Raw genomic sequence first — 56582 nt, forward strand, 5'->3', positions numbered from 1 at the left:
GTCCGTCGTCAGGTGCGGACCACTGTGCGCCGAGGAAAATGGACCGGCAAGTCCAGAAAATGCGGAAGTCCGGACCGGACCCGCGCCGCTGGTCGACATGGCCACCGCGGGCCGCGGTCATGTGACGTCCCGAGGGTCCGGGAGCGGCATGAAAAACCTTGTGATGCGCGGCGGTACGTTGTGCGGATGCGTGATTCTCCGCCGCCCAAGGGCGCGGTTCTCGACGTCGGCGAACTGGCCGCACGCTGGGCGGACCCGTGGCGGCCGGAGCAGGTCGCGTACCGGTTGGACGGGGTCGGCGTGCCCTGGTGCGTCGCGGCGGGGTGGGCGTTGGACCTGTTCCGCGGGCAGCAGTCGCGGCCCCACGGCGATCTGGAGATCGCCGTTCCTGCGGCCGGGTTCGCGGAGGTACGTGACCGCTTCCCCGAGTGCGTGTTCGACGCGGTGGGCTCGGGACGCGTCTGGGCGGCGGCGGGGGACGAGGTGCTCGCGGCGACCCACCAGACATGGGTACGGGATCCGGCGAGCGGCCGGTTCCTCTTCGACGTCTTCCGCGAGCCGCACGAGGGCGCCACCTGGATCTGCCGGCGGGACGAAAGCCTGCGGCTGCCCTACGACGCGATCATCGAACGGACGGCGGACAGCATCCCGTACCTGGTACCGGAGTTGGTTCTGCTGTTCAAGGCGAAGGAGCCGCGGCCCAAGGATCACGCCGACTTCGACGGGGTCCTGCCGCTGCTGAGCCGGGCACGGCGGGATGCTCTCAGGGCGTGGCTGACGCGCGCACATCCCGGACACCCGTGGTCGGCGAAACTGACGAAGCGGTGACAGTCACCGGGGCGGTGTCCCGACGCCTGCACTGCCACGCGACACGTTTTCCGATCGGTTCCCCTCCCGGCTACGGGTGCGGCTCCGGTCGCAGGACGAGGTCGAGGAGGCCCGGGAAGCGGGCCTCGAACTCCGGGCGGCGGAGGCGGTTGACGCGGCGGGGGCCCTCGTCGCGTTGTTCGACGAGGCCGGCTGCCCGGAGGACGGAGAAATGGTGGCTGAGGGCTGCCTTGCCGACGGGCACCTCGAAGCTGCCGCAGCTGCGGGTCCAGTCGGCGCCGGCGGCCAGCTCCCTGACGAGCGTGAGGCGTACGGGGTCGGCGAGGGCGGCGAGCGCGGTGAGGACGGGCACCTCGTCGGGGTGGGTGTGCTCGGGGGCGGCCCGGTGACGGGGGCTCGTGCCGGTCATGCCGTCCTCCTCGTCGCCGTGTTCCGCTTGCCGAGTGTTCGATGAAGACCATACACTCCCGAGTGTTCGATTCATGTTGAACACTCGTTGAGGGGTGTGTGCCGTGCGCGCTGTCGAGCTGCAGGAATACGGCGGTCCCGAGGTCCTGAAGGCCGTGGAGGTGGCGGTCCCCGAGCCCGGCCCCGGTGAGGTGAGCGTCGACGTGGCGTACGCGGGCGTCAACTTCGCCGACCTCAAGGCGCGTTCGGAGGGGTACCGAGTGCCGGGCCTGCCGTTCCGTCCGGGACTCGAGGTCTCGGGCCGCGTCCGGGCGCTCGGTGCCGGTGTCACGGACCTCGCCGTCGGCCAGGAGGTGGCCGCGCTGACGCAGGGCGGCGGCTACGCGGACGTGGTCGTGACGGAGGCGGCGACTGTCTTCCCGCTGCCGGCGGGGACGGACCTGCGCACCGGGGCCACGCTCCCGTCCGTCCTGCCGACGGCGTACGCCCTCGTCCACACCGTCGGCCGCCTCCAGCCCGGCGAGACCGTCCTCGTCCAGGGCGCGGCGGGCGGCGTCGGCACGGCGGCCGGGCAACTGGCGAAGGCGGCGGGCGCGGCCGCGGTGTACGGCGTGGTGTCCGGCGCGGCGAAGGCGTCGTACGCGCGGGACCACGGCTACGACGAGGTCTTCGTCGGCGACTTCGCGGAGCCGGTACGGGAGGCCACCGGCGGCCGGGGTGTCGACCTGGCCCTCGACCCCGTCGGCGGCGAGACGTTGCGCGCGAGCCTGTCGTCCCTCGCCCGCTTCGGCCGCCTGGTCTCCTTCGGCAACGCGAGCGGAGAACCGGCCTGGACGGCGGGCCAGCCGGAGCTGTATCCGCGGGGCCTGTCGGTCGCCGGTTTCTCCATCCTCACGCTTGCCCAGACGGCGCCGGACGTGCTGCGGGAGCTCGCCGCCCGGGCCTTCGCGACGGCGGCGGACGGCACGGTGACCCTGCCGGTCACGGCCGAGTTCGCCCTGGAGGAGGCGGCGGAGGCGCACCGCCTGATGGGCGGTCGCACGAGTACCGGGAAGCTGCTGTTGCGGGTCGCGGGCTGAGGGGGCCGGACCGGCCCCGAGTGCGCCCGGACGCCCGCCGCGGCGGCCCCGGTGTGCCGCGGGGCGTCGACCGGCGCCCCCATGGGCAACGTTGTCCCACTCCGGGTGGTAGCGCTTTCTCCGTGTCTTGCCTACGCGACTGACCGGTCACGGGGCGCTCGGCCACACCAGGAGCATGTACGCCCCGCAGTACGCCGAGCCCGCGACGGCCGCCGTCAGGGCGAGGACGCGTACCCGTGCCGAGGCGCGGGCGAGGTACCGCGCCACGGGCAGCAGCAGCGGGAAGCCGGGGAGGAGGAAGCGGGCGCGGGGGAAGTAGACGCCGCCGCTGGCCACCACGATCAGCAGCAGGACCGCGCTGAAGACGAGCAGCGGGAGCGGCTGCCGGTCCGCCGCGGCCAGTCCGAACAGGACGACCGAGGCCAGCATCGTCAGGCTCACCACGACCAGGAACAGCTCCGGGCGCGAGACCTGCCCGAACAGGTGCCGCAGCCAGCGCAGGGTCTCCGCGCCGCCGTCCAGCTCGTTGTGCCACAGCCGCTGTACGGCGAAGTAGCCGTCCCAGCGGTGGAGTCTGACGCCCACCCAGCCGACGTACGCGCACCAGCCGAGCGGGGCCGTCAGGGCCGCCGTCAGGGCACGCGGCGAGAAGCGGGTGCGGAGGGAGAGCAGGGCGGTGACGGTGACCGCGGCGGCCACGGCGATGCCGGTCGGCCGGGTCAGGCCGGCGAGGACCGAGCCGGCCGCCGCGTACAGCCAGCGCTCGGCCAGCACCGCGTACAGCGTCCACGCGGCGAACGCCGTGAACAGGGATTCGGTGTAGCCCATCCACTGGACCAGGCCCACCGGGTACGCCGCCCACAGCACGGTGAGGAGAACGCCGACCCGGCGGCCGGCAAGGCGGTCGCCCACCGCGAACACGCCCCAGGCCGCGAAGAGCGAGGCCAGCCACGCGAGGGCCAGGCCGGTGCTGGCCCGGGTGCCCGGGGTCAGCACCGCGACAGCCTTCACCAGGAGCGGGTACAGCGGGAAGAACGCCAGGTTGTTGTGGTCGTACGCGGTGCCGAGGGTGTGCGTGTACCCGTGGTCCGCGATGCCGAGGTACCAGCGGGAGTCCCACTGCGTGGCCAGCATCGGCCACACGCCGTGGTGGCGCCGGTGCGCCCAGACGGTCAGGAACACCAGGCCGGTGAGGCGTACGCCGAGGTACGCGGCGAGCGCCGGAGCCGCCCGGCGCAGGGCGTGGCGGGGCACGGCCGCGGTGGGGAGGTGGGGTCGTCGGGTGCCCGGGATGTGCCCGCGGGAGGCGGTGTCGGGGGCGGTCGAGGACACGGCGGCGGCTCCAGTACGACGGCTGCGGCGGGCGGCGGTACCGGATCACCGTTCCCCGGGAGCCGGGGCGGGGCGCGGTGGGTGGGTCGGTCGCCGTCGCGAAATCACCCGTAGGGGTGCCCCTGGCGGAGAGGCACCCCTACGGGCGTCAGATGGGGTGCCCTTGGCGGAGAGGCACCCCTACGGGCGTCAGATGGGGTGCCCTTGGCGGAGAGGCACCCCTACGGGCGTCAGATGGGGTGCCCCTGGCGGAGAGGCACCCCTACGGGCGTCAGATGCCGGCCGCGGCGGACAGGTCGTGCTTGATCGCCGCGAGCAGGGCGGTGGCTGTGGCGCGGGCCGACGGGAGGTCGGCGTGTGCGGCCACCGGGACCACCACCTCCAGGTAGCACTTCAGCTTCGGTTCGGTGCCGCTGGGGCGGACGACGACGCGGGCGCCGGTGAGGGTGTAGCGGAGGCCGTCGGTGGGGGGCAGGGTGGCGGTGCCCTGGGTGAGGTCCTCGGCCTCGGTGACGGGGAGGCCCGCGAGTTCGGTCGGCGGGTGCTCGCGGAGGCGTCGCATCGCGTCGGCGATGACGGAGAGGTCCTCGACGCGGACCGAGAGCTGGTCGGTGGCGTGCAGGCCGTGTTCCACGGCCAGGTCGTCGAGGAGGTCCAGGAGGGTACGGCCCTCCTCCTTGAGGACCGAGGCCAGCTCGGTGATCAGGAGGGCCGCGGTGATGCCGTCCTTGTCGCGGACGCCGTCGGGGTCGACGCAGTAGCCGAGCGCCTCCTCGTAGCCGTAGCGCAGGCCGTCGACGCGGGCGATCCACTTGAAGCCGGTGAGGGTCTCCTCGTAGGGGAGGCCGGCCTTCTCGGCGATGCGGCCGAGGAGGGAGGAGGAGACGATCGACTCGGCGAAGACGCCGGTGGCGCCGCGGCGGACCAGGTGGGCGGCGAGGAGGGAGCCGACCTCGTCGCCGCGGAGCATGCGCCAGGCGCCGTCGTCCTTGACGGCCGCGGCGCAGCGGTCGGCGTCGGGGTCGTTGGCGATGATCAGGTCGGGGTCGGTCTCGCGGGCCTTCGCGAAGGCGAGGTCCATCGCGCCGGGCTCTTCCGGGTTGGGGAAGGCGACGGTCGGGAAGTCCGGGTCCGGGTCGGCCTGTTCGGTGACGAGGACGGGGGCGGGGAAGCCGGCGCGGGCGAAGGCGGCGAGGAGGGTGTCCCTGCCGACGCCGTGCATGGCCGTGTAGACCGTGCGGGCGGTGCGGGGTGAGCCCGCGGCCAGGACGGCGTCGGTACGGGCCAGGTAGGCGTCCAGGACCGTGTCGTCGAGGGTTTCCCAGCCGGTGTCGGGGCGGGGGACGTCGTGGAGGGTGGTGATCGCGTCGATCTCGGCGGCGATCTCCGCGTCGGCGGGCGGGACGATCTGGGAGCCGTCGCCGAGGTAGACCTTGTAGCCGTTGTCGCGGGGCGGGTTGTGGCTGGCGGTGACCTCCACGCCGGCGACCGCGCCGAGGTGCCGTATGGCGAACGCGAGGACGGGGGTGGGGAGGGGGCGGGGGAGTACGACGGCCTTGAGGCCGGCGCCGGTCATGACCGCGGCGGTGTCGCGGGCGAAGTCGGCGGACTTGTGGCGGGCGTCGTAGCCGATGACGACGGTGCCGGTGCCCTGGCCGTGGGCCTTCAGGTACGCGGCGAGGCCGGCGGCGGCCCGGATGACGACGGCGCGGTTCATGCGCATCGGGCCGGCGCCGAGTTCGCCGCGGAGGCCTGCGGTGCCGAACTGGAGGGTGCCGCTGAAGCGGGCCGACAGTTCGGTGACGTCACCGGAGTCGATGAGCTTGGCGAGCTCGTCGCGGGTCTCCGGGTCGGGGTCCTCGGTCTGCCAGGCTCGGGCCCGGGCGATGAGATCGTCGTGCACGGTCGTCGTCCAACCTCTCGTGGAGTGCCTGCGGCGCATCCGCGGCCTCGGTGGGGGTGCGCGTAGCGCCTACGGGTGGGGGGTGAGTCGGGGCCGGGGCGGGGAGTCTCCGTCCTCGGGCCGGCGGTGGACCATCTTGAGGGGTGCGGGTACCGAACGCCGGCCGCTGCGGGCGGAAACTCCCCGCCCCGTCCCCTTCCCGCCGTGCGCGCCTGCAGCGTCCCGTCCCATTTCTGTCGGCGGGTGACTCCAGCGTCCCGTCCCATTTCTGTCGGCGGGTGACTGCAGCGTCCCGTTGCGTCCCGTTCCGGTCCTGTCGGGGGGTGACCGCCGTGTCCCGTTCCGGTCCTGTCGGGGGTGGCCGCCGTGTCCCGTTCCGGTCCTGTCCGCGGTGCCTGCAGCGTCCCGTTCCGGTCCTGTCCGGGGGGACTGCAGCGCCCCGTCAGGGGCGCGGGGAACTGCGCGACCGGCCACGGTGGTCCTGTGGACGCGGTCGGACCGTACGTGGCAACCCGGATGGCGTCCTCAGAGCCTGCCCAGAACCTGCGCCAGCAGCTCGCCCATGCGTGCCGCCGAGTCGCGGCCCGCCTGGAGGACCTCCTCGTGGTTGAGGGGCTCGCCCGTCATGCCCGCGGCGAGGTTCGTCACCAGGGAGATGCCCAGCACCTCGGCGCCCGCCTCGCGCGCAGCGATCGCTTCGAGGACCGTCGACATGCCCACCAGATCGGCCCCGATCACCCGGGCCATGCGGATCTCCGCCGGGGTCTCGTAGTGCGGGCCCGGGAACTGCGCGTAGACGCCCTCCTCGAGGGTGGGGTCGATCTCCTTGCACAGGGCGCGCAGGCGGGGGGAGTAGAGGTCGGTGAGGTCGACGAAGTTGGCGCCGACGATGGGGGAGGTCGCCGTCAGGTTGATGTGGTCGCTGATGAGGACCGGCTGGCCGGGACGCATGCCCTCGCGCAGGCCGCCGCAGCCGTTGGTCAGGATGATCGTCTTGCAGCCGGCGGCCACGGCGGTGCGGACGCCGTGGGCGACGGCGGCGACGCCCCGGCCCTCGTAGTAGTGCGTGCGGCCCAGGAAGACCAGCGCGCTCTTGTCACCGGAGGAGTACGAGCGGATCTTGCCGCCGTGTCCCGCTACGGCCGGCGGCGGGAAGCCGGGCAGCTCGGTGACCTGGAACTCGGCGTCGGGAGCGCCCAGGGCGTCGACGGCCGGGCCCCAGCCGGAGCCCATCACGAGGGCGACGTCGTGGGTGTCGGCGCCCGTGAGCTCGCGCAGGCGGGCGGCGGCCGCGTCGGCGGCGGCGTGGGGGTCGCCCTGGATGTCGTCCGGAAGAAGAGATGCGTTCACGCGGATGAGAGTAGCCGGTCTGGGCCTACGCGCGTAGATGACGGAGCTCGTGGGATTGCGATCGTTGTCTTGTCGTTTCCGACGAGAGGATGCGACGCACTGGACATGTGCGCTGGCTGTGGGGGGTCTGTGCCGGTTCCGGGGCGCGGTCACTCCTCGGCGACGAGGACGTCCTTGTCGTTGAAGACCTCGACGATGAAGATCAGCAGGCGGCCGCGGCTGACCGTGTACTCCACGAGGACGTTCTGCGTGAGGCGGATGGTGCGGTCGTCCCCCGTGGAACTTATGGGACGGGACACCGGGAGGAAGGGGTCGCGGGCGAGGAGGGCGATGCCCTTGTCGAACGCGATGCGCTGACGATCCTCCAGCCGGTCGCGGGCGGCCGCGGCCTGCACCGTGAAGTAGACGTCGTACGTGGTGGGGGACATCCGCTCTCCCGTTGGTGCGTCGGTCCTCCAAGTGTAGGGACGCGGTCTCTCAGCAGGGGCGCTTGCGGAGTTCCATCACGTAATCGTGTGGTGCGCCCGCGGACTCGGCCGCGTCGGCGATCTCGCCCAGGTAGCGGGCGGAGGGCAGGCCGCCCTCGTAGCCGTCGAGGACGTAGAGCCAGGCGGTCTCCTCGCCCTCCAGGGTGTGCACGCGGACCTTGGCGCGGCGGTAGATGCCCAGGCCGACGCCCTCCCAGCGGTCCATGGACTCCTCGTCCATCGGGGCGATGTCGTACAGGCCGACGAAGACCTGGGAGAGGGGGTCCTCCACGATGGTCGCCAGAGCGCCCTCCCAGCCCATCTGCTCGCCGCCGAAGGTCAGCCGCCAGCCGTTCAGCCACCCGGTGGCGCGCAGGGGCGAGTGCGGGGCGCGGCGGGACATCAGCCGCGCGTCGAGATTGCCGGCGTACGCGGCGTAGAGCGACGACATGGGGAGAGGGTACGGCAGGTGTCACGGGTGTCACTCCCGTCCCGGTGAGCGCCCGGCGTTGCCCCGGGGCGATAGCACCTTGAAGCGTGCGGGACAATGGAGTACGTGACTCGGATCGTGATCATCGGTGGCGGACCCGGCGGCTATGAAGCGGCGCTGGTGGCCGCGCAGCTCGGCGCGGAGGTGACCGTCGTCGACTGCGACGGTCTGGGCGGAGCGTCGGTGCTGACCGACTGCGTGCCGTCGAAGACCCTTATCGCTACGGCCGAGGTCATGACGACCTTCGATTCGTCGTACGAGGAACTGGGGATCATCGTCGCCGACGACACCCCGCCGCTGGAGCAGGCCGCCCGAGTGGTCGGGGTCGACCTCGGGAAGGTCAACCGGCGTGTGAAGCGGCTGGCGCTGGCGCAGTCGCACGACATCACGGCCTCGGTGACGCGTGCGGGGGCGCGGGTCATGCGCGGGCGTGGGCGACTGGAGGGCATGCAGGCCCTCGACGGGTCGCGGAAGGTCGTCGTCGCCGCCGCGGACGGGAGCGAGGAGACGCTGGTCGCGGACGCGGTGCTGATCGCGACCGGCGGCCATCCGCGTGAGGTGCCCGACGCCCTGCCCGACGGCGAGCGGATCCTGAACTGGACGCAGGTGTACGACCTGACCGAGCTGCCCGAGGAGCTCATCGTGGTCGGGTCGGGTGTGACCGGTGCCGAGTTCGCGGGCGCCTACCAGGCGCTGGGATCGAGGGTCACGCTGGTGTCCTCGCGTGACCGCGTGCTGCCGGGTGAGGACCCGGACGCGGCCGCCGTCCTGGAGGACGTCTTCCGGCGCCGGGGCATGAACGTCATGGCGCGGTCGCGGGCGGCCGCGGCGAAGCGGGTCGGGGACCGGGTCGAGGTCACGCTCGCGGACGGCCGGGTCATCAGCGGTTCGCACTGCCTGATGGCCGTCGGTGCCATTCCGAACAGTGCGGGGCTGGGGCTGGAGGAGGCCGGCGTGAAGCTGCGCGACTCCGGGCACATCTGGACCGACAAGGTGTCGCGCACCACGGCTCCGGGGGTGTACGCCGCCGGTGACGTGACGGGAGTCTTCGCGCTGGCGTCGGTGGCCGCCATGCAGGGGCGGATCGCGATGTACCACTTCCTCGGTGACGCGGTGGCTCCGCTGAGCCTGAAGACCGTGTCGTCGAACGTCTTCACCGATCCCGAGATCGCGACGGTGGGCTACACGCAGGCCGACGTGGACGCGGGCAAGATCGACGCCCGGGTGGTGAAGCTGCCGCTGCTGCGCAACCCGCGCGCGAAGATGCAGGGCATCCGGGACGGCTTCGTGAAGATGTTCTGCCGGCCGGGCACCGGGATCGTGGTCGGCGGTGTGGTCGTCTCGCCGCGGGCCTCGGAGCTCATCCATCCGATCTCGATCGCCGTCGACAACAATCTGACGGTCGAACAGATCGCGAACGCCTTCACCGTGTACCCGTCTCTTTCGGGGTCGATCGCGGAGGTGGCGCGGCAGTTGCACACGCGGAAGGCGACCGGGGAAGCCTGACGGCCGGAACCGACTCCCCGCTGGTCACGGGGAGTTGTCGGACATGCGTACGGCATAGTCGGGCGGGGTAGGCCCTATACCACTCCTGACCCTGCTGTGCGAACAACTTCTGCTATTCGGCGCAAACTGCTGAAAGCAGACGGTCGTTGGGGTTACTGTCAGTTTCGTGTTCGCTGCAGAACGTCGCCAATTGATCCTCGAAATGGTGCGAGCGAACGGGGCCGTGTCGCTCCGTGAGCTCGCCCGCGTCGTCCAGACCTCCGAAGTGACCGTACGGCGGGACGTGCGCGCACTGGAGGCAGAAGGACTCCTCGACCGCCGGCACGGCGGTGCGGTACTGCCGGGCGGGTTCACGCGGGAGTCCGGCTTTCCGCAGAAATCTCATCTCGCGACCGCCGAGAAGACGGCCATCGCCGATCTCGCCGCGAGCCTCGTCGAAGAGGGCGAGGCCATCGTGGTCGGGGCGGGTACCACCACGCAGGAGCTCGCCCGCCGGCTGGCGAGAGTGCCCGGCCTGACCGTCGTCACCAACTCGCTGCTGGTGGCACAGGCGCTGGCCCATGCCAACCGGGTCGAGGTCGTGATGACCGGCGGCACCCTGCGGGGCTCCAACTACGCGCTCGTCGGCTCCGGTGCGGAGCAGTCCCTGCAGGGGCTGCGCGTGTCGAAGGCCTTCCTGTCCGGGAGCGGCCTGACGGCCGAGCGGGGGCTGTCCACGTCCAACATGCTGTCGGCGTCCGTCGACCGGGCGCTGGTGCAGGCCGCCGCGGAGGTCGTCATCCTCGCCGACCACACCAAGCTCGGCACGGACACGATGTTCCAGACCGTGCCCACCGATCTCATCACCCGGCTGGTCACCGACGAGCCGCCGCCCCACGACGACCGTGCCGTCACCGAGCTGCAGGCCCTTGCCGACCAGGGGGTGCAGATCGCCGTGGCCGGGGCGTCCGGGAGCCCGGGGGGTGATCAGGTCCCGGCGCGCCAGCAGCACCAGCAGCGCCGGGACGTCGCCCTGCCGGGGCCGCGGCGCAGCCAGGGGCCGGGGGCGGGGCTGCGGTCGGCCTCGATGCTGGGGGCAGAGCAGCCGACGGGGGGCGAGCGGGGGCGGGTTGCCGACATGCGGCGGCGGTGAGGGGGCCCAGGCGCCGCGGGGGCCGGTCGTCACGCGGGTGCGGGTCCGCTGTGGCTGGTCGCGCAGTTCCTCCCCCAGCGCCCCTAAGTGAGCCCGCGCAAGGTCAGTTCCAGCAGTCTGTCCGCAAGATCCGGGTCTCCGGGTGACTCCTCCGCTGCCAGGGCGATGGCGTGGGTGAGTTGGAGCAGGTCGGTGATCTGTACGTCCGCCCTTACCGTGCCCGCGTTCTGGGCGCGGGTCAGGAGGGCGCTGCCCGCCTCCCGCATCGGGGTGCCGCAGCGGGACAGGGCCGAGGTCGGGGTGGCTGACATCAGGGCCCTCGACAGGCCCCGGTACGCCGCCGCATGGGCGACCACCTCGCGGAGCCAGGTCAGCAGGGCCTGGCAGGGGTCGGCTGCGGTCCGCAAGTCGGTGGCCCTGGCCAGGAGTTCGCGCACCGCGTCCTCGAAGACCGCACTCATCAGGGCGTGCCGGTTCGGGAAGTGGCGGTAGAGGGTGCCGATGCCCACGCCCGCCCGGCGGGCCACGTCCTCCAGCGAGGCGTCCGTGCCGTGCTCGGCGAACACGGTGCGGGCCTCGGCCAGCAGCCGGTCGTGGTTGCGGCGGGCGTCCGCACGCATGGGGCGTTCCATGTTCCGGGAAGCCGTCCAGAAAGTCGGGTGCCCGGCGAACGGGTGACGTTCGCCGGGCGGTGTGGTGCGGGGTGGCGTCAGTCCTTGATCTCGCAGATCACGGCGCCGGAGGTGAGGGACGCGCCGACCTCGGCCGCGAGGCCCTTGACGGTGCCGGCCTTGTGGGCGTTGAGGGGCTGTTCCATCTTCATCGCCTCGAGGACGACGATCAGCTCGCCCTCCTTGACCTCCTGGCCCTCCTCGACCGCGACCTTGACGATCGTGCCCTGCATCGGCGAGGCGAGGGTGTCGCCGGAGGCGGCCGGGCCGGACTTCTTGGCGGCGCGGCGCTTCGGCTTGGCGCCCGCGGCGAGGCCGGTGCGGGCCAGGGTCATGCCCAGGGACGCCGGGAGGGAGACCTCCAGGCGCTTGCCGCCGACCTCGACGACGACCGTCTCGCGGCCGGCCTCCTCCTCGGCCTCGGCGTCGGCCGGGGCGGTGAAGGGCTTGATCTCGTTGACGAACTCGGTCTCGATCCAGCGGGTGTGGACCGTGAAGGGGTCCTCGGAGCCGGTCAGCTCGGGGGCGAACGCCGGGTCACGGACGACGACGCGGTGGAACGGGATCGCCGTGGCCATGCCCTCGACCTGGAACTCGTCCAGGGCACGGGCGGCCCGCTGCAGGGCCTCCGCGCGGGTGCGGCCGGTCACGACCAGCTTGGCCAGCAGGGAGTCCCAGGCGGGGCCGATGACCGAGCCGGCCTCCACGCCGGCGTCCAGGCGGACACCGGGGCCGGAGGGTGCGTCGAAGCGGGTGACCGTGCCGGGGGCGGGCAGGAAGTTGCGGCCCGGGTCCTCGCCGTTGATGCGGAACTCGAAGGAATGGCCGCGCAGCTCCGGGTCGCCGTAGCCGAGCTCCTCGCCGTCGGCGATGCGGAACATCTCGCGGACCAGGTCGATGCCGGCGACCTCCTCGGTCACCGGGTGCTCGACCTGGAGGCGGGTGTTGACCTCAAGGAAGGAGATCGTGCCGTCCTGGCCGACCAGGAACTCGCAGGTGCCCGCGCCGACGTAGCCGGCCTCCTTGAGGATGGCCTTGGAGGCGCGGTACAGCTCGGCGACCTGGGCGTCGTTGAGGAACGGCGCGGGGGCCTCCTCGACCAGCTTCTGGTGGCGGCGCTGCAGCGAGCAGTCACGGGTGGAGACGACCACGACGTTGCCGTGGGTGTCGGCCAGGCACTGGGTCTCCACGTGCCGGGGACGGTCCAGGTAGCGCTCGACGAAGCACTCGCCGCGTCCGAAGGCGGCCACCGCCTCACGGACGGCGGAGTCGTACAGCTCCGGGACCTCCTCCAGGGTGCGGGCGACCTTCAGCCCGCGCCCGCCGCCGCCGAAGGCCGCCTTGATGGCGATCGGCAGGCCGTGCTCCTCGGCGAACGCCACGACCTCGTCGGCGCCGCTCACCGGGTCCGGGGTCCCGGCCACCAGCGGGGCGCCGGCGCGCTGGGCGATGTGCCGGGCGGCCACCTTGTCGCCCAGGTCGCGGATGGCCTGCGGCGGCGGGCCGACCCAGGTCAGGCCCGCGTCCAGGACCGCCTGCGCGAACTCGGCGTTCTCCGAGAGGAAGCCGTAGCCGGGGTGGACGGCGTCCGCGCCGGCTTCGCGGGCGGCGTTGAGGACCTTGGAGATGTCCAGGTAGCTGGTGGCGGGGGTGTCACCGCCCAGGGCGAACGCCTCATCCGCGGCGCGGACGTGCAGAGCGTCCCGGTCCGGTTCCGCGTAGACGGCCACGCTCGCGATCCCGGCGTCCCGGCAGGCCCGGGCCACGCGGACAGCGATTTCGCCACGGTTGGCGATGAGCACCTTGCGCACGATTGAGGCTCCCTCCTTGAAACAAGCCGAGTTTAGGGACTGCCGACACGACACTTCGACCCGTCCCCAATGGTGACCTTGCCCACACGGAGCGTGATGCGAAGCTCACCCGACCCGGGAAATCCCTTGTCGCACCTCGGTACGCAGGACTCCTTCGGAAAACCCTAGCCCGGTCATGTGGTCAAGGTCTCTGTGAGAGCGTGCCGCGCCCCACTCGGTTTCTTTGTTGAGTCCCTACGAATGGCCCAACGTTTCTTTGCTGCCGACCGGACCCTTGTCCCGCGGTTTACCCGTTAGTAGCGTTCGCGATGCCGAAGAAGGCGCTTCGGCCCGAAGGGCCTCCTTGAGGTGTGGTGGCCGGGCGGCGGGTGGGCGTACTTCAAGTAACACCGGCTCAGGTCCGGGCCGTGAACGAAAGTGGGTGGGGACCGGTGGTGCGCAGACCGGTGGCGTGGGCCGTGGCGGTCATACTCTTCGCCGAGGCATTGGGCATCGCGGCACTCAACTGGTTCATGGGGGTGGTCGTCGACCGCCAGGACATGTCCCTGGCCGGCCTCGACCCGGACAAGATGTCGGTGTCCGCGAAGGCCGGCGCGGTGGTCTTCGGCCTCTACTTCGCGCTGTGCGGCCTGGTGGCCCTGCTGGTCGCCGTCCGCAACCGGCCGCCCGCCGGCCTCGGCCGGGTGCTGCTGATCAGCGTGGCGGTCGTGCACGCCCTCCTGGGCGCCGTGTCCTGGGGGCTGATCGGCTGGCGGGCGTTCCTGTTCATGGTGATCGTCCTCGCGCTCGTCGTCCTGCTGCTGATGACGTACGACCAGGTGGACGGGGCCGGTGCGGCAGGAGCAGGGGCCGACGGCGGGGGCGAGGGCGGTTCCGGCCCCGCGAGCGAGCCGGAACCGGAGCCGGGGGCGGAGGCGAAGAACGACACGCCGCCCGCGGGGCCGTTCACTCCACCGGCGCCCACAACTCCGTGATGCCGACGCCGAGCTCCGCGAGGAGCCGGCGGACCAGGGGCAGGCTGATGCCGATCACGTTGCCGTGGTCGCCGTCGATGCCCTCGATGAACGGCGCGCTGCGGCCGTCCAGGGTGAACGCCCCCGCCACGTAGAGGGGTTCGCCGGTGGCGACGTACGCGGCGATCTCCTCGTCGGTGGGCTCGCCGAACCGTACGACCGTGGACGCGACCGCCGACACCCAGCGCTTGCTCGCCGTGTCCCAGACGCAGTGGCCGGTCTGCAGGGTGCCGGCCCGCCCGCGCATCGACTTCCATCGGGCGGCCGCCTCCTCGGCGTCGTCCGGCTTGCCGAGGGCCCGGCCGTCGAGGTCAAGGACGGAGTCGCAGCCGATGACGAGCGCGCCCTGCACCTCGGGGCGGGCGGCGACCACCGACGCCTTCGCCTCCGCGAGGGCGAGGGCCAGCTCGGCCGGGGTGGGGGCGCTGACGGCCTCCTCGTCGACGCCGCTGACGATCACCTCGGGGGCGAGGCCCGCCTGGCGCAGGAGGTTCAGCCGGGCGGGGGACTGGGAGGCGAGGACGAGTCTGCGCATGGGGGCAGACTATCGGCGTGGACCGACAGTGGGTCGCTCACCTCACGCCCAGCACGATCATCAGGACGACCATCACCAGGGCCAGGAAGACGCCGAGCCGCCGGAGGGTGTTCTGCATGTCCTGCAGGTCCTTCGGCGGCTCGTTCTCGGGGTCCGACCACAGCATGTCACCAGCGTGAGGCTTGGCCGGCCTCGAGCGCCTGAGTAGGGGTACTCAGATCGGGGCCCTGGGTTCCGCTTGGGTGCGCGGTTCCCCGCGCCCCCGGGTCTCTGATCGCTAGCTCGGCCAGTAAGTACGGCCCCATGCGCTCGGGCTTGGCCGGGGGAGGCGTTGCTGGGCGATGCGGCCCGGGTCGGACCAGGCGCTCGTCGGTCGCGGGATGCCGGGCGGCGCGGCCGCCAGGGCGGCCGCGCGTGCCCTGACGACCGCCAGGGCGGCGGCCAGCTCCTCCGGGGTCGGGTTGCCCCGTATGACCTTGATCGTCACAGCGGCTCCTTAGAGGGGGATGTTGCCGTGCTTCTTCGGGGGCAGGGACTCGCGCTTGGTGCGCAGCTGGCGCAGACCCCGTACGACGTGGCGGCGGGTGTCCGAGGGCATGATGACGGCGTCGATGTAGCCGCGTTCGGCCGCCGTGTAGGGGTTGAGGAGGGTGTCCTCGTACTCCTGGATGAGCCGCGCCCGGGTGGCCTCGCCCTCTCCTGAGTCCTCCGCCTCCGCGATCGTGCGGCGGTGCAGGATGTTGACCGCGCCCTGGGCGCCCATGACGGCGATCTGGGCGGTCGGCCAGGCGAGGTTGAGGTCGGCGCCCAGGTGCTTGGAGCCCATGACGTCGTAGGCGCCGCCGAAGGCCTTGCGGGTGATGACGGTGATGAGGGGGACGGTGGCCTCGGCGTAGGCGTAGATCAGCTTGGCGCCGCGGCGGATGATGCCGTCGTGCTCCTGGTCGACGCCGGGCAGGAAGCCGGGGACGTCGACGAAGGTGATGACCGGGACGTTGAAGGCGTCGCAGGTGCGGACGAAGCGGGAGGCCTTCTCGCTCGCCTTGATGTCCAGGCAGCCGGCGAACTGCATCGGCTGGTTGGCGACGATGCCGACCGGGTGCCCCTCCACGCGGCCGAAGCCGGTGACGATGTTCGGGGCGAACAGGGCCTGCGTCTCGAAGAACTCGCCGTCGTCGAGAACGTGTTCGATCACCGTGTGGATGTCGTACGGCTGGTTCGCGCTGTCCGGGACCAGGGTGTCCAGCTCGCGGTCCTCGTCGGTGACCGTGAGGTCGGCTTCCTCGGGGAAGACCGGCGCCTCGGAGAGGTTGTTGGACGGCAGGTACGACAGCAGCTGCTTGACGTACTCGACGGCGTCCTTCTCGTCGCCGGCCATGTGGTGGGCCACGCCGGAGACGGAGTTGTGGGTCCGGGCGCCGCCCAGCTCCTCGAAGCCGACGTCCTCGCCGGTGACCGTCTTGATGACGTCAGGGCCGGTGATGAACATGTGGGACGTCTGGTCGACCATGACCGTGAAGTCGGTGATGGCCGGCGAGTACACGGCGCCGCCCGCGCAGGGGCCGACGACGAGCGAGATCTGCGGGATCACGCCGCTCGCGTGGGTGTTGCGGCGGAAGATCTCGCCGTACGCGCCGAGGGAGGCGACCCCCTCCTGGATGCGGGCGCCGCCGGAGTCGTTGATGCCGATGACCGGGCAGCCGGTCTTCAGGGCGAAGTCCATGACCTTCACGATCTTCTGGCCGTAGACCTCGCCGAGGGCGCCGCCGAAGACGGTGAAGTCCTGCGAGAAGACGGCGACGGGACGGCCGTCGACCGTGCCGTACCCGGTGACGACGCCGTCGCCGTAGGGGCGGTTCTTCTCCAGGCCGAAGTTGGTGGAGCGGTGCCGGGCGAACTCGTCCAGCTCGATGAAGGAGCCCTCGTCGAGGAGCAGCTCGATCCGCTCACGGGCCGTCAGCTTGCCCTTGGCGTGCTGCTTCTCGACGGCGCGCTCCGAACCGGCGTGTGTCGCTTCGTGGACACGGCGCTGGAGATCCGCGAGCTTCCCCGCGGTCGTGTGAATGTCGATCTCTTCCGGCTCGGACATCGGGATGCGGCTCCCTGCCTGCTCAAAAGGGGGGACGGTTACTCATCCGTAGCGTAGTGGGGTGCCTACCAAACGGCAGTGCGGCGTACAACACACCTAGGGTGGCTTGCATGACGCCGCGAGACGCAGCAGATGCGAACAACAATCGTTGGTCCGACCTGGACCGTCCACCGCTGAACGGGGCCGGACTGCGCAGGGACCTGGTGCGGGACGGCGGGCACGGGGGCCTGTACTGCGACATCGAGGTCGTGGGCCGTACCGGATCCACCAATTCCGACCTCGTGGCCCGGGCCGTCGCGGGGGACGCCGACGAGGGCGCCGTGCTGGTCGCCGAGGAACAGACGGCGGGGCGGGGCCGGCTGGACCGGCAGTGGACGGCGCCGCCGCGCTCGGGCCTGTTCTTCTCGGTGCTGCTGAAGCCGGCCGAGGTGCCGGTGGTCCGCTGGGGCTGGCTGCCGCTGCTCACGGGGGTGGCGGTGGCAACCGGGCTGGCGCGAAGCGCGGGCGTCGACACGGCCCTCAAGTGGCCGAACGACCTCCTCGTCACCGTCGGTGACGAGGAGCGCAAGGCCGGGGGCATCCTCGCGGAGCGGGCCGGCGAGGACGGGGTGGTGGTCGGCGTCGGCATCAACGTCACGCTCCGGGCGGCGGAGCTGCCGGTGCCGCAGGCCGGTTCGCTGGCGCTGGCCGGGGCGGTGAGCACGGACCGGGAGACGCTGCTGAGAGCCGTCCTGCGGTCCCTGGAGGACTGGTACGGCCGCTGGCGCGCGGCCGGCGGCGATCCGGGCGTGAGCGGGCTGCAGGAGGCGTACGCGGCGGGCTGCGCGACGCTGGGGCGGACCGTGCGGGCGGAGCTGCCCGGGGACCGGGCGCTGGTCGGCGAGGCGGTGGCGGTCGACGGCGACGGCAGGCTGGTGATCGCCACGAAGGAGGGCGTCCAGGAGCCGGTGGGGGCGGGGGACATCGTGCACCTGCGCGCTGCGTGAGGGCGGGTGCGGCGGGCGAAGCGCCCTGTAAGGGGCGCGGGGAACTGCGCGAGCAGCCCCCACCCACCCGCACCCGGAATTCGACCCCTCACCACCCCGATGTCGGCTTACCTCACGAAGTGAGCTACCGCACAGCTGCCGTAGAGTTGGGCCTGGTCGGTATGCGACCGCGGTAGATCGGAAGGGCAGCAGGCGTGACCGTCGACGACACGGGCTCCGGCGAGGGCGCGGACGCCGCCGACTCCGGCGAGGACCCCCTCGCGCTGCGTCTCGAAGGCCTGATCCTCGGGGCCGAGCGCCGCTACACCCCCTTCCAGGCGGCCCGCAGCGCCGGCGTCTCCATGGAGCTGGCGTCGAGGTTCTGGCGGGCGATGGGCTTCGCCGACATCGGCCAGGCCAAGGCGCTGACAGAGGCCGACGTGCTGGCCCTGCGCCGGCTCGCCGGCCTCGTCGAGGCGGGGCTGCTCAGCGAGGCCATGGCCGTGCAGGTGGCGCGGTCCACGGGGCAGACCACCGCCCGTCTGGCCGAGTGGCAGATGGATTCCTTCCTGGAGGGCCTGACCGAGCCGCCCGAGCCGGGCATGACCCGCACCGAGGTCACGTACCCGATCGTCGAACTGCTCCTGCCCGAGCTGGAGGAGTTCCTCGTCTACGTCTGGCGCCGCCAGCTCGCCGCCTCGGCGGGGCGGGTCGTGCAGGCCACCGACGACGAGGAGATGGTCGACCGCCGCCTCGCCGTCGGCTTCGCCGACCTCGTGGGGTTCACCCGGCTGACCCGGCGCATGGAGGAGGAGGAACTCGGCGAGCTGGTCGAGGCCTTCGAGACCACCGCCGCCGACCTGGTGGCGGCCCGCGGCGGCCGGCTCATCAAGACCCTCGGCGACGAGGTCCTGTACGCGGCCGACGACGCCGGTGTCGCCGCCGACATCGCGCTGCGCCTGGTGGAGACCATGGCGAACGACGAGACGATGCCGGAGCTGCGGGTCGGCATGGCCTTCGGCACGGTCACCACCCGAATGGGCGATGTCTTCGGTACGACCGTGAACCTCGCCTCCCGCCTCACCTCGATAGCCCCGCGCGACGCCGTGCTCGTCGACAGCGCGTTCGCGGAGGAGCTGATCCGGGTCGGCGAGGCGCCGGCCTCGGAGGCGGCCGCCGCGGAGGAGGCGGCGGCCGCCGAGAAGGAGGGCGAGGAGCCCCCGGTGTACCGCTTCGCGCTGCAGCCGATGTGGCAGCGTCCGGTCCGTGGCCTGGGCGTGGTCGAGCCCTGGCTGCTCACCCGCAGGGACGAGGCGGACCCGTCCGCATAGGTCCGGTCGCACGGCCCGGCCTCATAGGTTCGGTCTCATAGGTTCGGCCTCATAGGTTCGGTCTCACGGATCCGGCCTCACGGATCCGGCGTCACGGATCCGGCGTCACGGATCCGGCGTCAGCCGCTGGGTGCCGCCGCCGCGTCGACGCACAGGCCGATGATCGGGACGCAGAGGCCGGACCCGGCCGGCGTGGAGGGCCGCGGTGTCGGGGTGGGGGCGGCCGAGTTCCCAGGCGGTGCCGGGGTCGGTCGCGGGCTGCCGGCCGAGGGGGCCGGGGTGTTGGGGGCCTCGGGGATGGTGGTCGGGCCCGGGGTGGCCGGTGCGGCGGGCCGGCTCGTGGGCGCGGGCTTCAGGGGTACGCCGGAGGAGGCCGTCGTCGGTGCCGGACTCGCCCCGACCGTCACCGAGGTCGGCGAGCGGTCCGGCCGGGGGATGGCGGTGGCGCTGGCGACCGTGGCGGCGGCCGGGGCCGACCGGTCCGTCCCGGTGCCCGGATCCAGCCGCGGTTCCGCCTCGGCGGCGCCGGGGCCGCCGGCGCCCGGATCGACGCTCACCCGGACCAGGCTCAGGGCCCCGGCGGCCAGCGCGATACCGCCGGCGACGAGCAGGACCCGGCGGGGGCGGGGGCGGCGGTGCCGGCCCCTGGGGTGCGCAACGAAGCGGCGCGGGTGGGCCGGGGTGGGGTCCGCAGGCGGCGCCGGCTCCGCTGCCGTGAGGTCGGTGTCTCGCGTCGGCTGCCTCGACGTCTCGGTCATCACGATCCCTCCCCGTGCGCTCGCGCCCCCGATGCGCCATGGCGAGCGCACGTTATGCGCTCCCCTGGGCGGTGCGGCGCGACTTGGGCGGGATGTCACTCGAACGGGTTGCCGGGGTTCGGAGCGGGAACCGGGTGGCCGCTCTTTCCCGTTCGCACCTCGGCTGCGATGATCGGAGCCAGGATGTTAACCCGCGTTAACCGGAGGGCGTGTCGTGAGCGAGGAGCGGTTCGGGGAGTTCGTGCTGGTGCGACGGCACGGCAAGGTCGCCGAGTTCGTGCTGGACCGGCCCCAGGCCATGAACGCGGTGTCGGTGGGGATGGCGCGTTCGATCGTGGCCGCGTGCGCCGCCCTGAGCGCCGACCGGGACGCCCGGGTGGTCGTGCTGACCTCCTCGCACGAGCGGGCGTTCTGTGTCGGCGCCGACCTGAAGGAGCGCAACGCGATGAGCGACGCGGAGCTGCTCCGGTCGCGGCCGCTGTCGCGCGGGGCGTACACCGGCGTGCTGGAGCTGCCGATGCCGACGATCGCCGCCGTGCACGGCTACGCGCTCGGCGGGGGCTTCGAACTGGCCCTGTCCTGCGACGTGATCGTGGCCGACGGCACGGCCGTGGTGGGCCTGCCCGAGGTGTCGGTGGGTGTGATCCCGGGCGGTGGCGGCACCCAGCTGCTGCCGCGCCGGGTGGGTGCGGCCCGCGCGGCCGAGCTGATCTTCTCGGCGCGGCGGGTGGAGGCGCCGGAGGCGCGTGCGCTGGGTCTCGTCGACGAGCTGGTGGAGGCGGGACGGGACCGGGAGGCGGCGCTGGAACTGGCGGCCCGGATGGCGGCCAACTCGCCGGTGGGGCTGCGCGCGGCGAAGCGGGCGTTGCGACTGGGGCACGGGCTGGATCTGCCGACGGGTCTCGAGGTCGAGGACGCGGCCTGGCGGACGGTGGCGTTCTCGGGCGACCGGGCGGAAGGGGTCGCGGCGTTCAACGAGAAGCGGAAGCCGGAGTGGCCGGGGGAGTGAGGCGCGGGCGGGCCGGGGCCGCGGACGCTTACGGCGCCGGCAGGGTGCAGCGCCCCTTGAGGGGCGCTGGGGGTACCCCCGGCCGAAGGCTGGGGGAGGAACTGCGCGACCAGCCCCCACCGGCCGACAGCCCGCGACGAGACCGGCCGTCGCAACACCTGTTCGCCGCACCAACGTCCCGAATCATACAAATCCTCCCTAACCTGGAGTAATGGGTGAGGACAACCGGCTCGCCGCCGTCGTGGCGCTGGCCCAGGGCATGGCTGCGGCTCACACCCCACGTGAGTGCTGGCACGCCGCGGCGGCCGGTGCCTGCCGTGCGCTGGACGGCAGCTTCGCCGCGCTCTCCGTCTGGGAGCGCGAGCTCGGCCGGCTCCGGGTCCTCGTGAACGTCGGGGAGCGCGCCCCGGACGAGGAGGAGTTCCCGGAGGCCGAGGCCTACCCGGTGCATCAGTTCCCGGAGATCACCGAGTTCCTCCACGAACGCTGGGCGGGCGGCGGCGGCCCCAACGCCTGGGTCGAGACGGCCGAGGGCCCCGCCGCCGGCCGCCCCGGCTACTCCCACCAGCGTGTCGCCGCCCTGCGCCGCCGGGGCCGCGGCTGCTGCCTGGTCGCTCCGATCGTGCTGCACGGCAGGGCCTGGGGCGAGCTGTACGTGGCCCGCGCCGTCCGCGCCCCCGTCTTCGGCCGCGCCGATGCCGACTTCGCCACCGTCCTCGCCTCCGTCGTCGCCGCCGGCATCGCGCAGACCGAGCGTCTCGAGGAGGCCCGCCGGCTCGCGTACACCGACGCCCTCACCGGGCTCGCCAACCGCCGTGCCGTCGACGTACGCCTCGACGAGGCGGTCGAGCGGCACCGTGCGGAGGGGGCCGTGGTCAGTCTCGTCGTCTGCGACCTCAACGGGCTGAAGAAGGTCAACGACACCTGCGGGCACGCCGTCGGGGACCGTCTCCTCGAACGCTTCGGCTCGGTGCTGTCGCTGTGCGGGGCGATGCTGCCGGATGCGCTGGCCGCGCGGCTCGGCGGGGACGAGTTCTGTCTGCTCGCGGTCGGTCCGCCGGCCGACGACGTGGTCAAGGCGGCCGACGAACTCTGCCGCAGGGCGGGGGAGTTGGAGCTGGGAGAGGGGGTCGCGTGCGGGGTCGCCTCGACCGCGGACCCGATCGGGCCGGTGCGCTCGGGGCGCCGGCTGTTCCGGCTGGCCGACGCGGCCCAGTACCGGGCCAAGGCGCTGCGCGCCGGACGGCCGGTGGTGGCCGGGCGGGAGGGGCCCGACGATCCCGTGGTGCGGCTGGCCGACGCGCCGCCGCCGGAGCGGGCGGAGCGGCGGAGCTTCCGCGGACGCCGGGGGCTGTGACGTACGACTGTGACGGACCGCTGTGAGGTACTCCTGTGAGGTACTGCTGTGACGTACAAGTAAGGGGCGAACCCGTGCCCCAGTAGTGACAGCTCCCGCATTCACTGCGTACGCTCCTGAATATGGATATGCACACTGTGGTGGTGGGGACGTCCGGTGTCACCGCGTCCGACGTTCTCGCCGTGGCGCGCGGCGGCGCCCGGATCGAACTGTCCGCGGAGGCGGTCGCGGCCCTCGCGGCGGCCCGCGAGATCGTGGACGCGCTGGCGGCCAAGCCGGACCCGGTCTACGGCGTCAGCACCGGCTTCGGTGCCCTGGCGACCCGGCACATCAGCCCGGAGCTGCGGGCCCAGCTGCAGCGCAACATCGTCCGTTCGCACGCGGCCGGGATGGGGCCGCGGGTGGAGCGCGAGGTCGTACGCGCCCTGATGTTCCTCCGGCTGAAGACCGTCTGCTCCGGACACACCGGTGTGCGGCCCGAGGTCGCCCAGACCATGGCCGACGTGCTGAACGCCGGCATCACCCCGGTCGTGCACGAGTACGGCTCCCTGGGCTGCTCCGGGGACCTGGCCCCGCTCTCGCACTGCGCCCTCACGCTGATGGGCGAGGGCGACGCCGAGGGCCCCGACGGGGTCGTGCGGCCCGCCGGCGAGCTGCTCGCCGAGCACGGGATCGCCCCCGTCGAACTGCGTGAGAAGGAGGGGCTGGCCCTCCTCAACGGCACCGACGGCATGCTCGGCATGCTGGTGATGGCCCTCGCCGACCTGGACATGCTCTACAAGTCGGCCGACGTCACGGCCGCGTTGAGCCTGGAGGCGCTGCTCGGTACGGACAGGGTGCTCGCGCCCGAGCTGCACGCCATCCGGCCGCACCCGGGACAGGGGGACAGCGCCGCCAACATGCTCGCCGTGCTGGAGGGTTCCGAGCTGACCGGGCACCACCAGGACGACGCCCCGCGGGTCCAGGACGCCTACTCGGTGCGGTGTGCTCCGCAGGTCGCCGGGGCCGGGCGGGACACGCTCGCGCACGCGCGGCTGGTCGCCGAGCGGGAGCTGGCGTCGGCCGTCGACAACCCGGTGGTGCTTCCCGACGGGCGGGTGGAGTCGAACGGCAACTTCCACGGGGCGCCCGTCGCCTACGTCCTCGACTTCCTCGCCATCGCGGTGGCCGACCTCGGGTCGATCGCCGAGCGGCGGACGGACCGCCTGCTGGACAAGAACCGCAGCCATGGGCTGCCGCCGTTCCTGGCGGACGACGCGGGCGTCGACTCGGGGCTGATGATCGCCCAGTACACGCAGGCGGCGCTGGTGAGCGAGCTGAAGCGGCTGGCCGTTCCGGCGTCGGCCGACTCGATCCCGTCCTCGGCGATGCAGGAGGACCACGTGTCGATGGGGTGGTCGGCGGCGCGCAAGCTGCGGACGGCCGTGGACAATCTGACGCGGATCATCGCGGTCGAGCTGTATGCGGCCACCCGGGCCGTCGAGTTGCGGGAGGGGCTGGCACCGGCGCCGGCGTCCCGGGCCGTGATCGACGCGGTGCGCTCCGCGGGGGTGCAGGGGCCTGGGCCGGACCGTTTCCTCGCGCCGGATCTGGCCGCGGCGGAGGAGTTCGTGCGGGGCGGGGGCGTCGTCGCGGCGGCGGAGAAGGTGACCGGGGCCCTGCGGTAGTTCGTCGCCCGCGGGTGCGCGGGGGCTCGGCGCGCAGTTCCCCGCGCCCCCAAGACGCACAGTTCCCCGCGCCCCCAAGACGCGCAGTTTCCCGCGCCCCCAAAAGGGGCGCGGGAAACCGCGTATCCGAGCCGGCCTGGTGAAGTCGGTTGCGGAACCGTGCCCCGTAAGGGGCGCGGGGAACTGCGCGACCAGCCCCCACCGGCCCGCGGTGAACGAACCGCACAATCAGCGAAGCGCTCAGCCCAGCTTCGCCGACTGGGCCTTGATCACGGCCGGTGGGACCGTGTACGGCTTGCTGGTCATCATCGCGCCGATGTTCATCGTGAAGTACGTGGCGACCGTGTTGCCGTAGCGGACGACCTCGGCGTGCAGGGCGCCCTTGTCGCCGTCCATGTCGGTGGTGGCGGTGAAGGCGATCGACTCGTCGCCCGATCCGGACGCCTTGGCCGGCGTGACCCTCGTGACCTTCTGTTCGTCGCCGGCGGCGCCGCCCGTGAAGCCCGTGGTGCAGGACTTGAGGGCGGTCGAGACGGCGCGCAGGGCCTGCTGGGCGCCGTCGCCGTCGTACGACGACAGGTCGAGGGAGGTGACGTCCAGGTTCAGGGAGTCCTTGAGGGCGCTCTCGAACTTGCCGTCTGCCATGTCGTCGAGGGAGGTCGCGTCGTCGGTGGGGTCCTTCTTGTCCTCGCGTACCGTGCGGCCGATCTCGGACGCCGGGTCGGCGGGGGCGAGCCCGGTGAGGACGTAGGCCAGCGGGCGGCACTTGTCGTCGCTGGACTTGACGGTGCTCCGGGTCGGCGCGGCCTTGCCGATCGCATTGACCTTGTAGCCGTCCACCTCGCCCTGCGCGAGGATCCGCTGCTTCAACTCCGCGGTGTTCAGCGCCTTGACGGTGGACGCTTTTCGCGCGGTGCCCGAGGTGTCCGTGGAACTCCCGCCGGAGCAGCCCGTGATGAGGGCGAGGGACAGCGCGCCGCCGACGGCGAGGGCGCAGGTCCGCACGCCCGGTGATCTCTTCATGAGAGGACTGTGAGTCCCCGGTCAAAGAGTGGTCAAGTCGTTTAGAACTCCAGGCGCTCCCGGCGGACCGAGTAGACCACGAAGCCCGCGCCGACGGCGAGGAAGAGGGTGCCGCCGACGACGTACGGCGTGGTGTCGGGGCTGCCGGTGTCGGCGAGGTGGGTGGCGTCGCCGGTCGCCTCGGACGTGGCCTCGGACAGTGCCCTCGCCTGCTGGGTGACCTGGGTCGCCGTACTCTCCGACGTGCCGGTTCTCGCCGTGGCGTCCTGCGATGCGTGGGCGGACGGGACGAACCACAGCGCGCACAGGAGGGTGCCTGCGGCGGTGGCGGTCAGCAACGGGCGGCGAGCGGATGACACGGAATATCGATCCCCTTGTGACGCTGGCGAATTGGCCGTGTGGGCTGATGTTAGTGAAAATCGCGGGTCACGGGAAAGTCACGGGAGGTTTCAGTCGTACGCTCCCGCCATGAGCACTCCAGAGACATCACGTTTTGTGCGGCTTCGGGTGGAGCTGGTCCTCGAGGTGGAGGACGGCGGCGAGGTCACCAAGGCCGCGCTGCGGCGGATCGCCGCGGATCCCGACCTGCCCGGCGAGGAGCGGACCCAGGCCGAGGCCGCTGTGACGGAAGACACCGCCGAGGCGCTCGCCTACCTCGTAGATCCGTTCGACCTGGTCAGCGAGGTGCCCGGGGTCGAACTCCAGCAGGCCTCCTGGTCCAGCGAGCGGATTTCCTACGATCCCGATTCGCCGGACTGGGATCTCGACGAGGATGATGACGAGGGCGACGACGAAGAGGGCGGCATCGGCTGAGTGATCCGGGGAACCGGTGACCCCGGGCGGCAGTCGCCGTCCGGGGTTTCGTCGTCTCGGGGGGGGGCGCGCGGACCGGTCACTTCCGCACCGGCCGCCCCCGTGGGCGTGTTGTGCCCCACAGATCCGGAGAATGTGGAACGGGACGACGTGGCCCCAGCGTTGGGATCTCCCGACGGGGACTCCCGGTGTGTTCGCGGACTCGGCAACGATGGAGAAGCGTGTGATGACGGACAGTAAGCGGCGCAAGGGCCTGGTGGCCGCGTCCGCACTGCTCGGTGGCGTACTGGTGCTCACGGCGTGTTCCGGCAGCGACGACAAGGCGTCCGGTGGCGGCCAGAGCTCGCAGGCCCAGGCGGACGAGGCCGCGGCCAAGAAGTCGTCGAAGGCCGACATCACCATCACACCCAAGGACGGCTCGACCAACGCGTCGATCAACAACTCCGCGGCCGTCACCGTCAGCAAGGGCACGCTCACCAGCGTCACCATGACCACCGCCGACGGCACCGCGGTCGCCGGCGCGCTGTCCGCCGACAAGACCAGCTGGAAGCCCGCCGCCCAGCTGGAGCGGTCCACCACCTACAAGGTCGCCGCCGAGGCCAAGGACTCCGCCGGCCTGGTCGCGCACGAGAACGCCTCCTTCACCACGGTCTCCCCGGCCAACAGCTTCATAGGCACCTTCACCCCCGAGGACGGCTCGACCGTCGGCGTCGGCATGCCCGTGTCGATCAACTTCGACAAGCAGATCACGAACAAGGCGGCCGTCCAGAAGGGCGTCACGGTCACCTCCAGCAGCGGCCAGGAGGTCGCCTGCCACTGGTTCTCCACCCAGCGCATGGACTGCCGCCCCGAGAACTACTGGAAGGAGAACTCCACCGTCACGCTGAAGCTGGCGCTCGACGGTGTCGAGGGCGCCTCCGGTGTCTACGGCGTCCAGCAGAAGACGGTCACCTTCCACATCGGCCGCAACCAGGTCTCCTACGTGGACGCCCAGACCAAGGAGATGAAGGTCACCCAGGACGGCAAGACCGTCAAGACCATCCCGATCTCCGCCGGTTCGCCCGAGCACAAGACGTACAACGGCATCATGGTGATGTCCGAGAAGTTCAAGGAGACGCGCATGAACGGCGCGACCGTGGGCTTCACCGACAGCGACGGCAAGGGCGAGTACGACATCAAGGACGTGCCGCACGCCATCCGCCTCACCAGCTCCGGCACCTTCCTGCACGGCAACTACTGGGGCGCCAAGTCCGTCTTCGGCTCGGTGAACACCAGCCACGGCTGCGTGGGCCTGTCCGACACCAAGGGCGCCAACGACACCAGCACGCCCGCCTACTGGATGTACAGCCACTCGATCATCGGCGACGTGGTGGTCATCTCCCACACCGGCGACAAGACCGTGGCCCCCGACAACGGCCTCAACGGCTGGAACATGAACTGGGCGGACTGGAAGGCCGGTTCGGCCGTCTGAGCCGTCCTGGCAGCGCAGCGAAGGCGGCCGTTCCCCTGGGGGGACGGCCGCCTTCGGCGTTGGCGGGAGCCGCCCGGCCGGTGCGTCAGCCGCCTGCCGGGCTCGCGTGCCTGGTGCGCCAGGTCTGCTTCTTGGCCTGGTTGCCGCAGGTCTCCATCGAGCACCAGCGGCGGTTGCCCGGGCGGGACGGTGGGCGCGGTCGCGGCCGGCGCCCTGCTGCCGGCCGGTCACCTCGGCGGTGCCGCCGGCCTGGTCGGTCTGGGTGCCGGGATGCTTCTGCTCGACGTGGCGACGCAGTCCGGCCAGGTCGCCAACCAGGCGCGCATCTTCGCGCTCCGCCCCGAGGCCCGGGCCCGGCTCAACACCGCCTACATGACCTGCGCGTTCCTCGGCGGCAGCGCGGGTTCCTGGCTGGGTGTGCGGGCGTACGCCGCCTTCGGCTGGAACGGGGTCTGCGGCCGGTCATGCTCCTGGCCGGCCTGGCCCTCCTCCGGCACGCCCTGCGCTGACAGCCCGGTGCGGGCGCATTCCTGGCCTCCGTACAGCCTTCTCATGCATCTCTTATTTGGGCCTTATCGAGCCATCACGGTGCGTCCCTACCTTGCGGTCATGTTCTTCACCTACCTGAGGCGCGAACTGCGCCGCCGCAGAAAGGCGGCTCTCGTCGTCGCCTCCGGCCTCGCGCTGGGCATCGCACTGGTCATCGTGGTCAACTCCGTGTCCAACGGCATGGGGAAGGCGCAGGACAAGGTCCTCCAGTCGCTGTACGGCCTGGGTACGGACATGACGGTCACCAAGGCGGCCTCGGCGTCCACGAGCGCCTCCCAGCGGCCCCGCTTCAACTTCGACGCGCAGAACAACGGCTCGTCGAGCACGCAGAGCAGTGACCGCGTCATGGTGCAGGGCTTCACCACCCTCGCCTCCACCACCGTCACCAAGGTCGGCGACCAGAAGGGCGTCGCGACCGCGGTCGGCGGGCTGAACCTCAACGTGGTCAAGATCAGCGGGCAGTTCACGCGGGGTCAGTTCCAGCAGAACCAGGGCTCCGGCGGCAACGGCGGCGGCTTCGGCGGCAACGGCGGCGGCAACGGCCAGCCGCAGGGTGAGGTCAAGGGCGGCGGCGCCAACTTCGACGTCAACTCGTACACGGTCTACGGCACCGACGTCACCCAGACCGAGGTCGGCCCGCTGACCTCGTCGAAGATCACCAGCGGCCGTACCTTCAAGGCCACCGAGACGGACGCCAAGGTGCTGGTCGCCGACTCGGCGTACGCCAAGGAGAAGAAGTACAAGGTCGGTTCGACCGTCACCATCAACAAGGTCAAGTTCACGATCATCGGCATCGCGACGGCCGACAGCGGTGACGCGGCGGCCAACCTCTACATGCCGCTGAAGCAGGCGCAGACACTCGCCGACGAGAAGAACAAGGTCACCACGATCTACGTCAAGGCGACCGACTCCAAGCAGATCTCCTCGGTCAAGAAGACCATCCAGAGCAACGTCTCGGGTACGACGGTCACCACCTCCGCCGACCTCGCGGACACCGTCTCCGGATCGCTGTCCACGGCGTCCTCGCTCGCCACCAACGTCGGCAAGTGGCTGTCCCTCGCGGTGCTCGTGGCCGCGTTCCTGGTCGCCGGCCTGCTCACCTCCTCGGCGGTGTCCCGCCGCGTCCGTGAGTTCGGCACGCTGAAGGCGCTGGGCTGGAAGTCCGGCCGGGTCACCCGGCAGGTCATCGGCGAGGCCATGGTGAACGGCCTGGTCGGCGGTGCGCTCGGGATCGGGCTCGGCCTGGCCGGAGCGTACGTGGTCACCGCGATCAGCCCGACGCTGCAGGCCTCCCTGGGCGGCGGTGGCGGTGGTGGCGGCACCGGTGGCGGCGGCTTCGGCGGCGGTGGGGGCGGCGGCTTCGGCGGCGGTCCCGGCCGGCAGACCGCGAAGACCCTGGAGGTCGCCCTCACGGCACCGGTCAGCGTGACGACGATCGGGCTGGCGGTGGGCCTTGCGGTGGCCGGCGGCCTGATCGCGGGCGCGTTCGGCGGCTGGCGCGCGTCCAGGTTGCGTCCTGCGGACGCGCTGCGGCGGGTCGAGTAGCCGACGCCGGCTGGGGCGGGGGGTGGGGACGCTCACCGGCGCTTGCAGGTGCCGGCCGCGCCCACCCTCCCCCACGCTCGGCTTCGCTCGCGCGGGGGGACCCCCATCGCCTCAGCGGCACGACTGCCCGCGGCTGGAAAGGAGCGCCGGCTGCAGCGCCCCGTCAGGGGCGCTGGGGGTCCCCCCGGCCGAAGGCTGGGGGAGGAACTGCGCGACCAGCACCCACCGGCCCGCAGCCGACAACCGACCGCCCCACCCCCAAACCTCCCAGGAGCCACCATGTACGAACTCAGAAACGTCACCAAGGTCTACAGCCGGGGCAAGGACACCGTCCGTGCTCTCGACGGTGTCGACCTCACGATCGCCGACGGCGACCGCCTGGTCATCCAGGGCCCCACCGGCGGCGGCAAGTCCACGCTGCTGCAGATGCTGGGCGGACTTGACCGTCCGTCCTCCGGTGAAGTCGTCCTGGACGGCACCGACCTGGCCAAGCTCTCCGAGGCGAAGCTCACGTCGGTCCGCAGCGAGAACATCGGCTTCGTCTTCCAGTCGTTCAACCTGATCCCGACGCTCACCGCCCAGGAGAACGTCGAGACCGCCCTCGTCCCGCTGGGCGTCAAGGCCAGGGAACGGCGTGAGCGCGCCGCCGAGGCGCTGACGTCGGTCGGCCTCGGGGAGCGCCTCGGCCACCTCCCCGGCGAGATGTCCGGCGGCCAGCAGCAGCGCGTCGCCATCGCCCGGGCCCTCGTCAAGCAGCCCAAGGTGCTGCTCGCCGACGAGCCCACCGGCAACCTCGACGAGGGCATGCGCGACGAGATCATGGACGTACTGGAGCGCATGTGGAAGGAGCACGGGCTGACCTTCATCATGGTCACCCACGACTCCGCGATCGCGAAGAAGGCCCCGCGCCTCGCGACCATCCGCAAGGGCAAGATCACCGTCAAGGAGAACGCCGGAGCATAATGCCGGCGCGCCGCGCGCGACCGCGCGGTTGTGTAACGGTGTTCACCCCGGCGCGTAACAGTTGTCCCGCACCCTTCTTACCGGCCTCTCATCTATTGAGCCCGCTGATCACCCCCCGGCATACTCCGTGTTCCGGGGGGTTGACGTATGTGCGTACGGGACTGCCCCCGGCCGGGTGAACGGGGAATTCGCCCGGTACACCGTCTCCTGGGGGAGTCTTGCGCAGACAAGTGAAAAGAGCCGCCGTGGCCACCGTGGCCACGGCAGCGGCCGTCGCGCTCGCCGCGGGCATGACCAGCCCGGCGTCGGCGAAGCCGGAATCGCGTGCCGCCTCGGCCGCGGCCGCCTCTTCGCTCACCGCCAAGCACCACGTCACCCTGATCACCGGCGACCGGGTCGCCCTCGACGCCAAGGGCCGGGTCGTCGGCCTGGAGCGGGCGAAGGGGCGGCAGCACATACCCTTCCGGATCAGCAAGGCCGGCGGGCACACCCTCGTCGTCCCCGGTGACGCCGCCCAGCTGGTGGCCTCCGGCAAGCTGGACCAACGGCTCTTCGACGTCACCGAGTTGAACAGCGCCGCGACCCGCAGGGCGCAGCGGAACGGTCTCAAGGTCATCGTCGGCTACAGCGGTGCCGCCACCGCCACCCGGGTCGACGTCCGGGACGCGGGCACCCTGCGGCACAGCCTGAAGGCGCTGAACGCGGACGCCGTGCAGACCCCGGCCAAGGAAACGCCCGAGCTGTGGGACGCGGTCACCAACGGCGACAAGGCCGCCGCCGGCATCGCGCACGTCTGGCTCGACGGCGTCCGCAAGGCCAGCCTGGACAAGTCCGTGCCGCAGATCGGCGCGCCCACGGCATGGAAGGCCGGTTACAACGGCAAGGGCGTCAAGATCGCCGTCCTGGACACCGGCGTCGACACGAGCCACCCGGACCTCAAGGACCAGGTGATCGAGTCCAAGAACTTCAGCGCGGCCGCCGACGCCCTGGACCACTTCGGGCACGGCACGCACGTCGCGTCCATCGCGGCCGGCACCGGTGCCAAGTCGCACGGCAAGTACACGGGTGTCGCGCCCGGCGCGAAGATCCTCAACGGCAAGGTCCTGGACGACACCGGCTCCGGTGACGACTCCGGCATCCTCGCCGGCATGGAGTGGGCGGCGGCCGAGGGCGCCGACATCGTCAACCTCAGCCTCGGCGGTTTCGACACCCCGGAGATCGACCCGCTGGAAGCCGAGGTGAACAAGCTCTCCGAGCAGAAGGGCATCCTGTTCGCGATCGCCGCGGGCAACGAGGGCCCCGAGTCGATCGGTTCGCCGGGCAGCGCCGCCGACGCGCTCACCGTCGGCGCCGTCGACGGCAAGGACAAGCTGGCCGACTTCTCCTCCACCGGCCCCGCCGCCGACGGGTCCATCAAGCCGGACGTCACCGCGCCCGGCGTCGACATCACCGCGGCCGCGGCCAAGGGCAGCGTCATCGACCAGGAGGTCGGCGAGAACCCGCCCGGCTACCTGACCATCTCCGGTACCTCGATGGCGACCCCGCACGTCGCGGGCGCCGCCGCCATCCTCAAGCAGGAGCACCCCGACTGGGGCTTCCAGGAGCTGAAGGCGGCCCTGACCGGCTCCGCGAAGGGCGGCAACTACATGCCGTTCCAGCAGGGTTCGGGCCGGATCGCCGTCGACAAGGCCATCAAGCAGACCGTGCTCGCCGACCCGGTGTCGGTGAACTTCGGTGTGCAGCAGTGGCCGCACACCGACGACACCCCGGTCACCAAGCAGCTGACGTACCGCAACACCGGCACGTCCGACGTCACCCTCACGCTGACGTCGTCCGCCACCGACCCCAAGGGCGCGGCGGCCCCGGCCGGCTTCTTCAAGCTCGACGCGACCCGGGTCACCGTCCCGGCGGGCGGCACGGCCTCCGTCGGCCTCACCGTCGACACCAAGCTGGGCGGCACCCTCGACGGCGCCTACTCGGCGTACGTCACGGCGACCGGCGGCGGCCAGGCCATCCGCACGGCGGCCGCGGTCCAGCGCGAGGTGCAGTCGTACAACGTCACCGTCAAGCACATCGGGCGCGACGGCAACCCGACCGGTGTCTACAGCACCGACCTCGTCAGCTACTCCGGCCTCGGCAACGGCCGTGACTACGCCGTGCCGGTCTCCGGCACCGGGACCGCCACGTTCCGGGTGCCGAAGGGCACGTACCTGCTGGACGCCCTGATCGCCAAGGACTTCACCACCTTCGACGGCGGTGTCGACTGGCTGGTCGACCCGAAGCTGAGCGTCACCAAGGACCTCACGCTCACCGTCGACGCCCGCACCGCGAAGGGCGCCGACATCACCGTGCCGGACACCGGGGCCAAGCCGCACACGGCGACGATCGACTACATGTACGACCCGGCGGGCGTCGGATTCGGGATCGGCTTCGACAGCTTCGCCGACATCCGCGTCGCGCCGCTGGGCGGCGAGGTCGCGAACGGTCTGACCCAGACCTGGAGCGGCCAGTTCACCAAGGGCGGCAACGAGGAGTACGACGTCGCCACCAGCGCGCAGGTCAGGAAGCTGCAGGGCGGCAAGGTCCGGCACTTCCGGACGAGCGAACTGGCCACGGTGCGCAACGCCGTCGGCGCCTCCACCCCGGGCAAGACCGGCGCGGTCAGCCCGTGGGGCGTCGTCGGCGAGGACTTCGTCTCCGGCGACGCGGTGGAGCAGCGGCTCCCCGGCACCCGCACCTTCCACGTCTCCACCGTGGACGGCGCCCAGTGGGCCTTCGAGGCGATGCAGTACTCCGGTCACGACGCCCAGGGCCTGCCGATCGCCGACGCCTACTACGCGATGGACGACCCGAAGACGTACAAGGCCGGCAAGACCTACCGGAACACCTTCAACACGGCGGTCTTCGGGCCGGAGCTGAGCAGCGGGGACGGCCTGTTCCGGGACGGCAACCAGATCTTCGGCAGCATCCCGCTCTTCGCCGACGGCGGCCGGCACGCCGGAGCCTCCGTCTTCCTGTCCGTGAAAACCACCCTCTACCGCAACGGCACCAAGGTCGGCTCCAACAAGGACCCGCTCTTCGGCGACGGCGTCTTCACGGTGCCGTCGGGTGACGCCGCGTACAAGCTGACCACCTCGGTCGTCCGCTCGGCCGGGGTCGCCGCCGCCTCCACCCGGATCGACGCGAGCTGGACCTTCCGCTCGAAGAAGCCGGGCAGCGGCACCGCACTGGCCCAGCTGCCGGCCTCCACCGTCCGCTTCGGTGCCGTGACCGGTCTGGACAGCCGCGTCGCGGCGGGCAGGAAGAACACCTTCCCGGTCACCGTCGAGGGCGCGGCCGCCGGCCGCAACCTCAAGTCCCTCACGGTGTACGTCTCCTACGACCACGGCCGGAACTGGCGGAAGGTGACGGTCAGCCACGGCAGGATCACCGTGAAGAACCCGGCCAGGGGCAAGGCCGTCTCGCTCCGCGCCACGATCGCCGACAAGAAGGGCAACACGTCGTCGGTCTCGATCTACGACGCGTACTACGGCAAGTGAGCCGTGGCCGCTGAGTAGCACCAGCGAGCGGCCCGTCGGAAGCGCGGCTTCCGGCGGGCCGTTCTCCATGCCGTGGCGGCCGCCGTCAGGGTGCCGGGGCGACCCGGGTGGCGTCCGTGCCCCAACTGGCCAGCAGCCGCAGCGCCTCGGCCGACGGCGAGCCCGGTTCCGCGTGGTACGTGACCAGGGCCTGGTCCTGGTCGCCGGACATGCGGAACGACTCGTAGTTCAGGGACAGCTCACCCACCAGCGGATGGTGCATCCGCTTCACGCCGTACGACTTCTCCTTGACGTCGTGGGTCGCCCACAGCCGGCGGAACTCCTCGCTCTTGACGGAGAGCTCGCCCACCAGCGCGGAGAGCCGGGGGTCGTCCGGGTAGCAGCCCGCGTCCATCCGCAGCTGGCAGACGATGTCGATCGCCTTCTGCTCCCACTCGGCGAACAGCTCTCGGTAGTCGGGCCGCAGGAACGTCAGCCGGGCCCAGTTGCGCTCCGCCACCGGCAGCTCCGCCCAGTCACCGAAGAGCGCCGCCGCCATCCGGTTCCACGCCAGGATCTCCGAGCGCCGCCCCACGATGTACGCCGGCACGTTCTCCATCGACTCCAGCAGCTGTCCGAGCGAGGCCCGCACCTGCTGCGGCCGCGCCGGCGCCTTCTTCTTGTGCTGCTTGCCCTTGGCGAGGTGGGTGAGATGCGCGTGTTCGGCGTCGGTCAGCCGCAGCGCACGGGCGATCGAGTCCAGCACCTCCGCCGACACGTTCCGCCCGTTGCCCTGTTCCAGGCGTGTGTAGTACGCGACGGACACCCCGGCCAGCTGCGCCAGCTCCTCGCGCCGCAGCCCCGGCACCCTGCGGTGCCGCCCGAAGTCCGGCAGCCCCACGTCGGAGGGGCGCAGCCGGGCCCGCCGCGTGCGCAGGAACTCGCTGAGCTCGGCACGCCGGTCCAGGGACGGGGAGGCGGAGGCGGAGGCGGGGGCTGGGGTGGCGGGCAGGGACTGGTCTTCCATACATCCAGTATTCACGGTCGTACGCCCCCGAACCTGACCCCGCCAGTGGTACACACGGCAGACGTACGCAGAGGCGGGGGCTGGGTGACGGACGTAGCGTGGAGGAACCTGGAAACGTGCCCGGGACGGAAGAAGGCGACCGGGTGCGAAGCCACCTCTAGGAGAACCCCCCTCATGACCACTGTTGCTGCTTACGCCGCGCCCGCCGCCAAGGCACCGCTGGAGCGGACCACGATCGAGCGGCGCGCGGTCGGCGAACACGACGTCCTCATCGACATCCGGTTCGCCGGTATCTGCCACTCCGACATCCACCAGGCCCGCGAGGGCTGGGGTACGGCGATCTTCCCGATGGTGCCCGGTCACGAGATCGCGGGCGTCGTCTCCGAGGTCGGCCCGGGTGTCACCAAGTACGCGGTGGGGGACCGGGTGGGCGTCGGCTGCATGGTCGACTCCTGCCGTGAGTGCGACAACTGCAAGGCCGGTCTCCAGCAGTACTGCACCGGCGGCGGCCCGACCTGGACGTACAACGCCGTCGGCAAGGACGGGCAGCCCACCTACGGCGGCTACTCGCAGAAGGTCGTCGTCGACGAGAACTACGTCGTCCGCATCCCCGACGGCCTCTCCCTCGACGTGGCGGCCCCCCTCCTGTGCGCCGGCATCACCACGTACTCCCCGCTCAAGCACTGGAACGCCGGTCCCGGCAAGAAGGTCGCGGTCGTCGGCCTCGGCGGCCTGGGCCACATGGGCGTGAAGATCGCCGCCGCCCTGGGCGCGGAGGTCACCGTCCTGTCCCAGTCCCTCCGCAAGAAGGACGACGGCCTGCAGCTGGGCGCGACGCACTACTACGCGACCAGCGACCCGAAGACCTTCGAGAACCTCAAGGGCACCTTCGACATCATCCTCAACACGGTGTCGGCCCCGCTGGACTTCGGTGCCTATCTGTCGCTGCTGAAGACCGACGGTGCCATGGTGAACGTCGGCATCCCCGAGGAGCCGGTGCACATCCTGCTCTCCTCCGTCTTCGGCAACCGCCGCAGCCTCAGCAGCTCCGGCATCGGCGGTATCCCGGAGACCCAGGAGATGCTCGACTTCTGCGCCGAGCACCACCTGGGTGCCGAGATCGAGCTCATCGGCGCCGACCAGATCAACGAGGCGTACGACCGGGTCGTCAACAGCGACGTCCGCTACCGCTTCGTGATCGACACGGCGACGATCTGAGTCACCGCCGCTGCCTGCGGCCGAGGAGCCAGAGCAGATAGGGGCCGCCGACCAGGGAGGTCAGCGCACCCACCGGGATCTCCAGCGGAGGGACCAGGGTGCGGGCCACCAGGTCGGCGGCCACCAGCACGACCGCACCCGTCAGCGCCGAGCAGACCAGCGGCAGCTGGGGGGTGCGGGTGAGCCGCCTCGCCGGCTGCGGCGCGGTCAGCGCGACGAACCCGACGGGCCCCGCGGCACCGGTCGCGGCGGCGGCGAGCACGACGCCGAGGGCGGTGAGACCGAGCCGGGCCCGGTCGACGCGGAGGCCGAGCGCGGCGGCGGTGTCGGGGCCGAGCCCGAGTGGCCGCGCCGCCCGGCTCGCCCACAACCAGCCCCGGCAGGGCGAGTACGACGACCACGGCGAGCGGCCCGGCCTGCTCCCAGCCCCGCCCGTTCAGACTGCCGGTCAGCCACAGTTCGACCTGCTCGGCCGCGCCCAGCTCGCTGTCGGTGAGATACAGCTGGACGACGCCGGACAGGGCGACGCCGATACCGACGCCGGTGAGCACGAAACGGCTGGGCTGCATGCCGTGGCGCCAGGCGAGCACGTGGACGAGGGCGGCGGCGGTCAGCCCGCCGCCGACGGCGACGACGGGCATCGCACCGGGCGCGGCGACGGCGCCCGTCGCCGGCGCGAGCACGGTCGCGGCGGCGGCGCCGTGCCCGACGCCGATGACGTCCGGACCGGCGAGCGGATTCCGGGTCACGGTCTGCACGAGGGCCCCGGCGAGGCCGAGGGAGGCGCCGACGAGACCGCCGAGCACGATCCGGGGGACGCGCAGCTCGTTGACGACGAGGTCGTAGGGGGTGTGTTCGCCGCGGAGCGTACGCACGCACGACTGACTCTTCCGATCGGCGACTAAGGTGAGGCTTACCTTAGCTGGCGCCGGGGGTACGTTGGACGGGAGGAGGTCCCACGATGACCGTGAACCTGAACCACACCATCGTCGCCGCACACGACAAGCACGCCTCGGCGAGGTTCCTCGCCGACATCCTGGGTCTCGAAGCCGGCCCGGACTACGGCCCGTTCGCCCCGGTCGCCCTGCCCAACGGCGTCACCCTCGACTACATGGACACCCCCGGGAACATCCCGCCGCAGCACTACGCCTTCCTGGTCTCCGAGGACGACTTCGACGAGATCTTCACCCGGGTCCAGGAGGCCGGTCTCGACTACTGGGCCGACCCGTCCCACAGCCGTCCCGGCGAGGTCAACACCAACGACGGCGGCCGCGGCACCTACTTCGACGACCCCAACGGCCATCGCCTGGAGATCCTCACCCGCCCCTACGGCAGCGGCGGCTGACCCCGGTGCCGGTCAGGCCCGCAGCCCCTTGATGCCGTCCTGGGCGGCCATGACCAGCTCGATGCCCCGGGTGTCGGCGGCGGGCTCGCGCATCTGGTTCGTCACGTACGCGATCGCCGTCCGCTCGTCGGGATCGACCCAGACCAGCGCGCCGCCCCAGCCGCCCCAGCCGAGGGCGCTGCCGAAGAGGCCGTAGCCGAGGCCGTACCGGGCCGGCATGCCGAGGACGCGGTCCTCGCCCTCGAACTGCAGCTCACGGGCCCGCTCGCACCCCTCGGGGGACAGCACCCGCACCCCGCCGACGGTTCCGCCGCAGGCGAGCACCGACTGGACGAGGGCCACCGAGCGGGCGTTGCCGTAGCCGCTCGCCGCGGGGATCTGCGCGCGGCGCCAGGCGAGGCTGTTGCCGTCGCGGACGCGGACGGCGGTGGCGGTGGTGGGTGCGGCAGGGGGCGCGTCGCGGCCCGGCGCACTGGCCGTGTAGTCCTCGTCCTTGCCCGGCGGCGGCACGGTGAGCGCCACCCGGTGGTCGTGCTCGGGTCCGAGGCCGAGGTGGAAGTCCGCGCCGAGCGGCCCGGCCACCTCCGCGGCGAAGAACTCGCCCACGCTCCGCCCGGTGATCCGGCGCAGCACCTCGCCCACGAGGAACCCCTGGGTGAGCGAGTGGTACCCGGCCGCGGTTCCCGGCTCCCACTGCGGGGCCTGCCCGGCGAGCCGGGTCGTGGCGGTCGTCCAGTCGTACAGCTCCTCGACCGGCCCCTCCCAGTCGGGCAGCCCCGCGGTGTGCGCCAGCAGATGCCTCACCAGCACGTGCCTTTTGCCGGCCGCCGCGAACTCCGGCCAGTAGCGGGCGACCGGTGCGTCCGGGTCCAGCTTCCCCCGGTCGACCAGGACGAGCGCACACAGCGAGGTCATCGTCTTGGTCACGGAGAACACGTTGACGATCGTGTCCCGCTCCCACGCCCGGGTCCGCCCGGCGTCGGCGAACCCGGCCCACACGTCCACCACCGGCTGCCCGTCCACGAAGACGGCCACGGCACCGCCCACGTCACCGTCGTCGACGAACCCGGCGAGTGCGGAGGGCACGGCGGAGAACAGCTCGTCGTACGAGCCCTGGATGTCGGCCATGCCTGCCATTGAGCCCGCGGGGGCGCGGTTCGGCAACCGAATATCGGTACCCCCGGCCGGCACGTCCACCGAAGTGCTCAGCCCATCAGACCCACGAACATCGTCCGGTGCAGGGTCTCCACATGGCGGCGGGCGATGTCGGCCGCGTCGGCGGCGTCACCCGCGCGGAGCGCCGCCACCAGGGCCCGGTGCTCGTCGTTGGAGTCGCGCAGCGCGGCGAGGGGGTAGGGGAGGTAGTACGCGTAGAGCCGGCGCAGCACGGTCCCGTAGGTGCCGACGCTCGCGTCGAGGCCGGTGGCGCGGGCCACGGCGAGGTGGAACCGCTCGTCGCAGGAGTGGAACTCCGCCCAGCTCTCCGCCCGGTCCATGGCCGCGACCAGCGTGTCGAGCTCGCCGAGGGCCGCGCCGGTCACGCCGCGGGCGGCGAGATGGGCGATCCCGCACTCCAGGACGGTCCGCTCGTCGATCAGGCGGTGCACCTCGGCGCTCTGCCCGTGGTACGCCTCGGCCGCGCCGACGACCCCCCTGGCCGGCCGCTCGGCGACCAGCGTGCCGCCGTTGCGGCCGCGCCTGCGCTCCAGGACGCCGTCCGCGCACAGGGAGCCGAGCGCGCGGCGCACGGTGATCTCCCCGACGCCGAGCGCCTCGGCTATGGCGTCGGTCGGAGGCAGCCGCTCGCCGGGGGAGAGCAGTCCGAGGTCGACCGCCATGGCGATCCGGGCGCGCACCGTCTCCAGCGCGGTGAGCCGGCGGATCCCGTTCAGCTTGGGCGAGTTGAGGGCGAGGACGGGCCCCTCGGGGTGCGCGGGCGCGGTGCCGTCGGGGGTGCCGGTCATGCCTTCAATGTAGCGGCCAGTAAAACTGCTCATAATGAGACCATTGTATAAGGGCTCATATTGAGTTAATTTCCTGGCCATGTCCCGACCCCTCCCCGTCGCCCTGGTCCAGGCCCCTCCCCGCCCGGCCACCGACCCGCTGTCCGGCTTCGCCGAAGACGTCGGGGACGTACTGGCGCGCTTCCCGCAGACCCGCCTCGTCGTCCACCCCGAGCTGCACCTGTGCGGCACCGAAGGCCCGGCCGCCGAGTCGGAGGCCCGCCTGGCGGCCGCCGCGGAGCCGCTCGACGGCCCCCGGGTGCGCCGGCTCGCCGAGCTCGCGGGCGACCTGGGCGTCTGGCTGTTCCCGGGCACCGTGGCCGAGCGCGGCCCGGCCGGTGAGCTCTTCAACACCGCCCTCGCCTTCTCCCCCGAGGGACGGCTCGCCGCCCACTACCGCAAGCTCTTCCCGTGGCGGCCCTTCGAGCCGTACACCCCCGGCGACCGCTTCGTCGTCCTGGACCTCCCGGACACCGGCCGCGTCGGCTTCGCCATCTGCTACGACGCCTGGTTCCCCGAGGTGGCCAGGCACCTGGCCTGGATGGGCGCCGAGGTCATCGTCAACCCGGTCATGACCACCTCGGCCGACCGCGCCCAGGAACTCGTCCTCGCCCGGGCCAACGCCATCGTCAACCAGGTGTACGTGGTCAGCGTCAACACCGCGGGCCCCGTCGGCACCGGGCGCAGCCTGGTCGTCGACCCGGAGGGACGCGTCCGCGTCGAGGCCGCCGACGCCGCGCCCACCGTGCTGACCGACGTCCTCGACCTGGACGACGTCACCCGCGTACGGACCTACGGCACCGCGGGCCTCAACCGCATGTGGAACCAGTTCACCGAGGCCGACGCCCCCATCGACCTCCCGCTCTACGACGGCCGGCTGGACCCCCGCCGCTGGCGGCCGGCCGGCGACTGACCCGCTCCGTCCCCTCCTCGCGCAAGGAACGCCATGTCCGCACCCTCCGCCCCGCCCACCCTCTCCCGCAGCCTGACCCTCAGATCCGTCGTGCTCTTCGGGCTCGCCTACATGACCCCGATCATCGTGCTCGGCACCTTCGGCGTCGTCGCCGACAGCACCCACGGCGCCGTGCCGACCGCCTACCTGCTCGCCCTGGTCGCCATGCTCTTCACCGCGCACAGCTACGGGAAGATGGCCGCGACCCACCCCGTCGCCGGGTCCGCCTACACCTACGTACGGCGCTCCATAGACTCCCGGGTCGGCTTCCTCGTCGGCTGGGCCACCCTGCTGGACTACTTCTTCCTGCCCATGGTCATCTGGCTCATCGGCGGGGCCTATCTCCAGGCGGAGTACCCCTCGGTGCCGTTCTGGGTGTGGATCATCGCGTTCATCGTCGTCACCACCGCGCTCAACATCCGGGGCATCAAGGCCGCGGAGCGCGTCAACGACCTGCTGATGGTCTTCCAGGTCCTGGTCGTCGCGATCTTCGCCCTGCTCTGCCTGCACCACGTCTTCCAGCACCAGGGAGCGGCCGGACTCGTCAGCGCCACCCCGTTCGCGAACCACGCGACCGACCTCGCGGGCATCTCAGCGGGCGCCGCCGTCGCCGCGTACTCCTTCCTCGGCTTCGACGCGGTCACCACGCTGACCGAGGAGACCGTCGAGCCGCAGCGCACCATCCCCCGCGCCATCCTGCTGACCGCGCTGATCGGCGGCGGCATCTTCGTCGTCGTCGCCTACACCACACAGCTGGCCCACCCCGGGTACGCGTTCACCGACTCCAGCTCGGCCGCGTTCGAGATCGCCAGGGCGGTCGGCGGCGACCTGTTCTCCTCCGTGTTCCTGGCCGGCCTGATCGTCGCCCAGTTCGCCTCCGGGATCGCGGCCCAGGCCAGCACGTCACGGCTGCTCTACGCGATGGGCCGCGACTCCGTGCTGCCCAGGAAGGTCTTCGGCAGCATCCACCCCAAGTACCACACCCCCGCCTTCAACATCCTCCTCGCCGGTGCCGTCGGCCTGATCGCGCTGCACCTGAACGTCGCCACCTCCACCTCCTTCATCAACTTCGGCGCCTTCACCGCCTTCACCTTCGTCAACCTCTCCGTCATCGCCACCTACGTCCGGGAGCGCCGCGCGGGCCGCCGCCCCGCCGTGTGGTCGTACGTCGCGCTCCCGGCGGTCGGCGCCGTCGTCGACGTGTGGCTGCTGTGCCACCTCGACAGCAAGGCCCGGACCCTCGGTCTGATCTGGCTGGCCCTCGGCGTCTGCTACCTCGCCTGGCTCACCCGGGGCTTCCGCAAGGCCCCGCCCGAGATGACCTTCGACGAGGACCCGGGCCCGGCCCCCGCCCCCGCGTCGGCGTCGGCGTCGGCGACGGACCGGGTGGCGGGCACGGAATCGCCGGCAACCCGCACGCGTTGAGGGGGGTGGACATCGGAGGCCGCCGGTGTGCAAGCCGAGGAGCCCGGATGACCGGGCCGACGAGAACTGGAGGGGTCACGATGACTGTGCAGACGCAGCGGGCCGTGCTGGCGGGCGGATGCTTCTGGGGGATGCAGGACCTGATCCGCAAGCAGCCGGGAGTGACCGCCACCCGGGTCGGCTACACCGGGGGTGACGTGCCGAACGCGACGTACCGCAACCACGGCACGCACGCGGAGGCCATCGAGATCCTCTTCGACCCCGAGAAGACCGACTACCGCGCCCTCCTGGAGTTCTTCTTCCAGATCCACGACCCGAGCACCAGGAACCGCCAGGGCAACGACATCGGCCTCAGCTACCGCTCGGCGATCTACTACGTCGACGACGAGCAGAAGCGGATCGCCGAGGACACGATCGCGGACGTGGACGCCTCCGGGCTGTGGCCGGGCAAGGTCGTCACCGAGGTGGAACCGGTCGGCCCCTTCTGGGAGGCCGAGCCCGAGCACCAGGACTACCTGGAGCGCTACCCGAACGGCTACACCTGCCACTTCCCGCGCCCCGGCTGGAAACTGCCCGTCCGCGCGGAGGGCTGACGACGGACGGCCCGGCACCCGGCGGAAGCCCTCGCACGAGGCTTCGCCGGTGCCGGGCCGTGTCATGACGCGGATGGACTCCCCGGATGGCGACGACGGGCACCGTTCATCAGTCTGAATCCGACTGGTCGCAGGACCTCCTGGTCGTGGGACCTCGGCGATCCCCGTCGAGTCCTCGCCGATCGTCATCGGATCCACAGACAGCGCGGATCCTCCCGTCGAAGGAGCAAAGGCATGCCCCCCAGCAGCTCGAACGGCGCTTCCCGCCGCCGCAAGGAAGACGCGCCGCAGTTCACGGCCTCGGCGCAGCTCGCCGGAAGCCTGCAGGAGATCGTGGTCGATCTGGTCGAGCTGCATCTGCAGGGCAAGCAGGCCCACTGGAACGTGGTCGGGCACAACTTCCGCGACCTGCACCTGCAGCTGGACGAGGTCGTCGACGACGCGCGGGAGGCGGCGGACACGATCGCCGAGCGGATGCGGGCCCTGGGCTCCTGCCCGGACGGGCGCTCCGACACCGTCGCGGCGACCACCACCCTCCCGCAGTTTCCGCCGGACGAGCAGAACGTGAGTGCCGTGGTCGACCTGATCACCGCGCGGCTGCGTGCCGTCGTCGACACGGTGCGGCGGGTCCACGACCAGGTGGACGGCGAGGACCCGGCCACCGCCGACCTGCTGCACGGGATCATCGAATCCCTGGAGAAGCACGCGTGGATGGTCGGCGCGGAGAACCGCTCCGTCTGACCGACGACCTGCGACCCACTCGCCCGGCTGGTCCCCAGGCTCGTCGGACTCCCGCAGAGGGGCCGGACCGGTCGTCAGGACCCGTGGACGGCGGCGGCACCGACCCAGCGGTGGTAGGCGTCCACGTCGACGTTGCTGCCGCACACGACGGTGACCACGTGCCGGCCGGCGAAGCGGTCGCGGTCTTCGAGGACCGCCGCGATGCCGAGCGCGGCCGACGGTTCCACGACGAGCCCGGCGTGATGGAGGAGCATCCGCATACCGGCCGTGATCGACTCCTCCCGGACCAGGACGGCGTCGTCGGCGACCAGGAGAAGGTCGTCCAGGACGGCCGGGACGGGACACCGGCCGGCGACGCCGTCGGCGATGGTGTCGGCCGAGTCGGTGACGACGACCCGCCGCTCGTGCCACGAGCGTGTCATCGCCGGTGCGCCCAGCGGCTGGACACAGATCACCTCGACACCGGGCGCCAGGGCCTTCACCACATGCCCCACACCGGTGGCCAGCGCCCCACCGCCGAGAGCGATCAGGACGGCGTCGAACGACGGCGCGGTACCGACCAGTTCGAGGCCGATGGTCGCCGCGCCCTCGCAGGTCTCGATGTCCAGACTGTCCTCGACCAGCCGGATGCCGTCGCGGCGCGCGATGGCCGCCGCCCGCTCACGGGCCGCTTCGTGATCGCCGTCCACCAGCTCCAGCCGAGCACCCAGCGCGCGGATGCGATCCAGCTTGGCCACGGTCGCGAAGCGCGACGCCACGACGGTCACGTCGAGTCCCCGGACCCGGCCGGACCAGGCGAGCGCCTGGCCGAGGTTGCCCGCGCTCGCACACACCACGGCCGCTGCCCCGCCCTCGGCGAGCCGGCTCGCGACCACCTCGGTGCCGCGGGCCTTGAAGCTGCGGACCGGGTTCGCCGTTTCGAGCTTGATGCTCACCCTGCATCCCAGGACGGGTTCCAGCGCCTCGCAGCGGTACAGCGGAGTGTCCAGGAAGACCGGGTCGATCACCCGGCGAGCCGCCCGGATCCGAGCCGTGTCGAGACGCGTCCCCCGCATGACACGGCAGCGTAGCGCCGCTGGCGGGGTGCTGGGGAGGTGGAGCCCCGGCCGAGGCGGAGGGCCGTGGTCTCACATGCCACGGCAGGCCGTGGCCTTGAACCGCGCCAGGGGGACGACGGCTGTGAACTCGTCGCCGTCGTCCGAGACGTCGTCGTACAGGACTTCTCCCGGCGCGAGCCGGTCCCGGTCGGCCCGGGTGAAGGAGACGTCCGTCGTTGACCAGGAGTTGTCCTTGGTACCGCCGTAAAGGGTGTAGGTGGTCCCGGCGGTGAGCGGGGTGAGCGCCCGGGTCGTGGTCCACCCGGCGGCGGAAGACTCGAGGGGCCAGATGACGAGACCGGCCTTGTGCGGGCGGGCGGACGTCCACGAACCGACCGTCACCGTCTTGTCGGCGTCGTCGCTCTCCACGTAGAGGGTCGCGCCGTCGATGTGATGCCCGCAGATCATCATGACGCCGAGCAGATGCCCGTCGACGGTCACGGAGACACCGGCGACGGCGTCGACGGGAACCGTGCACCCGGACGTCGCGGCCAGGGCGACGCCGGCCACGACGGCACCGACGAAGCGCCGGAACACCGGCCTCGAAGCGGCCAACCGCACAACTCCCCCCGCCCGGAGGGCTCCCAGGCCCCCCTGCCCCGGATGCTAGGGGCGAGCGCCGTCGGGTGGGCGGTGTCGCCGCCCACCCGATGCACGCCTGTTGCCGCCCCGTAGCCGCGACGGCGGGCCCGGTCGGCAGGCGCACAGGTTGCTCAGGCGCTCAGCCGCTTCCGGTCACCCATCACCACGACCGGGTGGCGACGGGGATCGAGGGTGCGCAGCAGGGTCTTCATGCCGGACTCGGGAACGGTGACACAGGCGGACGTGCCGTCGCCGTGGTCCAGGTGCAGCCATATCCCGCCACCCTTCTCCACTCCGTCGGGTCGGCTCCAGTCGAACGGCGGGACGCCCTTGAGCCGGTTGTAGTCGATGGCGATGACGTAGTCGAAGTCGTGGACGTGCTCGTCGCCGTCCTCGATCATGGAGGCGAAGGCGTTGTCGTCGTACCAGTAGCGCAGGCGGCTGCCCGGATCACCGAGCGACCCTCCCGCATCCGTCAGGGAGAACACGCCGACGGGACTGCGCTCGTCGTCCATGCGATGGTCGGTCGTCCAGCCCAGCCTGCCGTTGTGCGCGGGCCAACTGCCCTCGCGTTTCCAGGCGGCGCCCTGTTTCTCGTAGAGCACGACGGTGCCCTCGGCGGAGTCCGCGTCGTCGCCGTAGACGACCACGGCCTGGCGGGCGTCCGCCGGTACGCGCCTGCCCATGCGGCTTCCGACGCCCGGAAGGCGCGGGCCCACCTCCGTGCCGGGGGAGCCGGACGCGGCCGGGTTGTTGACACCCGGGGCACCGACGTGGCTCCTGTACCCGTCGGCTCCGGCGCACGCCGAGCCGCCGGCCAGCAGCACACCGCAGGCGAGGGCCGCGGGTATGGCATGACGCGCCCCGCCGCGCCGCGCCGGAGGAGAACAGGGCCGTATCCCAGAAGTTGTCCGCATGACCAGGATCCTGTGGCGGTCCGCCCGGGCACGCACCCCGAAGACGCCATCCGGCCTAGGGCCTGTCTGACAATTCCCGCCTGCCTCGCGACGCCATGCACGCACTCTCGCCGCACCGGGCCCTGACCCAAGTACGTCCAGTACGTGGGCCAGGGCCCGGCACACCGAGAGCACGCACCTGACGCCGCGAGGCCGCCCTCCGGGCGACGACGGGAATTGTCAGACAGGCCCTAGCGGGGCCGGGCGCACCCGCGCGCCGGAACTCCCGCGGCGGCAGCCGGCCCACGCCGAGCTCGACCGCCCGAGTCTCGCACCCACGTACGGTGCTGCCACTGCCCGGGCAGCGGGGGTGGCGGTGTCCGGCTGAAGGCGTGCGGCCTGGCCGTGCGTCACGTGGGTGGCAGGGGCTGTTCCGTCCAGACGGTCTTGCCGTCGTGGGTGTAGCGCGTGCCCCACCGCTCGGTGAGCTGCGCGACCAGGAAGAGCCCGCGGCCGCCCTCGTCCGTGCTGAGGGCCCGCCTGAGGTGCGGCGAGGTGTGACTGGTGTCGGACACCTCGCAGATCAGGCAGTGCGTGCGGATGAGGCGCAGGGTGGCGGGGCCGGTCGCGTACCGGTAGGCGTTGGTGACGAGCTCGCTGGCGACCAGTTCGGTGGTGAACGCCAGCTCGGGCAGCCCCCATTCGGTCAGTTTCGCCGCGATCAGCTCCCTGGCCCGGGCGGCTGCGGTCGCCTCCAGCGGCAGCTGCCACGAGGCGACGTTCTGCGGCCGCAGCACCCGGGTGCGCGCGATGAGCAGCGCGATGTCGTCGATGGGCCGGTGGTCCTTGGGCAACAGCGCCTCGACCACGGCGTGGCAGGTCTGCTCCAGGGGTTCGGTGACGTAGCCGAGACACGTGTGCAGGTCCTTCAGCGCGGCGTCGACGTTGCCGTTGCGCGCCTCCAGCAGACCGTTGGTGTACAGCGTGAGCAGGCTGCCCGCCGGGAGGTCGAGTTCGTGCGTCTCGAACGGCAGGCCGCCCAGGCCCAGCGGCGGCCCCGCGGGCAGTTCGAGCACGGTCACCTCGCCGTCCGGGGAGGACACCAGCGGCGCCGGGTGGCCGGCGCGCGCCAGGGAGCAGCGCTGGGAGACCGGGTCGTAGACGGCGTACAGGCAGGTGGCCCCGACGACCTGCTCGACCGCCGAGTGGTTGCCCTCGGCGTTCGCCTCCAGCTCGGCGGCGAGCAGGCTGACCAGATCGTCAAGGCGCGCGATCACCTCGTCCGGTTCCAGGTCGAGGCTGGCCAGGGTGCGCGCGGAGGCCCGCAGCCGGCCCATCGATGCCGCGGCGTGGATCCCGTGGCCGACCACGTCCCCCACGACGAGGGCCACCCGGGCCCCCGACAACGGGATCACGTCGAACCAGTCGCCCCCGATCCCCGGCTCCCCACTCGCGGGCAGGTACCGGCAGGCCACCTCCACGGCCGGCAGGTCGGATGCCACGCTGGGCAGCAGACTGCGCTGCAGAGTCAGCGCGGCGCTCTGCTGCTGGGTGAAGCGGCGCGCGTTGTCGATGCACACGGCGGCACGCGAGGACAGCTCCTGGGCCACCGCGGCGTCGTCGTCCTCGAAGGGCTCCGCATGGCGCGACCGCCACAGGCTCACCACGCCCAGGACGAGACCGCGCGCGACCAGGGGCACCGCGATCAGCGAATGGACGCCGAGACCGGAGGCGATCTCGATCCGCCGCCGGTCCATGGCGTACCACTCGGGACGCAGCGACAGCAGCCCTTCCAGGATCGGGCGGCGCTCGGCCAGGCACCGCGCCTGCGGGGAGTCCGGAAGCAGCGGGACCACCTCGCCCTCCTGGTACGGCACCCGCGGTTCCGGCGGCGCGAGGGCGGCGCGGAGCAGCGGACCTGCCGTATCCGCAACGGGTTCGTCGCCGAGTGTCACCGATGTGAGGAGGTCCACCGAACAGTGGTCGGCCAGGCCGCGGACGGCCACCTGGGCCAGTTCCCGAGCGGTCTGTGTCACGTCCAGCGAGGTACCGATCAGGCTGCTCGCCTCGTTCAGCAGCGCGAGCCTGCGTTGCGCCCGGTGGCGGTCGGTGACGTCCTGGATCGTCTCCGCCACGCCGAGGACCCGGCCCGCGGAATCCTCCATCCGGAAGGCCGAGACGGACACGAACCGTTCCCGGCCGGGGTCGTGGCGTGCCCGGGCGGACTGCTCCAAGAAGATCAACGGCTCGCCGGTCTCCAGGACGTGCCGTACCCGGTCGTCGGTCGGACCCGCGTCCTCGGCGACCATGAACTCCCGGGGGTGACGGCCCACCGGTGCCTCGGCCGGGACGCCGCTCGCCTTCTCGACGGCGCGGTTGACCCGGATCACCGTCCTGTCCGGGCCGTAGGTGACCAGACCGATCGGGGAGCGGCGGTACAGGCCGTCCAGCAGCGCACGGTCCCGTTGCCAGGCGATGACCTCCGCGGCCGGAGCGCCGACCAGGAGCCACTCCTGACCGCCCCCTTCCCGGGTGATCACCCGGGCCCGGAAGCCCATCTGCACACGGTGTCCGTCGCGGTGCCGGACGGGCAGCACACCGAACCAGCCCCCCGCCTTTACGGCGTCCACGACGACGGACCGCACGACGTGCAGGTCCTCGTCGTCCACCAGGACGTCCTGCCACGCCCGGCCGAGCACCTTGCCGGCCGGGTAGCCCAGCAACTCCTGCGCACGTGCGCTCCAGCCGACCACGGTGCCTCGAGCGTCGAGCACGGCCGAGGCACCGCGCCCGAGCGCGAACGGGTCCTCGGGACTCTCGCTGAAGTGCGTCGAGGGCATCCCCATGGCCATCACCTTGCCTCCGTGCCTTCGATGGTCCTCCCCGTGCCCTCCGTCCGCGACTCTCCGCTCGACGCGCCGGAAACCGTAGGCGGCGGTCGGTGCCCGCGCGGCCTCACATCCGGGAGCTCGGCACGTCGACCTCACAGCCGGCGCGAAGGGGTCGAAGCCGGGCCCGGTCGGCCGGCGGACCATCGGCAGGCTGCGTAACGACCACCACGCGTGGATCACGTCGGCGCCGGCGCCGGCGCCGTAGCCGGCGAGGACGTCGCGAGGTGCTCCTCGTGGCCGGGCGTGAAGGTGGCGAGGTCGTGCAGCGCGTCGCCCCGGCCCGCCTCGGACCGGTCGATGATGCCCGTGACCTCGTCGCCGTGGACGAAGACGCGCGCGATCCGCAGGTCGCTGCGTGTGAAGCCGCAGGCCACGGCCGCAGCGCGGCCGTGGCGCGGCCGTGGCGACCTGGCGGTTGCGGGTGACCAGGTCGGCGCGGGCAGGTTGCCGTTGCGCACGAGCGCCTCGCACGCGTCGTCGAGTTCCGCCGCCGGCGCGACGACTCCGGCCGTCCCGGCCCGGCCCGCCCGGGCCGGCAGCGGCGGCTCGTGCGGTTTCCGGATGGCGGCACCCGCCGCGGGCCCACGCCGCCGGCGAGCCGGTCGACGGCCGCCCAGGCCCCCGAGCGTCGTCCCGGGCCGTGCGGCGAGCGCGAGCACGGGCCGCTCGCGCCACAGGACCTCCGGGGTCGGGGCCGGCGCCATCGGGAAAGTCCACGGACGTCGCCGGGTTGTCCGCGTGCGGTCACGCGGCTGACCGTGCTCAGAGCCGGCTGTACTTGTCGATGTCCTCGGTGAACTCCTCGATCGTGTGCGGGGTGAGAGTCGGCCGGGTGTCACCGATGGCGGCCATGTAGTCCTCGGTGGTGGCCGCTCGCCCCTGGCGGTGCGTGACCTCGTACTCGAACGCCGCCTGTGCACCCTTGCGGGCGGCGAACTCGATGTCGGCGGGAGTGAACAGCTCGCTGGCCTCGACCAGTTGGCCGAGATCCACCGAGTCGCCCGTGGACCTGAGATAGCGGCCCCAGATCGCCGCGCGGGCGGTGGGGTCCGGCGGGCCGATGGGGATGACGTAGTCGAAGCGGCCCGGCCGCAGGAACGCCGCGTCGAGGGAGCGCACCGAGTTGGTGGCGCAGGCCAGGAGCCGCGCGTCGTGCTCACGGAAGACGGGGATGAGCTTGAGCAGTTCGTTGGTCACTCCGTGCCCGGGGTCGACCGCCTTCCCCGAGCGTACGCCGGCGATCTCCTCGACCTCGTCGATGAAGAGCAGCACGGAGTCCAGTTCCGCCAGGTCCGCGAAGGCCTCCCGCAGCGCCACGGCCAGCCCCTCGCTCGTGTCGGCCGCGAGCCGGGAGGGGAAGAGCTCGACGAACGGCCAGCCGAGCCGCGAGGCCACCGCCTTGGCGAAACTGGTCTTTCCGGTGCCCGGCGGACCGAACAGGATGATCGACTTGGGTGGTACGACGCCGTAGCGGTCCGCCAGCGCCGGTTCGGTCAGCGGCAGCACGACACGACGTTCGACGATCTGCTTCTCCCGGTCCATGCCGGCCATGGCGTCCCAGAGACCCTCGGGCAGCATGCGACCGCCCAGCGCGGCCAGGACGTCGGCGTTGGCGGTGCCGGGCGGCTCGAGCTTCTCGTAGTAGGTCAGGTCGGCGCGGGACCGGTAGCCGGAGTTCTCCAGAGCCTTCGTCCCGGCGGCGCCGGCCGGCAGCAGGGCACTGACGTGGCGCACCCCCAGTGCCCGCAGACGCCGTTCCAGCTCGGTGAGGAGCGCGCTGCCGATCCCGCGTTCCCGCCATCGTGCGGCGAGTGCCACCAGCAGGATCCATCCCCGCTTGTCGTGGGCCTGCGCCACGGCCATGCCCACCAACTGGTCACCGACCACGGCGACCACCGCCGTCTGGCCGGCCTTGGCCGCGGCCATCACCTCGGAGACCGGAAACACCCGGTGCTCGTCGGCCTGCCGGCTCTGGTCCCAGATCTGGATGGCCTGGTCGAGATCGTCGTCGTGATAGTCACGCAGATGCCAAGCGGGCATCGCCATCACCTCACCCGGCGCGGAACTCCCATTTTCCCCCACGGTGTGACGTGCGGCGAGCCCGATCGTCGGGACCCCGATCGTCCGGACGACGAACCGGCGGCCGTGGTCGCCGGGCGGCATCCGCCTGCCGGGCGGCCACGGGCCGACGGGACTCGCGCGGGGTAGGGGAGCACGTGTCGGGGGGCGCGGGGCCGGGGGGGGCGCGGGGCCGGGGAGCGCGCGGTCAGAACCAGTGCAGGCAGTGCGGCGGGCGGTCGGCGCGGAAGAGGGCGTCGGCGAGGGCGGCCGCGTCCGGGTGGTGGGCCCGGACGTGTCCGGCGCGTACGAGCGTGCTCGGGGCGGTGCCGCCGAGGTAGAGGGAGCCCAGGTCGCGCACGTCCAGGGAGAGGTCGGGCTGCCGGTCCGTGGGGACGCAGCCGGCCTTGCCGTCCCGGACGGTCAGCAGGTGGCGGCCGTGTTCGCCGAGGAAAGGGTCGTCGACGTCGAGGACGAGCTCGCCGTCCGTGAACCAGCCGCGCGCGGTCAGGGCACGTGGGACGTCCAGCAGCCGTACCCAGAGCCAGTCGGTGTCGCCGCTCACCTCGCCTGCCCGGAAGTCGGCGAACTGCCAGCGCAGCGGGTGGCCGGGCGGAACGTGCTTGAACACGACCTGTGAGACGAGGTCGTGCCCGAGGACGAACCGGGCCAGGGCCGTGAAGACGGCGTCGTCGTCGGCGATGATCTCATCGACCGTCAGGGTGCCGGACTCGATCGAGTAGCTGGCGTACCCGTCCGGGACGCCGTCGGTGCCCCGGTGGACGGCGAGGTAACGCGGCGCCGGTGAGATCGGGGGCTGCCCCGCGCGCAACGCCCACCAGCGGTGCGGCCGGGACAGTGCGCCGGGCTGGGCGCGGCGGTACCGGTCGTACACCTCTTCCAGGATCGCGCCGCACTCGGCACGACGCAGTACCTCGACCGAGCCGCTGTCAGCCCCGCCGCCCGACCCGTGCGCCCGGGGAACGGCGAGGGCGCCCCGGTGGCGCGGCACCGTCAGCCGGCCCGTGTACGTCGCCGGTCCGTAGCCGAACCTGCCGTAGATCGGCGCCTCGGAGGCCAGCAGCACGGAAAGGAACTCCCCGCCGGCCCGCAGGTCGGCGAGCTGTCGCCGCATCATCGCGCTGAGCACGCCCCGGCGCCGGTGTGAGGGCAGGACGCCTACGGCGGTCACCCCGGCGGCCGGGACGAGGGTCCCACCGGGCAGGGTGAGTTCGAAGGCGTGCGTGGCGGCGGTGCCGACAGGCCGCCCGTCCGCCGTCACGGCGAGCAGGCAGCGGTCCGTTTCCAGCGCCGACCACCAGAGCCCGCCGCCGTCGACCGGAGGTTCCGGGAAGAGCCCGAACGCGGCGTGCACCGTGTCGACGAAGACGTCGAGATCCTCGTCGGTCGTGGAACGGATCTCCATCGTTGCCGCTGCCTCCTCGGGATACCGGCACCACGACTCATGGTGTCCGGCCACAGTGCAGCGCCGACGCGCGGCCCGGGCAAGCGAATTACGGCCAAGCCCGCGGCCGAAGACGGCACGGCCGGGTCCGAGTCCGGCGCAGGCGCCCGGTCCCGGCTCGACGGCACGCGCAAGGGCCGGGCGCCGGACGGCGTCGCGGCGACGGCGGCAACGGGCCGACATTCAGGGCGACTTCGCCCTGCCAGGCAACCAGCGTCGGCTTCTTACCCTTTTCACAGATGGCACACAAGCACCTCCTTCCGTGACTCAAGACGTGCACGACTCGTCCCGACCAGACGCAGAAAGAGCACCCATGACCAGACACCACCCCACCGCTTTACGGCGTTCGGCGGTCATCGCCGCTGCCGCACTCACCGTCGGCGCCGCCGCGACCCTCGCCGCGCCCGGTGCGGGAGCGGCGACACCGGCGGGCACGCCGAAGCTCGAACTGATAGCCGCCACCCCCTCGGTGACCGTCGACCGATGGGAGGGCGAGCCGGGGGTCTACCTGGACCTCGGCACCTACATCACGGTCGACGGGGGACCGTTCGAGGTTCGGGTGACCCGCAAGTCCTACAACGACCCCGTCGTCGCGTCGCAGGTGATCCACTCCGGCGGCCGGACGATCACCAAGACCCTGCCGAAGGGCCTGGTGAACGACTTCTCGGGCCTGCCGGGCTTCCTCAAGGTCAGCATCAGCGACGCGTCGGGCGCGAAGAAGGTCGACACCACGCAGTCGTTCTGCCCGAACAACCGGGCGGGCCGGATCCGGCCGGACGCCCCGGCCACCTCGAAGTACCCCGACGGCTGCTCCGACAACCCGTTCGCGCTCGGTGGTGTGTGGGGTGTCGAGAAGGGCTGGGCGGCCGCCACGTCCCAGGGCTTCCGTGGGGACAACCCGATCGACCTGCCGGCCGGCGACTACACCGCGAAGGTGTCGGTGGCGAAGAAGTACCGCGACCTGTTCGGGATACCGGACAAGACGCAGACCATCAAGGTGACGGTCCGTCAGCAATCCTCCGGAAGCGCCCAGGGTCTGGCCGGCGCAAAGCGCGGGCAGAAGGGCGCGTCGAAGAGCCTGAAGGCACCCGCCGGGCGCCCGGTCGGCAAGGCGGCCGTCGCCGCCGACATGCCCAAGCCCGACCTGCGTGCCCTCCCCGCGTACGGCATCGCGATCACCGACGGGGGCGAGGGCGGAGAGGGTGCCGTCGCCGGCAAGGACTACCTCGCCTTCAGCGCCACCGTCTGGAACGGTGGCCCCTCGCCGCTGGTCGTGGACGGGTTCCGCAAGCCCGGCGCGGAGAAGATGGACGCGTACCAGTACTTCTACGACGCCAAGGGCAAGCAGGTCGGGTACACGCCCACCGGCACCATGGAGTGGGACCCGCGGGAGGGCCACCAGCACTGGCACTTCAGCGACTTCGCCAGCTACCGGCTGCTCGGTGCGGACAAGAAGGAGATCGTCCGCAGTGGCAAGGAGGCGTTCTGCCTGGCCAACACCGACGCCATCGACTACACGGTGAAGAACGCCAACTGGCACCCGTTCAACACCGACCTGGCCACCGCCTGCGGTGAGGAAACCGCCGTCTCGGTGCGCGAGGTCCTCGACGTCGGCAACGGCGACACCTACAGCCAGTTCCGCCCCGGTCAGTCCTTCGACGTCACGGACCTGCCGAACGGCACCTACTACATCCAGGTCGTCGCCAACCCCGACAACCGGCTCAAGGAGCAGAGCACGGCCAACAACGTCACCTACCGCAAGGTCGTCCTCGGCGGCACGCCGGGCGCCCGCACGGTGACCGTGCCGAAGTACGGCCTCATCGACGCTCCCTGATCACCCGGCGGCGGGCGGGGGCAGACACCTCCGCCCGCTCACCGCCAGCCCGCCGGACGCCGGCCCGCTGCTCCTGCGACTGTGGCCCGCCACCGCGAGTCCACAGAGACAGATCGCTGCTCGTCGCTACGGCCAGGGTCTGCCCGGAGGGTGAGAATCCAGCGGTTCCGCTCCCCAACGAGCAGTAACTCCTGCTCTGGGACGCATGGTTCGCCGTCACCCCGTACGGACAGCCGCGGACCGATCAGAGTACCGCAAGTGATTTCTCTATGCGCCGCGATGCGCCCTCGTGTGTGACCCACCTGCTCAGCGTCTCCAGCTCGATCCGTGCTGTCCGGTCCCCGATCAGAGCCAGGGCGACAATGCCGGCTTCGGCCACCTGAGGGGCGCGGGGAGCGTCCCCGGACCGATTGTCCAGGCAGGTCTCGACGAGGCCGGCGAGAGCATGGACGGTGTCCGACCGAGACGGAAGGAAGGAGAGCATCCAGGCGAGTCCACGCAGCACGTGGGAGTTGTAGGGGTCGAAGCACGCGTTCACGTCGAACCTGAGATGCGGATGGCCGACGAGCGGGAGAGTCCGCTCCAGCCCGACCAGTTCGAGCCACCTCAGCACAGCGCGCCGTGCCTCCTCCGGGCCTACGGCGTCCAGCAGGGCCGATCCAGCGCGTCTCCACTTCGCGGAGGGGGCGTCGGCCGTCGCGGGAGCCGCATGCTCCAGCAGTCGCTGCCACGGCTCTCCTCGGGCAGCTGCTTCGCGGAGAGCCGTGTCGGCCCACGGTTCACCGGGGTTGAGCACCGGACCGGGGAAATGGGCCAAAAGGTTCCGCATCCCGGGTTCCCTGCCGTTCGCGGCCGCATGGGTGCGCCGCAAAGCAGGCAGGTGCGCGGCCGCGCCTGTGCGCCGGAAGGCGGCCAGGACGGCCGTACCGGGAGTACGCCCGGCTGCGAGTTCCGCATCGGCCAGCTCCCAGATCCGGTGGCCGGACCAGACGACGAACTGGTCTCCCAACCGGGAGAGCAATTCCTGGCGTTCGGCAGCCAACAGGTCTCCGTCAAGGTCACGGACAACACCGGAGGCGACCATGAGCAGTTCGGTGCGGAGGTATCCCGAACCCCGCCCGAACTCCTCGACCGCCCCATCGTCTTCCACCTGGGCGTACCAACGGGCCCACATTCCACCGAGCTTCAGCCGGTCCTGGTCCGGCAGTCCTCGGAGAAGCGCCATGTTCTCGGCCCCCACGCCGGTCATGGAGCCGTTGTTGCAGGCGGCCCGCATGACCGCGCGAGACAGTTCTGGGAGACTGCCACGCTCGGCGAGGGCGCGGAACTGAGCGGCCTGTTCTGCCAGGACCTGGGTGTTCGCCATCCATCTGCTCATGGTCGGCACAGTAGGACGGGCCACTGACATCCAAGGCGTCCGACGGCAATTGGTCGAGTGGGACCAAAGCGACGGCTCACGTCAGTACCAGCGCACTTGGCCGGCTGCTCCACCGCCCGTGGAGGCGGCGTGGCGGAGAACACGGAGCGGGCCGTCGAGAAGTTCGTCCGCGTCGTGGTCGGGGTCGTCGCCCACCCCGGTCATCCACGCGTGGATTCGCTCGATCGCGTCGCGGCGTGGGATTCCGGTCAGGAGGAGGGTCTCCTCGACCGCGGGCAGCTGAGCACGGACTTGCCCGGCGTCGAGAAGGAAGTCCCCGAACGGGCCCGGCAGCCGCAGCGTCGCATCGGGCCCCAGTGCGTAAGCCAGGGCGGAGAACGGGTTTGCCTTGCGCGCCGTGGCCACGAACAAGCCCTCCCCGACCTCGGGGGGAAACTGGGCCATGACGCTGTCACGCACCTCCTCTGCGTGGTCGGAATCGTCGTGACAGGCGTCGAGGAACGCGCTCAGCCGAAAGGCGTCCTCGTCGGCGCTCCAATCGCCGGGAGAACGCGTCGACGGAGTGAACATGGGTGCCTGCCCCTTGCTTCGCCACCACTCCAGCCCCCCGGGCACGGCACAGTGCACCGATGCCGACACCGAGTTCTGAGCCGGAGCGCTCAGTACATTCCGTACCTCCTGGTCAGGCACCGCGCCGATGATCCACGCACCTGTGACGCTCAACTTCGCCTCCTTCTGCACCGCCACCCGAACTCGCGCATTCTCGGCCGTCGGTAGGACGGCCGTCCGTACGGCGGGTCCACAGCGAGAGGTCGCTGCTCGTCGCCACGCCACTGAACGCGAGATCAACTTGTCGGCACGCTGCTGTGCGCCGAGGGAACCCACGAGGCGCACACGTTCACGTTGCGGGGTGCGTGTCCCCTCGCTTGGGAGCCGCTCGCGCACGCGCGCACAGGCGGCGGGGCGGCGGTCGCGCGGCCCGCGGATCGGTTCGGGGGGATCTCCGGCGGTGCCGCGGTGGCCTGGGGGGAGGCCGCTCCGGGGCCGGGTCAGGCCGGCTGTGGGGTCGGTGGCAGCAGTGCCCGTAGCGGGCCCGTGTCGGGGTGGTCGGCCAGCGCGGCGGCGACCGCGGCGTGCAGCGCGGCCTCCGTGCCCGTCTCCCCGTCGAGGTCGGACGCGGAACCGGGCAGCCGTACCGCCGCCGGGCGTGACCAGGAGAACTCCCAGTGCAGCAGCGACCGGGCGCTGAACTCGGCCAGCACCATGCTCCGGAGCGCGTCGCGCAGCACCGGCCGTACGGAATCCCGGAACGCCGGGTCCTGCGCGTTCGCCGCCTGTTCGGATGACGGCAGCCGCTGTGCCAGTTGCCACAACCGGCCGTCGTCGATCAGCCGGAGCAGCGCGGGCAGCGTCGGCCGGCCCTCGGTGTGGACGGCGAGCGCACGGTGCAGGGGAGTGTCGAGCGAGGCCAGCCCCGCCGCCATCGACGAGCTC

Annotated in this window: 49 protein-coding genes and 3 pseudogenes (1 of these 52 cut by a window edge); 22 read left to right on the forward strand and 30 right to left on the reverse strand. The window is 71.9% G+C overall.

Annotation, left to right across the window (positions count from 1 at the left end; translation table 11 throughout):
- Nucleotides 1–186: 186 nt before the first annotated feature.
- Nucleotides 187–828, forward strand: a complete 642-nt coding sequence (locus ACZ63F_RS37195; protein ID WP_469718009.1) for a nucleotidyltransferase domain-containing protein — start codon at nucleotides 187–189, stop codon at nucleotides 826–828.
- Between the two features lie 70 nt (nucleotides 829–898).
- On the opposite strand, the gene ACZ63F_RS37200 is transcribed toward ACZ63F_RS37195, so the two are convergent.
- Nucleotides 899–1237 (reverse strand): ArsR/SmtB family transcription factor, encoded by a 339-nt coding sequence (locus ACZ63F_RS37200; protein WP_469718010.1) that lies wholly within the window; start codon nucleotides 1235–1237, stop codon nucleotides 899–901.
- Between the two features lie 103 nt (nucleotides 1238–1340).
- Here ACZ63F_RS37200 and ACZ63F_RS37205 point away from each other — a divergent pair, with 103 nt between their 5' ends.
- Nucleotides 1341–2315 carry a quinone oxidoreductase family protein gene (locus ACZ63F_RS37205; protein ID WP_469718012.1) on the forward strand — a complete coding sequence of 325 codons (975 nt, stop codon included), beginning with the start codon at nucleotides 1341–1343 and terminating at the stop codon, nucleotides 2313–2315.
- Between the two features lie 147 nt (nucleotides 2316–2462).
- Here ACZ63F_RS37205 and ACZ63F_RS37210 read toward each other — a convergent pair whose 3' ends face one another.
- The 5 genes from ACZ63F_RS37210 to ACZ63F_RS37230 all read right to left on the reverse strand — a co-directional run bounded on the left by ACZ63F_RS37210 (nucleotide 2463) and on the right by ACZ63F_RS37230 (nucleotide 7818).
- Complete coding sequence (locus ACZ63F_RS37210; protein ID WP_469718013.1) at nucleotides 2463–3647, reverse strand: hypothetical protein; 1185 nt, start codon at nucleotides 3645–3647, stop codon at nucleotides 2463–2465.
- 271 nt (nucleotides 3648–3918) lie between these two features.
- Nucleotides 3919–5550, reverse strand: coding sequence for a phospho-sugar mutase (locus ACZ63F_RS37215; protein ID WP_469718014.1), 1632 nt, complete (start codon nucleotides 5548–5550; stop codon nucleotides 3919–3921).
- Between the two features lie 525 nt (nucleotides 5551–6075).
- Nucleotides 6076–6900, reverse strand: coding sequence for a purine-nucleoside phosphorylase (locus ACZ63F_RS37220; protein ID WP_469718016.1), 825 nt, complete (start codon nucleotides 6898–6900; stop codon nucleotides 6076–6078).
- Nucleotides 6901–7049: 149 nt separating this feature from the next.
- Complete coding sequence (locus ACZ63F_RS37225) at nucleotides 7050–7328, reverse strand: type II toxin-antitoxin system RelE family toxin (RefSeq protein WP_469718017.1); 279 nt, start codon at nucleotides 7326–7328, stop codon at nucleotides 7050–7052.
- Nucleotides 7329–7377: 49 nt separating this feature from the next.
- A complete protein-coding gene (locus tag ACZ63F_RS37230; RefSeq protein WP_351959406.1) occupies nucleotides 7378–7818 on the reverse strand; it encodes a gamma-glutamylcyclotransferase family protein in 441 nt (146 codons plus the stop codon).
- Nucleotides 7819–7914: 96 nt separating this feature from the next.
- On the opposite strand from ACZ63F_RS37230, the gene ACZ63F_RS37235 reads away from it, so the two are divergent.
- Nucleotides 7915–9363 carry an NAD(P)H-quinone dehydrogenase gene (locus tag ACZ63F_RS37235; RefSeq protein ID WP_469718019.1) on the forward strand — a complete coding sequence of 483 codons (1449 nt, stop codon included), beginning with the start codon at nucleotides 7915–7917 and terminating at the stop codon, nucleotides 9361–9363.
- Nucleotides 9364–9529: 166 nt separating this feature from the next.
- Nucleotides 9530–10495, forward strand: a complete 966-nt coding sequence (locus ACZ63F_RS37240; protein WP_469718020.1) for a DeoR/GlpR family DNA-binding transcription regulator — start codon at nucleotides 9530–9532, stop codon at nucleotides 10493–10495.
- Nucleotides 10496–10578: 83 nt separating this feature from the next.
- Here ACZ63F_RS37240 and ACZ63F_RS37245 read toward each other — a convergent pair whose 3' ends face one another.
- Together ACZ63F_RS37245 and ACZ63F_RS37250 are read right to left on the reverse strand one after the other, a co-directional pair.
- On the reverse strand, nucleotides 10579–11115 hold the full coding sequence (locus tag ACZ63F_RS37245) for a TetR/AcrR family transcriptional regulator (RefSeq protein ID WP_469718021.1): 537 nt from the start codon (nucleotides 11113–11115) through the stop codon (nucleotides 10579–10581).
- Nucleotides 11116–11204: 89 nt separating this feature from the next.
- The gene (locus ACZ63F_RS37250) at nucleotides 11205–12977 is read right to left on the reverse strand and encodes an acetyl/propionyl/methylcrotonyl-CoA carboxylase subunit alpha (RefSeq protein ID WP_469718023.1); all 1773 of its coding nucleotides are present in this window, start codon (nucleotides 12975–12977) and stop codon (nucleotides 11205–11207) included.
- A 431-nt stretch (nucleotides 12978–13408) separates the two neighbouring features.
- On the opposite strand from ACZ63F_RS37250, the gene ACZ63F_RS37255 reads away from it, so the two are divergent.
- Nucleotides 13409–13951, forward strand: coding sequence for a hypothetical protein (locus tag ACZ63F_RS37255; protein ID WP_469718119.1), 543 nt, complete (start codon nucleotides 13409–13411; stop codon nucleotides 13949–13951).
- Here ACZ63F_RS37255 and ACZ63F_RS37260 read toward each other — a convergent pair.
- From ACZ63F_RS37260 to ACZ63F_RS37275, 4 genes are all read right to left on the reverse strand, one after another.
- The gene (locus ACZ63F_RS37260) at nucleotides 13923–14525 is read right to left on the reverse strand and encodes a Maf family protein (protein ID WP_469718024.1); all 603 of its coding nucleotides are present in this window, start codon (nucleotides 14523–14525) and stop codon (nucleotides 13923–13925) included. The two genes, ACZ63F_RS37255 and ACZ63F_RS37260, sit on opposite strands and share 29 nt — an antisense overlap.
- A 37-nt stretch (nucleotides 14526–14562) precedes the next feature.
- Complete coding sequence (mmpB, locus tag ACZ63F_RS37265; RefSeq protein ID WP_469718025.1) at nucleotides 14563–14691, reverse strand: morphogenic membrane protein MmpB; 129 nt, start codon at nucleotides 14689–14691, stop codon at nucleotides 14563–14565.
- 111 nt (nucleotides 14692–14802) lie between these two features.
- A complete protein-coding gene (locus ACZ63F_RS37270) occupies nucleotides 14803–15012 on the reverse strand; it encodes an acyl-CoA carboxylase epsilon subunit (protein ID WP_469718027.1) in 210 nt (69 codons plus the stop codon).
- A 9-nt stretch (nucleotides 15013–15021) separates the two neighbouring features.
- Nucleotides 15022–16614, reverse strand: a complete 1593-nt coding sequence (locus tag ACZ63F_RS37275) for an acyl-CoA carboxylase subunit beta (protein ID WP_390640593.1) — start codon at nucleotides 16612–16614, stop codon at nucleotides 15022–15024.
- A gap of 110 nt (nucleotides 16615–16724) precedes the next feature.
- Between ACZ63F_RS37275 and ACZ63F_RS37280 the strand changes: the two genes are divergently transcribed.
- Nucleotides 16725–17600: a biotin--[acetyl-CoA-carboxylase] ligase gene (locus tag ACZ63F_RS37280; RefSeq protein WP_469718028.1), complete on the forward strand. Its 876-nt coding sequence runs from the start codon at nucleotides 16725–16727 to the stop codon at nucleotides 17598–17600.
- Nucleotides 17601–17794: 194 nt separating this feature from the next.
- Nucleotides 17795–18910 (forward strand): adenylate/guanylate cyclase domain-containing protein, encoded by a 1116-nt coding sequence (locus ACZ63F_RS37285; protein WP_469718029.1) that lies wholly within the window; start codon nucleotides 17795–17797, stop codon nucleotides 18908–18910.
- A gap of 119 nt (nucleotides 18911–19029) precedes the next feature.
- On the opposite strand, the gene ACZ63F_RS37290 is transcribed toward ACZ63F_RS37285, so the two are convergent.
- Nucleotides 19030–19668, reverse strand: a complete 639-nt coding sequence (locus ACZ63F_RS37290; protein WP_469718031.1) for a hypothetical protein — start codon at nucleotides 19666–19668, stop codon at nucleotides 19030–19032.
- 214 nt (nucleotides 19669–19882) lie between these two features.
- Between ACZ63F_RS37290 and ACZ63F_RS37295 the strand changes: the two genes are divergently transcribed.
- The 3 genes from ACZ63F_RS37295 (at nucleotide 19883) to hutH (ending at nucleotide 23701) form a co-directional block, all read left to right on the forward strand.
- Nucleotides 19883–20677 carry an enoyl-CoA hydratase/isomerase family protein gene (locus ACZ63F_RS37295; protein ID WP_469718032.1) on the forward strand — a complete coding sequence of 265 codons (795 nt, stop codon included), beginning with the start codon at nucleotides 19883–19885 and terminating at the stop codon, nucleotides 20675–20677.
- 211 nt (nucleotides 20678–20888) lie between these two features.
- The gene (locus ACZ63F_RS37300) at nucleotides 20889–22034 is read left to right on the forward strand and encodes a GGDEF domain-containing protein (RefSeq protein ID WP_469718033.1); all 1146 of its coding nucleotides are present in this window, start codon (nucleotides 20889–20891) and stop codon (nucleotides 22032–22034) included.
- A 128-nt stretch (nucleotides 22035–22162) separates the two neighbouring features.
- Entirely contained in the window at nucleotides 22163–23701 is a 1539-nt protein-coding gene (gene hutH, locus ACZ63F_RS37305; protein ID WP_469718120.1) for a histidine ammonia-lyase, read from the forward strand.
- 240 nt (nucleotides 23702–23941) lie between these two features.
- Here hutH and ACZ63F_RS37310 read toward each other — a convergent pair whose 3' ends face one another.
- Both ACZ63F_RS37310 and ACZ63F_RS37315 read right to left on the reverse strand, forming a co-directional pair.
- Nucleotides 23942–24724: a hypothetical protein gene (locus ACZ63F_RS37310; protein ID WP_469718035.1), complete on the reverse strand. Its 783-nt coding sequence runs from the start codon at nucleotides 24722–24724 to the stop codon at nucleotides 23942–23944.
- Nucleotides 24725–24765: 41 nt separating this feature from the next.
- Entirely contained in the window at nucleotides 24766–25083 is a 318-nt protein-coding gene (locus ACZ63F_RS37315) for an LAETG motif-containing sortase-dependent surface protein (RefSeq protein ID WP_469718036.1), read from the reverse strand.
- A 109-nt stretch (nucleotides 25084–25192) separates the two neighbouring features.
- On the opposite strand from ACZ63F_RS37315, the gene ACZ63F_RS37320 reads away from it, so the two are divergent.
- Entirely contained in the window at nucleotides 25193–25537 is a 345-nt protein-coding gene (locus tag ACZ63F_RS37320) for a hypothetical protein (RefSeq protein ID WP_469718037.1), read from the forward strand.
- Nucleotides 25538–25763: 226 nt separating this feature from the next.
- Nucleotides 25764–27008, forward strand: a complete 1245-nt coding sequence (locus ACZ63F_RS37325; RefSeq protein WP_469718039.1) for a L,D-transpeptidase — start codon at nucleotides 25764–25766, stop codon at nucleotides 27006–27008.
- 85 nt (nucleotides 27009–27093) lie between these two features.
- Here the strand turns inward: ACZ63F_RS37325 and ACZ63F_RS37330 are convergent.
- Nucleotides 27094–27183, reverse strand: a pseudogene (locus ACZ63F_RS37330) (CGNR zinc finger domain-containing protein); the annotation flags it as partial.
- Between the two features lie 434 nt (nucleotides 27184–27617).
- Between ACZ63F_RS37330 and ACZ63F_RS37335 the strand changes: the two are divergent.
- From ACZ63F_RS37335 to ACZ63F_RS37345, 3 genes are all read left to right on the forward strand, one after another.
- Nucleotides 27618–29102 carry an ABC transporter permease gene (locus ACZ63F_RS37335; protein WP_469718121.1) on the forward strand — a complete coding sequence of 495 codons (1485 nt, stop codon included), beginning with the start codon at nucleotides 27618–27620 and terminating at the stop codon, nucleotides 29100–29102.
- Nucleotides 29103–29381: 279 nt separating this feature from the next.
- On the forward strand, nucleotides 29382–30065 hold the full coding sequence (locus ACZ63F_RS37340) for an ABC transporter ATP-binding protein (RefSeq protein ID WP_469718040.1): 684 nt from the start codon (nucleotides 29382–29384) through the stop codon (nucleotides 30063–30065).
- A 290-nt stretch (nucleotides 30066–30355) separates the two neighbouring features.
- A complete protein-coding gene (locus ACZ63F_RS37345) occupies nucleotides 30356–33604 on the forward strand; it encodes a S8 family peptidase (protein ID WP_469718123.1) in 3249 nt (1082 codons plus the stop codon).
- Between the two features lie 85 nt (nucleotides 33605–33689).
- On the opposite strand, the gene ACZ63F_RS37350 is transcribed toward ACZ63F_RS37345, so the two are convergent.
- A complete protein-coding gene (locus ACZ63F_RS37350) occupies nucleotides 33690–34610 on the reverse strand; it encodes a helix-turn-helix domain-containing protein (RefSeq protein WP_469718042.1) in 921 nt (306 codons plus the stop codon).
- A gap of 174 nt (nucleotides 34611–34784) precedes the next feature.
- Between ACZ63F_RS37350 and ACZ63F_RS37355 the strand changes: the two genes are divergently transcribed.
- Nucleotides 34785–35828, forward strand: coding sequence for an NAD(P)-dependent alcohol dehydrogenase (locus ACZ63F_RS37355; RefSeq protein ID WP_469718044.1), 1044 nt, complete (start codon nucleotides 34785–34787; stop codon nucleotides 35826–35828).
- 1 nt (nucleotide 35829) lies between these two features.
- On the opposite strand, the pseudogene ACZ63F_RS37360 reads toward ACZ63F_RS37355, so the two are convergent.
- A pseudogene (locus tag ACZ63F_RS37360) lies at nucleotides 35830–36697 on the reverse strand (FecCD family ABC transporter permease); the annotation flags it as partial.
- A gap of 92 nt (nucleotides 36698–36789) precedes the next feature.
- Here ACZ63F_RS37360 and ACZ63F_RS37365 point away from each other — a divergent pair.
- Nucleotides 36790–37173 carry a VOC family protein gene (locus tag ACZ63F_RS37365; RefSeq protein ID WP_469718045.1) on the forward strand — a complete coding sequence of 128 codons (384 nt, stop codon included), beginning with the start codon at nucleotides 36790–36792 and terminating at the stop codon, nucleotides 37171–37173.
- Between the two features lie 12 nt (nucleotides 37174–37185).
- Here ACZ63F_RS37365 and ACZ63F_RS37370 read toward each other — a convergent pair whose 3' ends face one another.
- Complete coding sequence (locus ACZ63F_RS37370) at nucleotides 37186–38301, reverse strand: serine hydrolase domain-containing protein (RefSeq protein WP_469718047.1); 1116 nt, start codon at nucleotides 38299–38301, stop codon at nucleotides 37186–37188.
- Nucleotides 38302–38378: 77 nt separating this feature from the next.
- Entirely contained in the window at nucleotides 38379–39137 is a 759-nt protein-coding gene (locus ACZ63F_RS37375) for a FadR/GntR family transcriptional regulator (RefSeq protein WP_469718048.1), read from the reverse strand.
- A 79-nt stretch (nucleotides 39138–39216) separates the two neighbouring features.
- Between ACZ63F_RS37375 and ACZ63F_RS37380 the strand changes: the two genes are divergently transcribed.
- The 4 genes from ACZ63F_RS37380 to ACZ63F_RS37395 all read left to right on the forward strand — a co-directional run bounded on the left by ACZ63F_RS37380 (nucleotide 39217) and on the right by ACZ63F_RS37395 (nucleotide 42887).
- Nucleotides 39217–40089, forward strand: a complete 873-nt coding sequence (locus ACZ63F_RS37380; protein WP_469718050.1) for a carbon-nitrogen hydrolase family protein — start codon at nucleotides 39217–39219, stop codon at nucleotides 40087–40089.
- A gap of 33 nt (nucleotides 40090–40122) precedes the next feature.
- Nucleotides 40123–41553, forward strand: a complete 1431-nt coding sequence (locus tag ACZ63F_RS37385; RefSeq protein ID WP_469718051.1) for an APC family permease — start codon at nucleotides 40123–40125, stop codon at nucleotides 41551–41553.
- Between the two features lie 80 nt (nucleotides 41554–41633).
- A complete protein-coding gene (gene msrA, locus ACZ63F_RS37390; RefSeq protein ID WP_469718053.1) occupies nucleotides 41634–42146 on the forward strand; it encodes a peptide-methionine (S)-S-oxide reductase MsrA in 513 nt (170 codons plus the stop codon).
- 234 nt (nucleotides 42147–42380) lie between these two features.
- Nucleotides 42381–42887, forward strand: coding sequence for a Dps family protein (locus ACZ63F_RS37395; protein WP_469718055.1), 507 nt, complete (start codon nucleotides 42381–42383; stop codon nucleotides 42885–42887).
- Nucleotides 42888–42961: 74 nt separating this feature from the next.
- Here the strand turns inward: ACZ63F_RS37395 and ACZ63F_RS37400 are convergent, their stop codons facing one another.
- The 7 genes and pseudogenes from ACZ63F_RS37400 to ACZ63F_RS37430 form a co-directional block, all read right to left on the reverse strand.
- Nucleotides 42962–43942, reverse strand: coding sequence for a threonine ammonia-lyase (locus tag ACZ63F_RS37400; RefSeq protein WP_469718056.1), 981 nt, complete (start codon nucleotides 43940–43942; stop codon nucleotides 42962–42964).
- A gap of 72 nt (nucleotides 43943–44014) precedes the next feature.
- Nucleotides 44015–44539, reverse strand: a complete 525-nt coding sequence (locus tag ACZ63F_RS37405) for a hypothetical protein (RefSeq protein ID WP_469718057.1) — start codon at nucleotides 44537–44539, stop codon at nucleotides 44015–44017.
- A 158-nt stretch (nucleotides 44540–44697) separates the two neighbouring features.
- The gene (locus ACZ63F_RS37410) at nucleotides 44698–45252 is read right to left on the reverse strand and encodes a hypothetical protein (protein WP_469718059.1); all 555 of its coding nucleotides are present in this window, start codon (nucleotides 45250–45252) and stop codon (nucleotides 44698–44700) included.
- Nucleotides 45253–45872: 620 nt separating this feature from the next.
- Entirely contained in the window at nucleotides 45873–48308 is a 2436-nt protein-coding gene (locus ACZ63F_RS37415; protein WP_469718060.1) for a SpoIIE family protein phosphatase, read from the reverse strand.
- A gap of 109 nt (nucleotides 48309–48417) precedes the next feature.
- Nucleotides 48418–49057 (reverse strand): annotated as a pseudogene (locus tag ACZ63F_RS37420) (aminoglycoside phosphotransferase family protein).
- Nucleotides 49058–49115: 58 nt separating this feature from the next.
- Nucleotides 49116–50399 carry an ATP-binding protein gene (locus tag ACZ63F_RS37425; RefSeq protein WP_469718061.1) on the reverse strand — a complete coding sequence of 428 codons (1284 nt, stop codon included), beginning with the start codon at nucleotides 50397–50399 and terminating at the stop codon, nucleotides 49116–49118.
- Nucleotides 50400–50619: 220 nt separating this feature from the next.
- Entirely contained in the window at nucleotides 50620–51837 is a 1218-nt protein-coding gene (locus ACZ63F_RS37430) for a GNAT family N-acetyltransferase (protein WP_469718062.1), read from the reverse strand.
- A gap of 352 nt (nucleotides 51838–52189) precedes the next feature.
- Between ACZ63F_RS37430 and ACZ63F_RS37435 the strand changes: the two genes are divergently transcribed.
- Complete coding sequence (locus ACZ63F_RS37435) at nucleotides 52190–53710, forward strand: lysyl oxidase family protein (RefSeq protein WP_469718063.1); 1521 nt, start codon at nucleotides 52190–52192, stop codon at nucleotides 53708–53710.
- A gap of 244 nt (nucleotides 53711–53954) precedes the next feature.
- Here the strand turns inward: ACZ63F_RS37435 and ACZ63F_RS37440 are convergent, their stop codons facing one another.
- The 3 genes from ACZ63F_RS37440 to ACZ63F_RS37450 form a co-directional block, all read right to left on the reverse strand.
- A complete protein-coding gene (locus ACZ63F_RS37440) occupies nucleotides 53955–55076 on the reverse strand; it encodes a hypothetical protein (RefSeq protein ID WP_469718065.1) in 1122 nt (373 codons plus the stop codon).
- Nucleotides 55077–55169: 93 nt separating this feature from the next.
- A complete protein-coding gene (locus ACZ63F_RS37445) occupies nucleotides 55170–55835 on the reverse strand; it encodes a hypothetical protein (RefSeq protein ID WP_469718067.1) in 666 nt (221 codons plus the stop codon).
- Nucleotides 55836–56137: 302 nt separating this feature from the next.
- Nucleotides 56138–56582, reverse strand: partial view of a M48 family metalloprotease gene (locus ACZ63F_RS37450; protein ID WP_469718068.1) — the 3' end only. Its footprint extends 1190 nt past the window's final position; only the last 445 of its 1635 coding nucleotides appear in the window; its start codon lies off the right edge, out of view; it ends in the stop codon at nucleotides 56138–56140.

This window comes from Streptomyces sp. NPDC104761, assembly GCF_055583445.1.

Coding starts and splice junctions, on each gene's coding strand:
- ACZ63F_RS37385 (WP_469718051.1), top strand. CDS start 40,123: ATGTCCGCACCCTCCGCCCCGCCCACCCTCTCCCGCAGCCTGACCCTC.
- ACZ63F_RS37320 (WP_469718037.1), top strand. CDS start 25,193: ATGAGCACTCCAGAGACATCACGTTTTGTGCGGCTTCGGGTGGAGCTG.
- ACZ63F_RS37300 (WP_469718033.1), top strand. CDS start 20,889: ATGGGTGAGGACAACCGGCTCGCCGCCGTCGTGGCGCTGGCCCAGGGC.
- ACZ63F_RS37355 (WP_469718044.1), top strand. CDS start 34,785: ATGACCACTGTTGCTGCTTACGCCGCGCCCGCCGCCAAGGCACCGCTG.
- ACZ63F_RS37275 (WP_390640593.1), bottom strand. CDS start 16,614: ATGTCCGAGCCGGAAGAGATCGACATTCACACGACCGCGGGGAAGCTC.
- ACZ63F_RS37195 (WP_469718009.1), top strand. CDS start 187: ATGCGTGATTCTCCGCCGCCCAAGGGCGCGGTTCTCGACGTCGGCGAA.
- ACZ63F_RS37415 (WP_469718060.1), bottom strand. CDS start 48,308: ATGGGGATGCCCTCGACGCACTTCAGCGAGAGTCCCGAGGACCCGTTC.
- ACZ63F_RS37375 (WP_469718048.1), bottom strand. CDS start 39,137: ATGACCGGCACCCCCGACGGCACCGCGCCCGCGCACCCCGAGGGGCCC.
- ACZ63F_RS37430 (WP_469718062.1), bottom strand. CDS start 51,837: ATGGAGATCCGTTCCACGACCGACGAGGATCTCGACGTCTTCGTCGAC.
- ACZ63F_RS37260 (WP_469718024.1), bottom strand. CDS start 14,525: ATGCGCAGACTCGTCCTCGCCTCCCAGTCCCCCGCCCGGCTGAACCTC.
- ACZ63F_RS37340 (WP_469718040.1), top strand. CDS start 29,382: ATGTACGAACTCAGAAACGTCACCAAGGTCTACAGCCGGGGCAAGGAC.
- hutH (WP_469718120.1), top strand. CDS start 22,163: ATGCACACTGTGGTGGTGGGGACGTCCGGTGTCACCGCGTCCGACGTT.
- ACZ63F_RS37245 (WP_469718021.1), bottom strand. CDS start 11,115: ATGCGTGCGGACGCCCGCCGCAACCACGACCGGCTGCTGGCCGAGGCC.
- ACZ63F_RS37440 (WP_469718065.1), bottom strand. CDS start 55,076: ATGGCGAACACCCAGGTCCTGGCAGAACAGGCCGCTCAGTTCCGCGCC.
- ACZ63F_RS37410 (WP_469718059.1), bottom strand. CDS start 45,252: ATGGGCAGGCGCGTACCGGCGGACGCCCGCCAGGCCGTGGTCGTCTAC.
- ACZ63F_RS37225 (WP_469718017.1), bottom strand. CDS start 7,328: ATGTCCCCCACCACGTACGACGTCTACTTCACGGTGCAGGCCGCGGCC.
- ACZ63F_RS37310 (WP_469718035.1), bottom strand. CDS start 24,724: ATGAAGAGATCACCGGGCGTGCGGACCTGCGCCCTCGCCGTCGGCGGC.
- ACZ63F_RS37235 (WP_469718019.1), top strand. CDS start 7,915: ATGGAGTACGTGACTCGGATCGTGATCATCGGTGGCGGACCCGGCGGC.
- ACZ63F_RS37435 (WP_469718063.1), top strand. CDS start 52,190: ATGACCAGACACCACCCCACCGCTTTACGGCGTTCGGCGGTCATCGCC.
- ACZ63F_RS37365 (WP_469718045.1), top strand. CDS start 36,790: ATGACCGTGAACCTGAACCACACCATCGTCGCCGCACACGACAAGCAC.
- ACZ63F_RS37350 (WP_469718042.1), bottom strand. CDS start 34,610: ATGGAAGACCAGTCCCTGCCCGCCACCCCAGCCCCCGCCTCCGCCTCC.
- ACZ63F_RS37280 (WP_469718028.1), top strand. CDS start 16,725: ATGACGCCGCGAGACGCAGCAGATGCGAACAACAATCGTTGGTCCGAC.
- ACZ63F_RS37425 (WP_469718061.1), bottom strand. CDS start 50,399: ATGGCGATGCCCGCTTGGCATCTGCGTGACTATCACGACGACGATCTC.
- ACZ63F_RS37400 (WP_469718056.1), bottom strand. CDS start 43,942: ATGCGGGGGACGCGTCTCGACACGGCTCGGATCCGGGCGGCTCGCCGG.
- ACZ63F_RS37380 (WP_469718050.1), top strand. CDS start 39,217: ATGTCCCGACCCCTCCCCGTCGCCCTGGTCCAGGCCCCTCCCCGCCCG.
- ACZ63F_RS37230 (WP_351959406.1), bottom strand. CDS start 7,818: ATGTCGTCGCTCTACGCCGCGTACGCCGGCAATCTCGACGCGCGGCTG.
- ACZ63F_RS37395 (WP_469718055.1), top strand. CDS start 42,381: ATGCCCCCCAGCAGCTCGAACGGCGCTTCCCGCCGCCGCAAGGAAGAC.
- mmpB (WP_469718025.1), bottom strand. CDS start 14,691: ATGCTGTGGTCGGACCCCGAGAACGAGCCGCCGAAGGACCTGCAGGAC.
- ACZ63F_RS37370 (WP_469718047.1), bottom strand. CDS start 38,301: ATGGCCGACATCCAGGGCTCGTACGACGAGCTGTTCTCCGCCGTGCCC.
- ACZ63F_RS37200 (WP_469718010.1), bottom strand. CDS start 1,237: ATGACCGGCACGAGCCCCCGTCACCGGGCCGCCCCCGAGCACACCCAC.
- ACZ63F_RS37345 (WP_469718123.1), top strand. CDS start 30,356: ATGACCAGCCCGGCGTCGGCGAAGCCGGAATCGCGTGCCGCCTCGGCC.
- msrA (WP_469718053.1), top strand. CDS start 41,634: ATGACTGTGCAGACGCAGCGGGCCGTGCTGGCGGGCGGATGCTTCTGG.
- ACZ63F_RS37290 (WP_469718031.1), bottom strand. CDS start 19,668: ATGACCGAGACGTCGAGGCAGCCGACGCGAGACACCGACCTCACGGCA.
- ACZ63F_RS37325 (WP_469718039.1), top strand. CDS start 25,764: ATGACGGACAGTAAGCGGCGCAAGGGCCTGGTGGCCGCGTCCGCACTG.
- ACZ63F_RS37335 (WP_469718121.1), top strand. CDS start 27,618: ATGTTCTTCACCTACCTGAGGCGCGAACTGCGCCGCCGCAGAAAGGCG.